The organism is Streptomyces achromogenes subsp. achromogenes (assembly GCF_000720835.1).
GTDB lineage: Bacteria > Actinomycetota > Actinomycetes > Streptomycetales > Streptomycetaceae > Streptomyces > Streptomyces achromogenes.
Window position 1 is genome coordinate 114,199 of record NZ_JODT01000006.1, and the last position, 56,871, is coordinate 171,069.

The following is a 56,871-nucleotide window of genomic DNA, read 5'->3' on the forward strand; positions in this document are numbered from 1 at the left end:
CCGGGTCGATCCCGGAGCGTTCCATCAGCGCCGTCAGCACTCCGGCGCCGAGGTCGGCCGGGTGGACCGCGCCGAGTCCTCCCCCGCGCCGTCCGACGGGCGTGCGGACCGCTTCGACGATGTAGGCCTCGGCCATGGCAACTCCCTGGGGGAATGGGGCTATTCGCGTACGGCGATCCCGTCCAGCACCATCGACAGGTACTGGCGGGCGATCTCCTCGGGGCTGTGCTTGCCGCCGGGCCGGTACCAGGAGGCGGCGACCCACACGGTGTCCCGGACGAAGCGGTAGGTGAGCCGGAGGTCCAGGTCCGCGCGGAAGACCCGCTCGGCGACCCCGCGTTCGAGGGTGCTGAGCCATGCCTTCTCGAACCGGCGCTGGGACTCGGCGAGAAAGGCGAACCGGTCCTGGGTGACGAGCTGCCGGCTCTCCTTCTGGTAGATCGCGACGGCGGCGCGGTGCCGGTCGATCTCCCGGAAGGACTCGGTGACCAGGGCCTCCAGGGTCTCGCGGGGCCCCAGTCGGGAGGCGAGGACGGTGTCGTAGCCGTCCCACAGCTCGTCCAGGAAGGTCCGCAGGATCTCCTCGAGCATCGACTCCTTGGAGTCGAAGTGGTAGTAGAGGCTGCCCGCGAGGATTCCGGCGTGGTCGGCGATCCTGCGGACGGTGGTGGCGTTGTAGCCGTGCTCGGCGAAGACCTCGGCAGCGGTGCCGAGGAGCTCGCCGCGCCGGGCCGCTGCTGCGGTCACCTGGGGTTTTTTCTTGGTCGGCACGCACCCATTGTGATCTGCTCCGCCCGTCAGCCGTGCCGGCTGCCGACGGCGACGACGTCCAGCCGGCCGTGCGCGGCCTCGGCCGTCTCGAACAGCGCCCGGACCTGGGCGTCGTCGGTGAGGACGGCGGTGCGGCCGCGGAGCGGTCCGTGCCCGGGGACGCAGGCCGGGCTTTCGGCGCCTGTCATAGGGCCACGCTAATCTACCAAACACTTGTTAGGGAAGGGTGGTGACGGCGGTGAACCTGTCGCTGTCCACGGCGGCCGAGGAGTTCCGCGCCGAGGCCGCACGGCGGACTGCGACCTGTCCCTGTGGCCGGCCAAGGCCCGGGCGCCGCGCTCGGCGTGGGGCGCACCTGCGGAGTGCCGGGAGCTGGTGATCGCCCGGGGGCTCTAGGAGGTGGTGGTCAGCAGCCGGGCCAGCGAGGCCCGGGAGCCCTCCAGCCGGGCGATGCGCTCCTCCATGCCCTGCAACTGCTCCACCAGCACCGGGGTCAGGCACGGTTCGACCTCGGCCGCGCCGCCGCACACGCAGTCCAGGACCTCGCGGATGACCCGGGTGGGCAGTCCGGCGTCCAGGAGGGTGCGGATGCGGCGTACGGTCCGCGGGGCGCTGTCGTCGTACACGCGCTGCCCGCCGGGGGTGCGGCCGGCGAGGAGCAGGCCCTGCTCCTCGTAGTACCGCAGCAGCCGGACGCTCACGCCGGTCGCGCGGGCCAGCTCCCCGATCCTCACTGTGAACCCCCTCACATCCCCTTGAAGCTCACATCCATGTCAGCTCCTAGCGTCACAGCCATGACGAACCCGACTGTATTCCGTATCGGTGGCGACCTGGAGGTCCGGCGGATCGGCTACGGCGCGATGCGCCTGGCGAACGCCCCGCACGAGCGCTCCGGCACGACCGCGCCCATCTGGACCGCCCCCACCGACCGCGCCGACGCCGTACGGCTGCTGCGCCGGGCCGCCGAGCTGGGCGTGACCCTCTTCGACACCGCCGACGCCTACGCGCTGGGCAGCAACGAGGAGTTGCTGGCCGAGGCGCTGCACCCGTACCGCGACGGCGTCGTGATCGCCACCAAGGCGGGTGTGCTGCGGCCGAGCCCGACGGAGTGGATCACCCATGGGGACCCGGCGTACTTGCGGCAGCAGGCCGAGCTGAGCCTGCGCCGGCTGCGCACCGACCGCATCGACCTGTTCCAGCTGCACCGCATCGACCCGGACTACCCGCTCGAGGACCAGATCGGCGCCCTCAAGCGGCTTCAGGAGGAGGGGAAGGTACGGCACATCGGGCTGTCGGAGGTGTCGGTGGCGGAGCTGACCGCCGCCTCGGCCATCGCGCCGATCACAAGTGTGCAGAACGTGTACAACCTGGCCACCCGCGGCCACGACCCGGTGATCGACCACACCGCCGAGGCCGGCATCGCCTTCCTGCCGTACTTCCCGGTCGCGATGGGCGCGCACGCGGCCGACGGCGGGCCGCTCGCCGCCGTCGCCGCCGAACTCGGCGCCACCCGCGCGCAGACCGCCCTCGCCTGGCTGCTGCACCGCGCGCCGAACATCGTCCCGATCCCCGGCACCTCCTCCCCCGCCCACCTGGCGGAGAACGTCGCCGCGCTCGGGCTCGCCCTCACCGAGGAGCAGTACTGGCGGATCGACGCGGGCGCGTGACGCCCGGGCGGGGACATGCAACGACGCCTGCCCAGTGTCCGGTCGGGGACAGGCGGGCAGGCGCCGTCAGTGTTCCGTACGCCTTTGTACGTAACGTCTGTGCGGACCCGGGGGTCCGGTGGGTCGCGCGTCAGACCGCCAGGGCGCGGTCCGTCGGGCGGATCGGGGCCGGCAGGTCGCTGGCCCCGGTCAGGTAGCGGTCGACTCCGCGGGCGGCCGAGCGGCCCTCCGCGATCGCCCAGACGATGAGGGACTGGCCGCGGCCGGCGTCACCGGCGACGAACACACCCGGCACGTTGGTCTGGAAGTCGGCGTCGCGGGCGATGTTACCCCGTTCGTCGAGGTCTAGACCAAACTGCTCGACCAGGCCGTTCTCCCGGTCGGTGCCGGTGAAGCCCATGGCGAGGGTGACCAGCTGGGCCGGGATCTTCCGCTCGGTGCCGGGCTTCGGGGTCAGCCTGCCGTCGATGAACTCCACCTCGGTCAGGTGCAGCCACTGGACGTTGCCCTCCTCGTCGCCCTCGAAGTGGGTGGTGGAGACGGAGTAGACCCGCTCGCCGCCCTCCTCGTGGGCCGAGGTGACCTTGTAGAGCATCGGGAAGGTCGGCCAGGGCTGGTTCGTCGGGTGCCGCTCGTCGTTCGGGCGGGGCATGATCTCCAGCTGGGTGACGGAGGCCGCGCCCTGCCGGTGGGCGGTGCCCACGCAGTCCGCGCCGGTGTCGCCGCCGCCGATGACGACGACGTGCTTGCCCTCGGCCGAGATGGGAGCCGTGACGTAGTCACCCTCCTGCACCTTGTTGGCCAGCGGCAGGTACTCCATCGCCTGGTAGATGCCCTTGAGCTCGCGGCCCGGCACCGGCAGGTCACGGGCGGTCGTGGCGCCGGCGGCGATCACGATCGCGTCGTAGCGCTTCTTCAGGTCGCGGGCGTTGATGTCACGGCCGATCTCGACACCGGTGCGGAACCGGGTGCCCTCCGCGCGCATCTGCTCGATACGGCGGTTGATGTGGCGCTTCTCCATCTTGAACTCGGGGATGCCGTACCGCAGCAGCCCGCCGACGCGGTCGGCGCGCTCGTAGACGGCGACCGTGTGGCCGGCCCGGGTCAGCTGCTGGGCGGCGGCGAGCCCCGCCGGGCCCGAGCCGATGACCGCGACCGTCTTGCCGGACAGGCGCTCGGGGATCTGCGGGGCGACGTCCCCGGTCTCCCACGCCTTGTCGATGATCGAGACCTCGACGTTCTTGATGGTGACCGGCGGCTGGTTGATGCCCAGCACGCACGCCGACTCGCACGGGGCCGGGCAGAGCCGGCCGGTGAACTCCGGGAAGTTGTTGGTGGCGTGCAGCCGCTCGGAGGCGGCGGCCCAGTCCTCGCGGTAGGCGTAGTCGTTCCACTCGGGGATCAGGTTCCCCAGCGGACAGCCGTTGTGGCAGAACGGGATGCCGCAGTCCATGCAGCGGCCGGCCTGCTTGCTGATGATCGGCAGCAGGGAGCCGGGGACGTAGACCTCGTTCCAGTCCTTGACCCGCTCGGCGACGGGGCGGGTCTTGGCGACCTCACGGCCGTGGTTCAGGAAGCCCTTCGGGTCAGCCATTGCTCGCCGCCTCCATCATCTTCTCGGTGATCTCGGTCTCGGAGAGACCGGCTCGCTCGGCGGCGTCCTTGGCGGCGAGCACTGCCTTGTACGTGCTGGGGATGATCTTGCTGAAGCGCTCCACGGCCGTGTCCCAGTCGGCCAGCAGCTTCTCCGCGACGGTCGAGCCGGTCTCCTCGGCGTGGCGGCGCACCACGTCGTGCAGCCACTGCTTGTCCGTCTCGTCCAGCGCCTCGATCGCGCCGGCGTTGCCGGCGTTGACGTTGTCGCGGTCGAGGTCGACGACGTAGGCGATGCCGCCGGACATGCCCGCCGCGAAGTTGCGGCCGGTCGGGCCGAGGACGACCGCGTGGCCGCCGGTCATGTACTCGCAGCCGTGGTCGCCCACGCCCTCGGAGACGACCAGCGCGCCGGAGTTGCGGACGCAGAACCGCTCACCGGTACGGCCGCGCAGGAACAGCTCGCCGCCGGTGGCGCCGTAGGCGATGGTGTTGCCCGCGATGACCGAGTAGTCGGCGAGGTGGTCGGCGGCCCGGTCCGGGCGGACGACGATCCGGCCGCCGGACAGGCCCTTGCCGACGTAGTCGTTGGCGTCGCCCTCCAGGCGCAGCGTGATGCCGCGCGGCAGGAACGCGCCGAAGGACTGGCCCGCGGAGCCGGTGAAGGTGATGTCGATGGTGTCGTCGGGCAGGCCCGCGCCGCCGAACCTCTTCGTCACCTCGTGGCCGAGCATGGTGCCGACCGTGCGGTTGATGTTGCGGATGGCGACCTGGGCGCGCACCGGCTGGGCCTCGGTCGCGTCGTTCGCGGCCAGGGCGTCGGCGGCGAGCTTGATCAGCTCGTTGTCCAGGGCCTTCTCCAGGCCGTGGTCCTGGGCGGCCACCTGGTGGCGGACGGCGCCGTCGGGCAGGGCGGGCACGTGGAACAGCGGCTCCAGGTCCAGGCCCTGCGCCTTCCAGTGGTCCACCGCGCGCTCGACGTCCAGCACCTCGGCGTGGCCGACGGCCTCCTCGATGGTGCGGAAGCCCAGCTCGGCCAGCAGCTCGCGGACCTCCTCGGCGATGAATTGGAAGAAGTTGACCACGTACTCGGCCTTGCCGGCGAAGCGGTCGCGCAGCACCGGGTTCTGGGTGGCGATGCCGACCGGGCAGGTGTCCAGGTGGCACACGCGCATCATCACGCAGCCGGAGACGACCAGCGGGGCGGTCGCGAAGCCGAACTCCTCGGCGCCGAGCAGCGCGGCGATGATCACGTCCCGGCCGGTCTTCAGCTGGCCGTCGGTCTGTACCACGATCCGGTCGCGCAGGCCGTTGAGCAGCAGGGTCTGCTGGGTCTCGGCGAGGCCCAGCTCCCAGGGACCGCCCGCGTGCTTGAGCGAGGTCAGCGGGGAGGCGCCGGTGCCGCCGTCGTGGCCGGAGATCAGCACCACGTCCGCGTGCGCCTTGGACACACCGGCCGCGACCGTGCCGACGCCGACCTCGGAGACCAGCTTCACGTGGATCCGCGCCCGCGGATTCGCGTTCTTCAGGTCGTGGATCAGCTGGGCCAGGTCCTCGATGGAGTAGATGTCGTGGTGCGGCGGCGGGGAGATCAGGCCGACGCCCGGCGTCGAGTGACGCGTCTTGGCGACCCACGGGTAGACCTTGTGGCCGGGCAGCTGGCCGCCCTCGCCGGGCTTGGCGCCCTGGGCCATCTTGATCTGGATGTCGTCCGCGTTGACCAGGTACTCGCTCGTCACGCCGAAGCGGCCGGAGGCCACCTGCTTGATCGCCGAGCGGCGCGCCGGGTCGTACAGGCGCTCCGGGTCCTCGCCGCCCTCACCGGTGTTGGACTTGCCGCCCAGCTGGTTCATGGCGATGGCGAGGGTCTCGTGCGCCTCCTTGGAGATGGAGCCGTACGACATGGCGCCGGTGGAGAAACGCTTGACGATCTCGCTCGCCGACTCGACCTCGTCCAGCGGGATCGGCTGGCGGTCGGACTTGAAGCCGAACAGGCCGCGCAGCGTCATCAGGCGCTCGGACTGCTCGTTCACCCGGGAGGTGTACTTCTTGAAGATGTCGTAGCGGCCGGTCCGCGTGGAGTGCTGGAGACGGAAGACCGTCTCCGGGTCGAACAGGTGCGGCTCGCCCTCGCGGCGCCACTGGTACTCGCCGCCGATCTCCAGCGCGCGGTGCGCCGGGGCGATGCCGGAGGCCGGGTAGGCCTTGGCGTGGCGGGCGGCGACCTCCTCGGCGATGACGTCGAGGCCGACGCCGCCGATCTTGGTGGCGGTGCCGTTGAAGTACTTCTCCACGAAGCCCTCGTCCAGGCCGACGGCCTCGAAGACCTGGGCGCCGCGGTAGGAGGCGACGGTGGAGATGCCCATCTTGGACATGACCTTCAGCACGCCCTTGCCGAGGGCGTAGATCAGGTTCTTGATGGCCTGCTCGGGCTCGAGGCCGTTCAGGAAGGTGCCCGCGCGCAGCAGGTCCTCCACCGACTCCATCGCCAGGTAGGGGTTGACGGCGGCGGCGCCGTAGCCGATGAGCAGGGCGACGTGGTGGACCTCGCGGACGTCGCCGGCCTCGACCAGCAGGCCCACGTGGGTGCGCTGCTTGGTGCGGATGAGGTGGTGGTGGACGGCCGCGGTGAGCAGCAGCGACGGGATCGGCGCGTGCTCGGCGTCGGAGTGGCGGTCGGACAGGACGATCAGCCGGGCGCCGTTGTCGATGGCGGCGTCGGCCTCGGCGCAGATCTCCTCGATGCGCGCGGCGAGGGCGTCGCCGCCGCCGGAGACCCGGTACAGGCCGGAGAGCGTGGCGGCCTTGAAGCCGGGCATGTCGCCGTCGGCGTTGATGTGGATGAGCTTGGCCAGCTCGTCGTTGTCGATCACCGGGAAGGGCAGCACGACGGACCGGCAGGAGGCGGCGGTCGGCTCCAGCAGGTTGCCCTGCGGGCCGAGCGAGCTGCGCAGGGAGGTGACCAGCTCCTCGCGGATCGCGTCCAGCGGCGGGTTGGTGACCTGCGCGAACAGCTGGGTGAAGTAGTCGAACAGCAGCCGCGGGCGCTCGGACAGGGCCGCGATCGGGGAGTCCGTGCCCATGGAGCCGATCGGCTCGGCGGCGGTGCGGGCCATCGGGGCGAGGATGACGCGCAGCTCTTCCTCGGTGTAGCCGAAGGTCTGCTGGCGGCGGGTGACCGAGGCGTGGGTGTGCACGATGTGCTCGCGCTCGGGCAGGTCGCCCAGCTCGATCTCGCCGGCCTCCAGCCACTCGGCGTAGGGCTTCTCGGCGGCGAGGGACGCCTTGATCTCGTCGTCCTCGATGATGCGGTGCTCGGCGGTGTCGACGAGGAACATCCGGCCGGGCTGGAGGCGGCCCTTGCGGACGACCCTGGCCGGGTCGATGTCGAGGACGCCGACCTCGGAGCCGAGGACGACGAGGCCGTCGTCGGTGACCCAGTAGCGGCCGGGGCGCAGGCCGTTGCGGTCGAGCACGGCGCCGACCTGGGTGCCGTCGGTGAAGGTGACGCAGGCGGGGCCGTCCCAGGGCTCCATCATCGTGGAGTGGAACTGGTAGAAGGCGCGCCGGGCCGGGTCCATGGAGTCGTGGTTCTCCCACGCCTCCGGGATCATCATCAGCACGGAGTGCGGCAGCGAACGGCCGCCCAGGTGCAGCAGCTCCAGGACCTCGTCGAAGGAGGCGGAGTCGGAGGCGTCCGGGGTACAGACCGGGAAGAGGCGGTCCAGCTTCTCCTGCGGGCCGAACAGGTCGGAGGCCAGCTGGGACTCGCGGGCGACCATCCAGTTGCGGTTGCCCTTGACGGTGTTGATCTCACCGTTGTGCGCGACGAACCGGTACGGGTGCGCGAGCGGCCACGACGGGAAGGTGTTGGTGGAGAACCGGGAGTGCACCAGCGCGATCGCGGAGGCGAAGCGGCGGTCGGACAGGTCCGGGAAGAAGGGTTCGAGCTGGCCGGTGGTCAGCATGCCCTTGTAGACGATGGTCCGGGCGGACAGGGAGGGGAAGTAGACCCCGGCCTCCCGCTCGGCGCGCTTGCGCAGCACGAACGCCCTGCGGTCCAGGGCGATGCCCTCGCTGGCGTGGTCGGTGACGAAGATCTGCCGGAACACCGGCATGGTGGAGCGGGCGGTGGCCCCCAGCAGCTCCGGGGCGACCGGGACCACGCGCCAGCCGAGGACCGTCAGGCCCTCCTCGGCGGCGATCGTCTCGATGTGTGAGACGGCGTCCTCGGTCCCCTCCTCCGGCAGGAAGGCGATGCCTACCGCATAGGAACCGGCCGCGGGAAGGTCGAATCCGGCCACCTCGCGGAGGAAGGCGTCGGGCACCTGGGAGAGGATGCCCGCGCCGTCGCCGGAGTCGGGCTCGGAGCCGGTGGCGCCACGGTGCTCCAGGTTGCGCAGGACGGTGAGTGCCTGCTCGACCAGGGTGTGGGACGCCTCGCCGGTAAGGGTGGCGACGAAACCGACGCCGCACGCGTCGTGTTCGTTGCGGGGGTCGTACATACCCTGCGCAGCAGGGCGAGCATCCATGAACGACCAGTTTCGGCCGTTCGTGGAGTGCTGGGACGGCTGGCGCGGCGTACGCATCGGCTCTCCCGTCGTCGTCATGTGGCATGTGGCAGGTGCCGAGGGACGACGTTGGCCCTCTGCGTGAGATCTGCGGTGAGATCAAAATTTCGTGCAGGTTACATGATGGAGCGGTTCCCGGGAACCGGATGCTTCGTTCCAGCATGCGGACGCCGCGGTCGCGGCGGAGGTGCCGCGCGAACGCGGCGCATGCCGTGCGGTGACGGCTCGGTGCCGTACGAGACGGCGGGTGCCGTGCGATGACGGCGACGTGGCGGGGGGCCGTGACGGACAGGATCGGTCGGATCGGCGTCCGGCGGCCCGAGGGGGCCGGAGCGGGCGTCATCACCCGCCCCGCGGGGGCGCGGCAGGCGTCATTGCCCACAGCGCTTACGGCTCATGCCCCGTGGCAAAGCAGTCGAAACCAGCGGGTAACGGGTACTTATGCGGCCCCTCGCATAAGTACCGGTCGAGCTATCCTACGGCCGTTCCGAACAGACTGCCCAGGGCGTACGTCACACCGGCCGCCGCACCGCCGAGCGCGAGCTGCCGCAGCCCGCTGAACCACCAGGTCCGCGCGGTCACCTTGGCCACCACGGCACCGCAGGCGAAGAGCCCGGCGAGGGCGAGCAGCACGGCGGGCCACAGCGCGGTCGCGCCGAGCAGGAACGGCAGGACGGGCAGCAGGGCGCCGAGGGCGAAGGAGCCGAACGACGACACGGCGGCGACCAGCGGGGAGGGCAGGTCGCCGGGGTCGACGCCCAGCTCCTCGCGGGCGTGGATCTCCAGGGCCTGCTCGGGATCGCTGGACAGCTGCCGGGCGACCTGCCGGGCCAGCTCCGGCTCCACCCCGCGGGCCACGTACAGCGCGGCCAGCTCCGCCTCCTCGTCCTGCGGGTGCTTGCGCAGCTCACGGCGTTCGATGTCGAGTTCGGCCTCGACCAGTTCACGCTGGGAGGCGACGGAGGTGTACTCCCCGGCCGCCATGGAGAAGGCACCGGCCGCGAGGCCGGCGAGGCCGGTGATGACAATGGTGTGCTGGCTCACGGAGCCGCCGGCCACGCCCGTCATCAAGGCGAGGTTGGAGACCAGGCCGTCCATGGCGCCGAAGACCGCGGGCCGCAGCCATCCCCCGTTGACATCGCGGTGGGTGTGGTTGTCGCGGTGCGCTTCGTGCAGCGCCGCCTCGGTTTCGATGATGGCCATGCGGGCCCCCCAGGGAAGCTTAGCCAAAGCTAACTTTGGACTAGATCTACTTTTCGACAACCCCAAATCTACGCCGCCGGCTCCCCCTTCGCCAGCAAGGAAAGGCTCGGCTAACCTGCGGCTTTCCCGGAACGCGCCGGACTCCCGGAAGCCGCACAACAGGGCCGCCCAGGAGGATGATTCGGGGCATGACGCCCACAGCACAGCAAAGCAGCGCCGGGGCCCCGAGCGTGCTCGCCGGCCCCCTCACCGGCACCCCGGCCGCGACCGCCTCGACGCACACCGCCCGGACGCTCACCGGGACCGCCCGCCAGATCTCCGCCCGGGATGTGCGCCGCGACCGCGCCCGCGAGCGGGCGTCGACCGCGCCGGGAGGCCGCCCGTGCTCCGGCTGACCTGGGTCCAGCCGGAGGACCTGCTGGTCCACGAGCTGCGCCAGGCCCGCCTGGACGGGCGCGAGCCGAAGGCGGTCGAGGCACGCTGGCGGGCGGCCGGCGGCCCGCAGACGCCGGAGCGGACCGGCGCCGGCGCACACCGCGTCTCCCGCTACCTGCGCCTGCTGGCAAATGACCTGCTGGACGAACTCGCCGACCTGCCCGGCCGCTTCGCCGAGGACGAGCCGACCGACCTCGCCCGCATCGAGGCCCTGTGCCCGCAGTGGCCCGCCGGGCGGTCCGCCACCGCGCCGGACTCCCGTGCCCTCGAAGCCGCCTGGCTCGGCCGGGCCATCGGCTGCCTCCTCGGCAAACCCGTCGCGAAACTCCCCCTCGACGGCGTCCGCGCCCTCGCGTCGGCGGCCGGGAACCGGCCCCTCACCGGCTACTTCACCGCCAGGGGCGTACCCGAGGACCTCCTCGCCGCCCATCCCTGGGACCACGGCTGCGCCGCCACCTGCCTGGCCGAGAACATCGACGGCATGCCCGCGGACGACGACCTCGACCATCCGCTCCTCAATCTGCTGCTCCTGCGGCGCCACGGACGGCACTTCGGCACCGACGACGTGGCCCGGCTCTGGCTCGACGAGCTGCCGCCCGGCCGTACCGCCACCGCCGAGCGCGTCGCCTACCGCAATCTGCTCTGCGGGATCGAGCCCCCGCACACCGCCCGCCACCGCAACCCGTTCCGCGAATGGACGGGCGCGCTGGTCCGCGCCGACCCGCACGGCTGGACCCACCCCGGCGACCCGGCCGCCGCCGCCCAGCAGGCGTATCGCGACGCCGTCCTCACCCACACCGCCAACGGCGTCTACGCGGCGATGTTCACCGCCGCCGTCATCGCCGCCGCCGCTCCGGGCACCCACGACGTCCACGCCTGCCTGCGGGCCGGCCGCGCGGTGCTCCCGCCCCGGTCCCGGCTGGCGGCGGCCGTCGACCACGCCGTCCGACTGGCCCGGACCACCGAGGACTTCGAGGACGTCGTGGACGAACTCCAGGCCCGCTACGCCGCAACCCACCCCCGGGCCCACGCCGTCCCCAACACCGCGCTGATCGCCGCCGCCCTCACCCACGCCGAAGGCGACTTCGCCGGCTCCATCTGCCGTGCCGTGTCCGGCGGCTGGGCCGCCGACTCCGCCGGCGCGACCGCCGGCAGCGTCGCCGGGCTCCTCGCCGGTGCCCCCGACGCGCTGCCCGAACGCTGGCGGGCGCCCCTGAAGAACCGGCTCGCCAGCACCCTCGCCGAGTTCGACGGCTGCGGCTTCGACACCCTCGCCCACCTCACCCACCTGGAGGCGACCCGCCCATGACCCATATCGCGGTCCTCGGCAGCACCAACATGGACCTGGTCACCTACGTCGACAAGGCGCCCGAGCGCGGAGAGACCGTGACGGGGCGGGAGTTCCGTACGGTGCCCGGCGGCAAGGGCGCCAACCAGGCGATCGCCGCGGCGCGGGCCGGCGCGACCGTCTCCATGATCGGCGCGGTCGGCACCGACGCCTATGGCGCGCGGCTGCGCGACACCCTCGAACACTCCGGCGTGGACACCGACTTCCTGCGCACGGTCCAGGGCCCGTCCGGCACCGCGCACATCGTGGTGGACGCCGAGGGCGGCAACGCCATCGTCGTCGTCCCCGGCGCCAACGGCACCGTGGACCACCTCTCCCCCGGCGACGAGGGGGTGATCGCCACCGCCGACGCCCTGCTGCTGCAACTGGAGATCCCGCTCCCGGCGGTCGTCGCGGGCGCCCGGGCGGCCCGCCGGCACGGGGTCCGTACCGTCCTCACCCCGTCCCCGGTCCGGCCGCTGCCACCCGAACTGCTGCACGCCGTCGACCTGCTGGTGCCGAACGAGTACGAGGCGGTCACCCTCACCGGCCGCACCGACCCGCGCGAGGCGGCGGCGACCCTGCTGGAGCTGGTGCCGGAGGTGGTCGTCACCCTGGGCGCGACCGGCTGCCTGTATCTGACCCGGGGCGCCGAGCCGCTGGTGGTGCCCGCGCCCCGGGTGACCGCCGTCGACTCCACCGGCGCGGGCGACACCTTCGTCGGCGCGCTCGCCGTGGCCCTCGCCGAGGAGAAACCGGTACGCGAGGCCCTGACCTGGGCGGCCGCCGCGGCGGCGATCTCCGTCCAGCGGGAAGGGGCCTCGGCGTCGATGCCCTACCGCCCGGAGATCGAGGCCCGGTACGGCACATGAGCGAACCGGCCCCGCACACGCCGAGGGCGCCCGGAGTGTTCCGGGCGCCCTCGGCGTGGTGGAACCGGCGGTCAGACCTTCTTGGCCGGCTTCGCCTCGTCCTCCGGGGCTTCCTCGCCCGGCTCCCCGGCGTCCCCGGACTTCGTCTCCCCGGCGCCGGCGACGGCCTCGGTGCCCTGGGGCTTCGTCTCCTCGCCGCCGGCGACGGCCTCCGTGCCCCCGGCCGGACCGCCGGAGGCGAGCGCGGGTTCGACCACGGCCTCCCGCCCCGGCCGCTTCTTGCCCACCACCACGATGTACGTCACCGCCAGCAGGAAGACGAGCAGCGCGGTCCAGTCGTTGAGGCGCAGACCCGCGATGTGGTGGGCGTCGTCCACCCGCATGTACTCGATCCAGCCGCGGCCCACGCAGTACGCGGCGACGTACAGGGCGAACGCCCGGCCATGACCCAGCTTGAAGCGGCGGTCCGCCCAGATCACCAGCAGGCCCACGCCGACGCACCACAGGGATTCGTAGAGGAACGTCGGGTGGTAGTACCCCGGCACCCGGCCGCCCTCGGCGGAGGTGATGTGCAGCGCCCAGGGGACGTGGGTCTCCCGGCCGTACAGCTCCTGGTTGAACCAGTTGCCCCAGCGGCCGATGGCCTGCGCGAACGCGATGCCGGGCGCGACGGCGTCGGCGTACGCGGGCATCGGGACACCCCGGCGCCGCGCGCCGATCCAGGCACCGAGCGCGCCGAGCGCGATCGCGCCCCAGATACCCAGGCCGCCCTCCCACACCTTGAAGGCGTCCACCCAGTCACGGCCCTCGCTGAAGTACAGCTCGTAGTCCGTGATCACGTGGTAGAGCCGGCCGCCGACCAGGCCGAACGGCACGGCCCAGACGGCGATGTCGGCGACCGTGCCGGACTGCCCGCCGCGGGCGATCCAGCGCTTGTTGCCGAACCAGACGGCAACGAAGACGCCGATGATGATGCAGATGGCGTAGCCGCGCAGCGGGATGGGGCCGAGGTACAGCACCCCGTGCGACGGGCTGGGGATGTAGGCAAGGTTCATGGCAGGTCCGACGCTACCGTGCCGGGCCATGGGGAGGGCAAGCAGCCCGGCTACGGGTCCATAACGGGGCGTGGGGAACGCTCACCCCCGGTCGGCCGCCTCCACCCTCTGCTTCAGCTTGGCCGGGGTCATCGTCCGGTCCTCGTAGATGTTCTTGCCGTCGAGCAGCACGGTCGGGGTGCCGCCGAAGCCGCCGGACTTGAACGCCTGGTGGGACTTGTCCACCCAGCCGTCGTGGGTGCCGTTCTGCACGCACTTGCGGAAGGCGGGGGTGTCCAGGCCCTTCACCTTCCCGGCCAGCTCGATCAGCTTGTCGTTGCCCGCGAAGGCGTCGTCGGTCTCCTTGGGCTGGCTGGCGAACAGCACGTCGTGGTAGTCACGGAACTTGCCGGCGTCCTGGGCGCAGGCCGCCGCGTTGGCGGCGCGCAGCGAGCCGGTGCCGCCGAGGTTGCCGTCGATCAGCCGGACCAGGTGGTACTCGACCCGGAGCTTGCCGGCGTCGGTCAGTTCGTGGAGCGTCGGCCGGTACGCCACCTCGAAGGCCTGGCAGGCCGGGCAGCGGAAGTCCTCCCAGACGGTGAGCGTCGACTTGGCGCCGTCCTTGCCGACCGGGATCGCGAGGCTGTCCTTGCCCTGCGCGCCCGAGGGGGCCACGGCCGGGCCCGCCTTGGTGCTCTTGTCCTTGCCGGCGTTCGCGGCGACGACGCCGATCACCGCCGCCAGGCCCAGGACGCAGACGATGCTCGCGCCCACGATCAGCGTCCGCCGTCGCTTGTCCGCGGCCTTCTGCTTCTCGCGCTCGACCGCCAGCCGCTCCCGGGCGGTGCGCTTTCCGTCACGGTTCTTCTCGCTCACACCCCCAGAACGAAACGGGGAGGCGCAGCGCGCCTCCCCGGTCCGAGGTCCACCCGTTCGAGTGACCGAATCATCCGGTACGGGACATCGGCCCGTCACGGCTCCCTGTTCACGCCTGTCCGCGGACGCCCTTGGCCAGGTCCCCGGCCAGCTCGCGGACCGCCGTGAGGCCGGCCGCCTCGTCCGGCGCGTCCAGCATCCGCTTCACGAACGCCGAGCCGACGATCACTCCGTCCGCGAAGCCGGCGACCTCGGCGGCCTGGGCCCGGTTGGAGACACCGAGGCCGACGCAGACGGGCAGGCCGGTGCCGGTGGCGCGGGTGCGCCGGACCAGGTCCTGGGCCTGCTCTCCGACGGACTCCCGGGTGCCGGTGACGCCCATGAGCGAGGCGGCGTAGACGAAGCCGCTGCCCGCCGCGGTGATCTCGGCGAGCCGTTCGTCCTTGCTGCTCGGCGCCACCACGAAGATCGTCGCGAGGCCGTGCTTCTCGGCGTGCTCGCGCCACAGCGCCGACTCCTGCACCGGCAGGTCGGGCAGGATGCAGCCGGCGCCGCCCGCCTCGGCCAGCTCGGCGGTGAAGCGCTCGACGCCGTAGCGGTCGATGGGGTTCCAGTACGTCATGACCAGGATCGGCTTCCCGGTGGCCCGGTACGCCTCGCGGACCGTGCGCATGACGTCGGCGATCCGCACACCGCCGCGCAGGGCGATGTCGTCCGCGGTCTGGATGACCGGGCCGTCCAGGACCGGGTCGCTGTGCGGCAGACCGACCTCGACCACGTCCGCGCCGCCCTCCAGGACGGCCTTGACCGCCTCGATGCCGCCGTCCACGGTCGGGAACCCGGCCGGGAGGTAGGCGATGAGCGCGGAACGGCCCTCGGCCTTGGCGCCCGCGAGGGTGTCCGACAGCAGCTGGATGTTCCCGCTCACTTGGCGTCCCCCTCGATCTCGGCGGTGTCGGCGGCGTCGGCCGCGACCTCGGCGTCGGTGTCGTACAGGCCGAAGTAGCGCGCGGCGGTGTCCATGTCCTTGTCGCCGCGGCCGGACAGGTTGACGACGATCAGGCCGTCCGGGCCCAGCTCGCGGCCGACCTCCAGGGCGCCGGCCAGGGCGTGGGCGCTCTCGATGGCCGGGATGATGCCCTCGGTGCGCGACAGCAGGCGCAGTGCCCGCATGGCCGCGTCGTCGGTGACCGCGCGGTACTCGCCGCGGCCGGAGTCCTTCAGGTAGGAGTGCTCGGGGCCGATGCCCGGGTAGTCCAGACCGGCCGAGATGGAGTACGGCTCGGTGATCTGGCCCTCGTCGTCCTGGAGGACGTAGGAGCGGGAGCCGTGCAGTATGCCGGGCTCGCCGGCGGTGAGGGTGGCCGCGTGCTCGCCGGTCTCGACGCCGTGGCCGGCCGGCTCGCAGCCGATCAGGCGGACGCCCTCGTCGGGGATGAAGGCGTGGAAGAGGCCGATGGCGTTGGAGCCGCCGCCGACGCAGGCGACGGCCGCGTCGGGCAGCCGGCCGGCGCGCTCCAAGAGCTGGCGGCGGGCCTCGACGCCGATGACCCGGTGGAAGTCGCGGACCATGGCCGGGAAGGGGTGCGGGCCGGCGACCGTGCCGAACAGGTAGTGGGTGTGGTCGACGTTGGCGACCCAGTCCCGGAACGCCTCGTTGATGGCGTCCTTCAGGGTGCGGCTGCCGGACTTCACGGCGACGACCTCGGCGCCGAGCATGCGCATCCGGGCCACGTTCAGGGCCTGGCGCTGCGTGTCGATCTCGCCCATGTAGATGGTGCAGTCCAGGCCGAACAGCGCGCAGGCGGTGGCGGTGGCGACGCCGTGCTGGCCGGCTCCGGTCTCCGCGATGACCCGGGTCTTGCCCATGCGCTTGGTGAGCAGGGCCTGGCCGAGCACGTTGTTGATCTTGTGGGAGCCGGTGTGGTTGAGGTCCTCGCGCTTGAGGAAGACGCGGGCGCCGCCGGCGTGTTCGGCGAAGCGGGGGACCTCGGTGAGCGCCGAGGGGCGGCCGGTGTAGTTCACCAGCAGGTCGTCGAGTTCGCGGGCGAACTCCGGGTCGTTCTTGGCCTTGTCGTACTCGACGGCGACCTCGTCCACGGCGGCGACGAGGGCCTCCGGGATGAACTTGCCGCCGAACGCGCCGAAGTAGCCCGCGGCGTCGGGGACCTGGCCCTCCGGGTCGGGGATGAAGAATGCGCTGGGCATGCGGAAACCTCACGGTGAGTGTGATGGAGAGACACTGATCGCCGTGGGGGCGGGCTCAGTCGTACGGCCTCGGGCCGTGTGTGCTCGCGCCCGCGCGGCGGTGGCCGCGTGTCGGACGGAGTCCCGCGCCCCTAGAGGGCGCGCTGCCATCGACGCCCGTTGACCTGCCCGGGTTCGTCGCCGATGACGTACCGGACGCGACGGCCGTGCACGCGCCGGGCGGGCGCGCGGCAGCCACGCGGACGGCAGCCGCGCGCCAGGCGCGCGTGCCGGTCCATGGTCGTCACGGTGGGAGTCATCGGGAACCAGCCTAGCGGGAGTCAGCCCCTGCCGTGCCGCAGTGCGGGGTGTTCGCCCGCGGCGACCAGGTCGGCGACGGCCGCCTTCGGGTCGCGGCCGGTGACCAGGGACTCGCCGACCAGGACCGCGTCGGCGCCGGCGTTGGCGTAGGCGATCAGGTCGTGCGGGCCGCGCACACCGGACTCGGCGACCTTCACGAGGTGGTCGGGGATCTCCGGGGCGACCCGCTCGAAGGTGCCGCGGTCGACCTCCAGCGTCTTGAGGTTGCGCGCGTTGACGCCGATGATCTTGGCGCCCGCGTCCACCGCCCGCTCGACCTCGTCCTCGTCGTGCACCTCGACCAGCGGGGTCAGGCCGATGGACACCGCGCGCTCGATCAGCGACTCCAGGGCCGGCTGGTCCAGGGCGGCCACGATCAGCAGCGCGAGGTCGGCGCCGTACGCGCGGGCCTCCCACAGCTGGTACGACGTGACGATGAAGTCCTTGCGCAGGACCGGGATGTCCACGCGGGCGCGGACGGCCTCCAGGTCGGCGAGCGAGCCGCCGAAGCGGCGCTGTTCGGTGAGCACGGAGATGACGGCCGCGCCGCCCGCCTCGTAGTCCGCGGCGAGACCGGCCGGGTCGGCGATGGCGGCCAGCGCGCCCTTGGAGGGGCTGGACCGCTTGACCTCGCAGATCACCTTGACGCCGTCGCCCTTGAGCGCGGCCACCCCGTCCTTGGCGGCGGGGGCCTGGGCCGCGCGCTCCTTGAGCTCGTCGAGGCTGACACGGGCCTGCCGCTCGGCGAGGTCGGCACGGACTCCGTCGATGATCTCGTCGAGCACACTCACGCGAGCGGCCCCCTTCCAGACGGTGGGTTCCTTCAGGCTCTGAAAGCCCGTGGTCAATGCGATGGTATCCGCAGCGGTGCGGTGGCTTCGCATCCGGTTGACGGAGGTCCCACTCCGTGGACATCCGTCCACCGGTGCGGTCAGGGGTGCAGCCAGCCGCCGAACGGCAGGTTCCGCAGGACGGTGAACGCCAGCAGCAGGGCGGCGACGGTCCACAGTTGCAGGGGGCCGAGGCTGATCCGCAGCGGGCGGCCGCGCGCCGCGCGGGCCGTCCAGACGATCCACAGTACGGCGAAGCCCAGGTAGGCGGCCACGGCCGGCGCGTTGGCGCGCAGCGCGGTGGGCAGGTCGCCGTGGACGAAGGCGTGCGCGCTGCGCAGTCCGCCGCAGCCCGGGCAGTACAGGCCGGTGAGCAGGTACAGGGGGCAGGCGGGGTAGTGGCCGCTCTCGTTGGGGTCGACCGCGCCGACGTAGGCGAAGGCCGCGGCCACGGCGGCGAACAGCCCGAGGGGGACGGCGAGCCGGCGCCGGACGGGCACGGCGGGCGGTGCCGGCCGCGGGGCATCGCGGGGGGTCTTCGACGGGACCGTGGGACTGTCGGCGTTCACGCGGGCATTGTGCCCCGCGCGGTGCGGTGCCGCCCGCCGGGCGGCACCGAGGAGCCGCAGGACACGAGAGGCGGTCCGCATCCTCACCGGATGCCGGACCGCCTCTCGGGGGAAGCCTGGGGTCAGCGGCCCGCGGCGGCCGGCTCCGGGGTGACGGAGGCGTGCGCCACGGCGGCGGTCTGCTTCGGCTGGCCGAGGCCCATGGCCCGCATGATGCCGCCGACCACGCCGCCGAGGAGCGTGAGCGCCATACCGGCCCAGAAGCCGACGGGCTGGGCCATCACCATGAAGGCGCCCGCGACGCAGAAACCGATGAAGGCGATGATGACACCGGTCCAGGCGGCCGGGGTGTGACCGTGGCCGTGGCTGCTGCCCGCCATGACTTGCTCCTCGTTGTTGCTGATCTACGTGTCGTATGAGGCGTCGTACGCTCGCCGCGTCCATTGTCCCGTAGGCGTGCGCGCGCCGGACGCGGGGGTGGCGTCTGGTTCGCCACACCGCTTGCGGCCGTACCGGTTCAGGCGCCCGTCGGGTCCTCGCCCCGGTCCAGGGCCTTCCAGATCTCCTCGGGCCGCTCCGGGTCGGCCGGGCGGGCGGTGCGCCGGGGGCGGGCGGTGCCGCGTTCGTAGCGGCCGGACATCGCGGGCCACAGGCGGCCGTAGCGCAGGGCGAGCAGCCCGGCGAGCAGGATCAGCAGCCCGCCGACGGCCGCGACGTACGGCCAGCCGGTGTGGGTGAGCGCGTGGACGGTGGCGGAGCTGTCGCCGCTCACCTTCGCGGCCCGCTCGTCGAGCGCGGAGCCGTCGGAGACGGCCGCGAGGGCCGCGACGGCGATGCCGGCGCCGGACAGCGCGAGCAGCCCGGCGACGACGAGGCGGCCGGCGCGGCGGACGGCGAAGACCGCGACGAGCGCGGCGAGGCCCACTATGGCGAGCGCCGCGGGGACGCCCGTGACATCGCTGCCCTTGGCCGTCAGCGGGAACGCGCCGCCGGCCACCGACGCGGTGCCCTCCGCCCAGCGCTGCCGGGTCGCGAGCAGCGCCACGGCCGCGCCGAGGGCGCCGAACAGCAGGGCCACGGCGAGGCTCCGCCGGCCGGACCGGGCGGGTGCGGGGGCTTCGGAACGAAGGTGAGGTACGGCAGTCACGTACTCCACTATCGCCTGAACCCCCCGCGGACCGGCACCCGGGGTTGCTATGAGAAGCGCCCTATTGCCCGAGGCGGTTCGCCGTGTGCACCGCCCGCAGCACCGCCGCCGCCTTGTTGCGGCACTCCTGGTCCTCGGCGACCGGATCGGAGTCGGCGACGACGCCCGCGCCGGCCTGGACGTACGCGGTGCCGTCGCGGAGCAGGGCGGTGCGGATGGCGATCGCGGTGTCGGAGTCGCCGGCGAAGTCCAGATAGCCGACGCAGCCGCCGTACAGGCCGCGCCGGGACGGCTCCAGTTCGTCGATGATCTGCATCGCGCGGGGCTTGGGGGCGCCCGAGAGGGTGCCGGCCGGGAAGCACGCGGTGAGCACGTCGAAGGCGGTGCGGCCGGGGGCCACCTTGCCGGTGACGGTGGAGACGATGTGCATCACGTGCGAGTAGCGCTCGATGGACATGAAGTCGACCACCTCGACCGAGCCGGGCTCGCAGACCCGGCCGAGGTCGTTGCGGCCGAGGTCGACCAGCATCAGGTGCTCGGCGCGCTCCTTGGGGTCGGCGAGCAGCTCCTCGGCGAGCGCCTGGTCCTCCTGCGGGGTGGCGCCGCGGTGCCGGGTGCCGGCGATGGGGTGGACCATCGCGCGCCCGTCCTCGACCTTCACCAGCGCCTCCGGGGAGGAGCCGACGATGTCGAAGCCGTCGAAGCGGAACAGGTACATGTACGGCGAGGGGTTGGTGGCCCGCAGCACCCGGTAGACGTCCAGGGCGCTCGCCGTGCAGGGCGTCTCGAAGCGCTGGGAGGGCACGACCTGGAAGGCCTCGCCCGCGCGGATGCGCTCCTTGATGTCCTCCACGGCCCGCTGGTAGTCGGCGCCGCCCCAGCGGGCGGTGTACGCGGGCAGTTCGGAGGGCGGCAGGTGGGCCGGGGGCTGGGCGACCGGGCGGGAGAGGTCGGCCTCCATGGCGTCCAGGCGGGCCACGGCGTCCGCGTACGCCTCGTCGACGCCGGTGTCCAGGTCGTTGTGGTTGATCGCGTTGGCGATCAGCAGGACCGAGCCCTCCCAGTGGTCCATCACCGCGAGGTCGCTGGTCAGCAGCATGGTCAGCTCGGGCAGGCGCAGCTCGTCGTGCTCGCCGGGGCCGATCTTCTCCAGCCGGCGGACGATGTCGTAGCCCAGGTAGCCGACCATGCCGCCGGTGAAGGGCGGCAGGCCCTCCTGGTGCGGGGTGTGCAGGGTCTGGAGGCTGGCGCGCAGGACCGCGAGGGGGTCGCCGTCCGTGGGGACGCCGACGGGCGGGGTGCCGATCCAGTGGGCCTGCCCGTCCCGGGTGGTGAGCGTGGCGGCGCTGCGGACGCCGACGAAGGAGTACCGGGACCAGGAGCGGCCGTTCTCCGCGGACTCCAGCAGGAAGGTGCCGGGGCGTTCGGCGGCGAGCTTGCGGTAGAGCGCGACCGGTGTGTCACCGTCGGCCAGGAGCTTGCGGGTGACCGGGATGACGCGCCGGTCGCCGGCCAGCTTGCGGAAGGTCTCGAGATCCATGGCGGCTGACCTTACTGAGCCGGCGCCGGAGCGGCGGCATCCGCGTCCTTCAGGAGCACGTCCTCGTCGAAGCAGGTGCGCGCGCCGGTGTGGCAGGCGGCTCCCACCTGGTCGACCCGGACCAGCAGGGTGTCGCCGTCGCAGTCCAGCGCGACCGACTTCACCCGCTGGACGTGGCCGGAGGTGTCGCCCTTGACCCAGTACTCGCGGCGGCTGCGGGACCAGTAGGTGCAGCGGCCGGTGGTCAGCGTGCGGTGCAGTGCCTCGTCGTCCATCCAGCCGAGCATGAGCACCTCGCCGGTGTCGTACTGCTGGGCGATGGCGGGGACGAGCCCGTCGGTGCTGCGCTTGAGCCGCGCGGCGATCTCCGGGTCGAGGCTGCTGGGCCGGGGGCTGCCGGTCGTACTGGTCATGGGTGCCATTGTGCCGCGCGGCACCGACAGCGGGCCCCGCGCGTCCACGGAACGGTCACGGCGGGCCCGGGAGCCCGGCGCGGCAGGCGCCGGGTGGGCGGAGCGATCACCTGACCGTAGGCTGGTTGCATGTCGACCTTCGCCAAGCGTGAACGGCTGCTGCTCGCCGACCTGTTGGAAACCGTCGGTCCGGACGCCGAGACCCTCTGCACGGGCTGGCGGACCCGGGACCTGGCCGCGCATGTCGTCGTGCGCGAGCGCCGCCCGGACGCGGCGGGCGGCACGCTGGTCAAGCAGCTCGCGCCGCGCCTGGAGAAGGTGATGGCCGAGTACACCGCGAAGCCGTACGGGGAGCTGATCCGGCTGATCCGCACCGGCCCGCCGCGGTTCTCCCCGTTCCAGCTCAAGCAGGTCGACGAGGCGGCCAACATCATCGAGTTCTACGTCCACACGGAGGACGTCCGCCGCGCCCAGCCGGAGTGGACCCCGCGCGAGCTGGACCCGGTGTTCCAGGACGCGCTGTGGTCCCGGCTGGAGCGGGCCGCGCGGCTGCTGGGGAAGGGCGCGCCGACGGGGCTGGTGCTGCGCCGCCCGGACGGGCAGACGGTGGTGGCGCACCGGGGCACGCCGGTGGTCACGGTGACCGGTGTGCCGTCGGAGCTGCTGATGTTCGCCTACGGGCGGCAGCGCGTGGCCAGGGTGGAGCTGGACGGGGACGCGGACGCCATCGACAGGCTGCACGAGTCGAAGCAGCTGGGGATCTGACGGGGCCCGTCATCGATCCGGCGGTGGACTCGGTTCAGCCGGCGAGTTCCGCGCGCCGCAGGGCCGGTACGGCGAGGAAGACGAGGCCGCCGAGTCCGCAGACGGCGGCGCTGACGGCGTAGACCGGGCCGAGTCCGAAGGCGCCGGTCGCGGCGGCGGCGAGGGGCAGGCTCAGCGGGGTGAGGCCGAGGCTGACCAGGCCGGCGACGGCGGTGACGCGGCCCAGGTAGGCGGGGTCGGCCTGGGTCTGGAGCAGGGCGCCGCACAGCGCGCCGCTGAGCCCGGTGAGCAGGCCGATCAGCAGGGCGGTGCCGACGGCGGCGGCGAGGCCGGGGACGAAGCCGAGGGTGCCGACGGCCACGGAGCCGGCCGCGCACGCGCACCCGGTGACCAGTCCGGCGCGGGGCAGCCGGCCGCGGGCGGCCAGCAGCAGGGAGGCGGCGCCCGCGCCGGTGCCGAACCCGGCCAGCACCCAGCCCATCCCCGCGGCGCCCCAGCCGCGATGGTCGGCGAGCAGGGTCAGGCCGACGTTCAGCGGGGCGACGAAGCCGAGGTCGCCGAGGGCGATGGCGATCATGAGGGGGCCGAGGACCCGGTGCCGGCGCACATGGCGCAGTCCGGCCTTCAGGTCGGCCCAGGCGGTCGCGGCGCGCTCGGTACCGCCGGGCAGGTCCCGTACCCGGACGGACAACAGCAGGGGCAGCGACAGCGCGATGAGCGCTCCGGCGAGGGCGAAGGCCGCCGGGGCGCCGCCGAGGGCCACGCCGAGGCCGCCGAGCGGGGCGCCGACGACGCTCGCGCCGCGCAGGGCGAGGCCGCGCAGGCCCTGGACGCGGGCCAGCTGGTCCGCGCCGGTGATCCGGGCCGGCAGCGCGCCCACGGCCGGCAGGAACACGGCGTCGACGGTGCCGAAGACACACGCGAGCAGGGCCAGCGGCCACAGGCCGGGGTCGGTGAGGAACAGCAGCGCGGCCACGGCGAGGACGGCGGCGCAGCGCACGGCGTCACTGCCGATCACGACCCTTCTCGGGCCCAGCCGGTCGGCGACCACCCCGCCGCCGAGCATCAGCACGGCCCGGGGCAGCGCGCTCGCCGCCATCACGAGCCCGGCCTGCGCGGGCGTCCCGGCCCGCACGGCGGCCCAGGACAGGGCGAGGTAGAAGACGTTGTCCCCGAGCATCGAGGAGGTGTACGCCCCGAGCCAGCGCAGCACATTGGGGTCACGGTGGGCCCGCGCGGGGGCGGGGGGTATGAGCGTGGTGGTCACGCGGGGGTGTCCTCTCGGGCACGGGGGGCGCGGGCGGCGGGGGCGCGGGCGGCGGTCCGAGGCCGTGTCCGCCCATGCGCGAGGCCCCGGCCTGCCGGCCGGGGCCTCCGCACGGCCTCGCTTTCGCCGTCCCGCTGTCCGACGGCTGGCACGGTCCGGCTACCTGACGGGGTGCCCCGCCTCCCGCAGGGTCTGCTTCACCTGGCCGATGCGCAGGTCGCCGAAGTGGAAGACCGAGGCGGCCAGGACCGCGTCGGCGCCCGCCTCGACGGCCGGCGGGAAGTCGGCGAGCCTGCCGGCGCCGCCGGAGGCGATCACGGGGACCGTGACGTGCTCGCGGACCGCGGCGATCATCTCCAGGTCGTAGCCGTCCTTGGTGCCGTCGGCGTCCATGGAGTTCAGCAGGATCTCGCCCGCGCCCAGCTCCGCCGCCCGGTGCGCCCACTCCACCGCGTCGATGCCGGTGCCGCGCCGGCCCCCGTGGGTGGTGACCTCGAAGGTGCCTTCGGGGGTGCGGCGGGCGTCCACCGACAGGACCAGCACCTGGCGGCCGAACCGCTCGGCGATCTCGCGGATCAGGTCAGGCCGGGCGATCGCGGCGGTGTTCACGCCCACCTTGTCGGCGCCCGCCCGCAGCAGCTTGTCCACGTCCTCGGCGGTGCGCACGCCCCCGCCGACCGTCAGCGGGATGAACACCTGCTCGGCGGTGCGGCGCACCACGTCGTACGTGGTCTCCCGGTCGCCGGAGGACGCGGTGATGTCCAGGAACGTCAGTTCGTCGGCGCCCTCGGCGTCGTACACCTTGGCCATCTCGACGGGATCACCCGCGTCACGCAGGTTCTGGAAGTTCACGCCCTTGACGACCCGGCCGTTGTCCACGTCCAGGCAGGGGATGACTCGGACCGCCAGGGTCATGACTGCTCAGGCTCCTCTGAATGCTTCTAGTTCCACTTCGACCAGGATGCGCGGGTCGACGAAGCCCTCGACGACCAGCAGGGTCGTCACCGGGCGCACGGAGTCGAACAGCTCCTGGTGGGCCCGGCCGACGGCGTCCACGTCCCGCGCATGGGTCAGGTACATCCGGGTGCGGATCACGGACTCGATGCCGAGGCCGAACTCCGCGATCGCCTCCAGGGCGCTGGTGAAGGCCACCTTGGCCTGTTCGTACGGGTCGCCCTCGCCGTACAGCACGGTGCCCTTGAAGGACGTCGTGCCGCCCACCAGCACCCGGTCGCCCGCCGCCACGGCGCGTGCGAAACCGAAGGACTCTTCCCAGGGACTTCCGCTCTGCACACGCCGTACGGCTTCGGACGTCATGACGACACAGCCTCCAGGGCCTCTTCCAGGGTGAACGCCTTCGCGTACAGCGCCTTCCCTACGATGGCGCCTTCGACACCGAGCGGCACCAGACCGGCCAGGGCCCGCAGGTCGTCCAGGGAGGACACGCCGCCGGAGGCGACCACCGGGCGGTCGGTCGCCGCGCACACGGTGCGCAGCAGCTCCAGGTTGGGGCCCTGGAGCGTGCCGTCCTTGGCGATGTCGGTGACGACGTAGCGGGCGCAGCCCTCCTTGTTCAGGCGGTCCAGCGTCTCGTACAGGTCGCCGCCGTCGCGGGTCCAGCCCCGGCCGCGCAGGGTGGTGCCGCGGACGTCCAGGCCGACGGCGATCTTGTCGCCGTGCTCGGCGATCACCCGGGCGACCCACTCGGGGGTCTCCAGGGCGGCGGTGCCGAGGTTCACCCGGGTGCAGCCGGTGGCGAGGGCGGCGGCGAGGGTGTCGTCGTCGCGGATGCCGCCGGACAGCTCCACCTTGATGTCCATGGCCCCGGCGACCTCGGCGATCACGTCGCGGTTGTCACCGGTGCCGAACGCGGCGTCCAGGTCGACCAGGTGCAGCCACTCCGCGCCGGCGCGCTGCCAGGCGAGGGCGGCCTCCAGCGGGGAGCCGTAGGAGGTCTCGGTGCCGGACTCGCCGTGTACGAGGCGGACGGCCTGGCCGTCACGGACGTCGACGGCGGGGAGCAGTTCGAGCTTGGCCATGGTCTACAGGGTTCCGATCCAGTTGGTGAGGAGCTGGGCGCCGGCGTCGCCGGACTTCTCGGGGTGGAACTGGGTGGCCCACAGGGCGCCGTTCTCCACGGCGGCGACGAACGGCTTGCCGTGCGTCGACCAGGTGACCTTGGGGGCCTCGATCACCGGGTTGTGGGCTTCCAGGGACCACTCGTGGACGGCGTAGGAGTGCACGAAGTAGAAGCGGGCGCCGGTGTCCAGGCCCGCGAACAGCCGGGAGCCGGCCGGGGCGTCGACGGTGTTCCAGCCCATGTGGGGCACCACGTCGGCCTGGAGCGGCTCGACCGTGCCGGGCCACTCGTCCAGGCCCTCGGCCTCGACGCCGTGCTCGATGCCGCGCGCGAACAGGATCTGCATGCCGACGCAGATGCCCATGACCGGGCGCCCGCCGGACAGCCGGCGGTCGACGACCCAGTCGCCGCGCGCGTCGCGCAGGCCCTTCATGCAGGCGGCGAACGCGCCGACGCCGGGCACGAGCAGCCCGTCGGCGTTCATCGCCTTGTCGAAGTCACGGGTGATCTCGACGTCGGCGCCCACGCGCGCGAGGGCGCGTTCGGCGGAGCGGACGTTGCCGAAGCCGTAGTCGAAGACGACGACCTTCTTCTTGCCCGACGTGGCGCTCAATTCCACACCTCCAGCCGCATGACGCCCGCCACCAGGCACAGGGCCGCGCCGATCGAGAGCAGCACGATCAGGCTGGTGGGCATCTTCTGCTTGACGAAGGAGATGATCCCGCCGACCAGGAAGAGGCCGACGACGATCAGCAGGGTCGACAGACCGGTCATGGGTTACAGCGCGCCCTTCGTCGACGGGAGGATGCCGGCCGCGCGCGGGTCGCGCTCGGAGGCGTACCTGAGGGCCCGGGCCAGCGCCTTGAACTGGCACTCCACGATGTGGTGGGCGTTGCGGCCGTAGGGCACGTGCACGTGCAGGGCGATCTGCGCCTGGGCGACGAAGGACTCCAGGATGTGCCGGGTCATCGTGGTGTCGTACTCGCCGATCATCGGCGCCATGTTCTCGGGCTCGGTGTGCACGAGGTAGGGGCGGCCGGAGAGGTCGACGGTGACCTGGGCGAGGGACTCGTCCAGCGGGACCGTGCAGTTGCCGAAGCGGTAGATGCCCACCTTGTCGCCGAGGGCCTGCTTGAAGGCGGCGCCCAGCGCGAGGGCGGTGTCCTCGATGGTGTGGTGGGAGTCGATGTGCAGGTCGCCGTCGGTCTTCACGGTCAGGTCGAACAGACCGTGCCGGCCGAGCTGGTCGAGCATGTGGTCGTAGAAGCCGACGCCGGTGGCGATGTCGGTGCGGCCGGTGCCGTCGAGGTCTATCTCGACCAGCACCGAGGTCTCCTTGGTGGTGCGCTCCACGCGTCCTGTGCGGCTCATGCGTTACAGCTCCTTCTTCAACTCACGGACCGCGTCGAGGAACGCGTCGTTCTCCGCCGGGGTGCCGGCGGACACCCGCAGCCACCCGGGTACGCCGTTGTCCCGGACCAGCACGCCCCGGTCGAGGATCTTCCGCCAGGCCGCGTGGGCGTCGGCGAACCGGCCGAACTGCACGAAGTTCGCGTCGGACTCGGTGACCTCGTAGCCGATCGCGCGCAGCTCGGCGACCAGCCGGTCCCGCTCGGCCTTGAGCTGCTCGACGTACCCGAGCAGCGTGTCGGTGTGCTCCAGCGCGGCCAGCGCGGTCGCCTGGGTGACGGCCGACAGGTGGTACGGCAGCCGGACCAGCTGGACGGCGTCCACGACGGCCGGGTGCGCGGCCAGGTAGCCGAGGCGCAGGCCGGCGGCGCCGAACGCCTTGGACATCGTGCGGGAGATCACCAGGTGCGGGCGGCCGTCCAGCAGCGGCAGCAGCGAGGCGCCGTGGCTGAACTCGATGTACGCCTCGTCCACGATCACCATGGACGGCTTGGCCGCCTGCGCCGCCTCGTACAGCGCGAGGACGGTCTCGGCCGGGACCGCGTTGCCGGTGGGGTTGTTGGGGGTGGTGACGAAGACGACGTCCGGCTTGTGCTCGGCGATGGCCCGCTCGGCGGCGGCGAGGTCGATCGTGAAGTCCTCGCGCCGGGGTCCGGAGATCCAGCCGGTGCCGGTGCCGCGCGCGATGAGCGCGTGCATCGAGTACGACGGCTCGAAGCCGATGGCCGTGCGGCCCGGCCCGCCGAAGGTCTGCAGCAGCTGCTGGATGACCTCGTTGGAGCCGTTGGCGGCCCAGACGTTCTCGGTGCCGAGGGGGTGTCCGCCGCTCTTCGTCAGGTAGGCGGCCAGCTCGGTGCGCAGCCGGACCGCGTCCCGGTCGGGGTAGCGGTTCAGGTCGCGGGCGGCCTCGCGCACCCGCTCCGCGATCCGCTCGACCAGCGGCTCGGGCAGCGGGTAGGGGTTCTCGTTGGTGTTCAGCCGTACGGGCACGTCCAGCTGGGGCGCGCCGTAGGGGGACTTGCCGCGCAGCTCGTCCCGTACGGGCAGATCGTCAATGCCGGTCACTTGCTCTCGGGTACCTTCCAGCCGAACCTCGCCTTGATCGCCGCGCCGTGCGCGGGCAGGTCCTCCGCCTCCGCCAGCGTCACCACGTGGTGGGCGACCTCGGCGAGCGCGTCCCTGGTGTAGTCCACGATGTGGATGCCGCGCAGGAAGGACTGGACGGACAGGCCCGAGGAGTGGCAGGCGCAGCCGCCGGTGGGCAGGACGTGGTTGGACCCGGCCGCGTAGTCGCCGAGCGAGACGGGGGCCCAGGGGCCGATGAAGATCGCGCCCGCGTTGCGGACCCGGCCGGCGACCGCGGCGGCGTCGGCGGTCTGGATCTCCAGGTGCTCGGCGCCGTAGGCGTCGACCACCTTCAGGCCCTCCTCGATGCCGTCCACCAGGACGATCGCGGACTGCCTGCCCTTCAGCGCGGGCACGATCCGGTCGTCCACGTGCCGGGTGGCCGCGACCTGCGGTGCCAGTTCCTTCTCCACCGCGTCCGCCAGGGCGGCGGAGTCGGTGACGAGGACGGCCGCCGCGAGCGGGTCGTGCTCGGCCTGGCTGATCAGGTCGGCGGCGACGTGCACCGGGTCGGCGGTGTCGTCGGCGAGGATCGCGATCTCGGTCGGGCCGGCCTCGGCGTCGATGCCGATCCTGCCGGTGAAGTAGCGCTTGGCGGCGGCGACCCAGATGTTGCCGGGGCCGGTGACCATGTTGGCGGGCGGGCAGGACTCGGTGCCGTAGGCGAACATCGCGACGGCGGTGGCGCCGCCCGCGGCGTACACCTCGTCCACGCCGAGCAGGGCGCAGGCGGCCAGGATCGTCGGGTGCGGCAGGCCGCCGAACTCGGCCTGGGCCGGGGAGGCGAGCGCGATGGACTCGACACCGGCCTCCTGCGCGGGCACCACGTTCATCACCACGGAGGAGGGGTAGACGGACCGGCCGCCGGGCGCGTACAGCCCGACGCGCTCGACCGGGACCCACTTCTCGGTGACCGAGCCGCCCGGCACCACCTGGGTGGTGTGGGCCGTGCGGCGCTGTGCGCGGTGGACCAGGCGGGCGCGGCGGATGGACTCCTCCAGGGCGGCGCGCACGGCCGGGTCGAGAGCGGCGAGCGCGTCGGTGAGCGCCTGCGCCGGGACACGGACGTTTTCCAGCCGTACTCCGTCGAACTTCTCGGCGAAGTCGATCAGCGCCGCGTCGCCGCGATGATGCACGGCCTCGCAGATCGGGCGCACCTTCTCCAGGGCGGCCTGAACGTCGAAGTCGGCTCGGGGCAGCAGGTCGCGCAGGGCGGGGCCCTCGGGAAGGGCGTCGCCGCGCAGATCGATTCGGGAGATCACAGTCCCAATTCTCTCAGACCGCCGTCGGGAGCCGTCCGCGCGTATCAGTGGCTGATACAGAGCATGGGCCAATGATCGGCCCGCCGTGGGCCAAAACCCGGTACTTGACGTCGCGCGGGCGGGTGCGACACGGCCCGTCAGCCGGTTCGGCGCGGGTCAATGCCTGGTACAGACGGTGGCCGGAATCCGGAGGATCACCTTCACGTGCGGTGTTCGACAGGTCACGCAACGGGCATGAACGGCTGTACGAAACACCGTACGGAACGCGGGACGCGGAGAGAGGAGAGCGGTGACCGAGGGAGTCGGCGTCCGCATCGCCACCGGGGACCTGCCGGACGATCTGACCGCGGCCGAGGTGGGCATGTGGCAGGCCTTCCGCAACGGCAGTGTGTACGACCTGAGCAGCGGGGATCTCGCGGCCGACGATCCGCACGGCGGGCATCCGTGGGGCCCGGAGCGGACCGTGCGGGCCCGCATCGTCTGCTGGCTGCTGCTGGACGGCCCGCCGGCGCTGGCCGGCCGGGTGTCCTCGCTGAAGCTCGTCGGCGTACGGATCACCGGCGTGCTGGATCTCGCCGGCGGCCAGGTCACGCCGTACGTGGAGCTGACGGGGTGCCGCTTCGACCAGGAGATCCGGCTGCCGGAGGCCCGGTTCACCACCGTGCGCCTGGTGGACTGCGCGGTGCCGCGGCTGGAGGCGGCCCGGGTGCACACGGAGGGCGATCTGCATCTGCCGCGCTGCCGGTTCCGGAGCGGGGTCCGGCTGACCGACGCGCAGATCGGCACCGACCTGCTGCTCAACCAGGCGATCGCGTACCGCGACCGCAGCGGCCGGTCGATCGCGGCGGACGGCATGACCGTCGGCCAGGACCTCCAGGCGGAGATGCTGGAGTCGTACGGCGAGCTGAGCCTGCGCGGCGCCCAGGTCGGCGTCTCGCTCAGCCTGCGCGGCGCGAAACTCGCCAACCCCCATGCCCGGTACGCCCTGAACGCCCCTCAGCTCACGGTCGAGCGCACCCTCTATCTGACCCCGGCCGGCGTGGGCAGTCCGGCGCTCAGCGGCACCACGCCCGCGCACGGGACGCGCATCCAGCGCTTCGAGTGCCGGGGCGGGGTGCGGCTGGACGACGGGCGGTTCGGGGACGCCGTCGACCTGGAGCGGGCCCGGTTCGCCTTCACCGACGACCAGGAGCTGTCGCTGCGCCGGGTGCAGACGCCGGAGCTGCGCTTCCTCGGGGACAAGCCGCAGCGCGGCAAGGTGGTGCTGACGGGCGCGCGGGTGGTGAACCTGGTGGACCGCGCGAGCAGCTGGCCGGAGGCGGGCAGTCTGCACATGGGCGGGTTCACCTACGAGAACCTGGTGCCGCAGGGCCCGTTCCCGCTGACCCGGCGCCTGGACTGGGTGGCGGCGGCCACCGCCGAGTACGCCCCGGAGCCGTACGAGCGGCTGGCGTCGGTGCTGCGCTCCGCCGGGGAGGACGAGGACGCGCGCGAGGTGCTGCTCGCCAAGCAGCGCCGGCGGCGCGAGACGCTGCCGCCGGCCGCCAAGGTCTGGGGGTTCGCACAGGACTGGACCGTGGCCTACGGCTACCGGCCGGGCCGGGCGGCGGTGTGGATGGGGGTGCTGTGGGCGGCGGGCACGCTGGCGTTCGCGCACGCCGACCATCCGCCGGTGAACTCCGGCGGCCATCCGGCCTGGAGCCCCGCGCTGTTCACGCTGGACCTGCTGCTGCCGGTGATCGACCTCGGCCAGACGGGCCAGTGGCAGCTGCGCGGCGGCTGGCAGTGGCTGGCGACGGCGATGATCCTCGCCGGCTGGGTCCTGGCGACGACGGTGGCGGCGGGCGCGACCCGGCTGCTGCGGCGGAGCTGACACCCGCCCCGCCCGGCTGTTGCGGCGGAGCTGACACCCGCCTCACCCGCACAAGCCCACCGCACCCCCACATGACACACATTCACCTTTACAGGACCTTTACCGTCGGTCGTACAACCTTCCGCGACTTGCCTTGCCCCTCTGGCGCCGCCCCGACCTGCGGACTTTCAATGGTCGGCACCATGGCTCTGCTGCCCTCGTTCATCCGCCCCCACCGCCGGATGCCCCGACGTCCCGCGCGCCCGGTCCACCGGCCACCGGCCGGGGACGAGGCCGTGCTCGACGCGCCCGACGACCGCCTCTCCCCCGCGCTCGTCGCGGCCGGCCGGGGCGAGTACGCCACCGCCGCCGGCCTGCTGGCCGACACCCGCGCCACGGCCGACTGGGAGCACCGGGACCGGTACACCCGGCGCCTGGCCGCCTTCGCCCGCTCCCGCCCGGAGTGGTACGAGGAGTGGCGCGCCGCCGACCCCCACGACGCCGGGGTGCTGCTGATCGGCGCCCAGCTGGCGGTGGACCGCGCCTGGCCCTCGCCGGCCCGGGACGAGCTGCTGCGCGAGCTGAGCCCGCTGATCACCGCTGCCGCCCGGGCCGACGACCGCGACCCGGTGCCCTGGCGCATCGCGCTCGACCACGCGCGCGGCACGCGGGCCGGGCACCGCTACTTCGAGGAGCTGTGGGAGGCGGCCGTACGGCGCGCCCCGCACCACTACGGCTGCCATGTGGCCGCCCTGCGCTATCTGGCCGCCTCCTGGCACGGCTCCCACCGCGAGTGCTTCGACTTCGCCGACCGGGCCGCGCAGGACGCCCCGGCCGACTCGCTGGTCCAGGCGCTGCCCGCCCGGGCGGCCTTCGGCTATCTGACCGACGGCTGCGGCGCGGTGGTGCCCCGCGGCCGGCTGGAGGCGGCGGCGGACCGGGCGATGGCCCTGTCCGCGCGGCTGCCGACGGCCGACCCGGCCCCGGCCGAGGTCCGCAACAAACTGCTGTACGTGCTGCTGCGGCTGGAGCGCTGGCGGGACGCCCGGGCCCAGCTGCGGCTGATCGGCCCGTACGCCACGTCGTTCCCCTGGGACCGGTTCTCCGAGGATCCGCTCGGCCACTTTTTGAAGCTGCGCGAACAGCTCCAGACGGCGGTCCCGGGGGCCGCCCTCGCCGGGCTGCTGGCGGCGCCGCCGGAGCCCGGTGACGGACACGGCGGACACGCCCGTCCCGCGGGCCACTAGGCTGGGGCGCCGTGACCACCGTCCGTCTGCCGCTCTTTCCGCTGAACTCGGTGCTGTTCCCGGGTCTCGTGCTGCCGCTGAACGTCTTCGAGGAGCGGTATCGCGCCATGCTGCGCGACCTGCTGAAGACTCCCGAGGACGAGCCGCGCCGGTTCGCCGTCGTCGCCATCCGGGACGGCCACGAGGTCGCGCCGAGCGCCCCCGGCATGCCCGACCCCACCGCGCGGCCGGAGCGGGGCCCGGCCGCCGGCTTCGGCCCGGAGCCGCTGCGCGCCTTCCACGGGGTGGGCTGCGCGGCGGACGCGGCGACCATCCGGGAGAAGTCCGACGGCACCTTCGAGGTGCTGGCGACCGGGACGACCCGGGTGCGGTTGCTCTCCGTGGACGCGTCGGGCCCGTATCTGACCGCGGAGCTGGAGGAGCTGGCGGAGGAGCCCGGGGACGAGGCCGGCCCGCTGGCCGAGGACGTCCTGCGGTCCTTCCGGCGCTACCAGAAGCGGCTGGCGGGCGCCCGGGAGCGCTCGCTGTCGTCCGGCGCGGAACTGCCGGACGACCCGGGCGTGGTGTCGTACCTGGTGGCCGCGGCGATGGTGCACGACACGCCGACCAAGCAGCGGCTCCTCCAGGCGCCGGACACCGCCTCGCGGCTGCGGGACGAGCTGAGGCTGCTGCGCGCGGAGACGTCGATCATCCGCAACCTGCCGTCGCTGCCCGCGTTCGAGCTGACGCGGACGCCGACGAGCCTGAACTGAGGGACCACGAGGGAAGCCGAGGATGGCGAAGAAGCAGAAGAAGGCGCAGTCCGGAGGTACGCCCGCGACGGTGGCCCTGACGGCGGCGGGCGTGGACTTCACCGTCCACTCCTACGACCACGACCCGTCCCACCCCTCCTACGGCGAGGAGGCGGCCGAGGCGATGGGCGTCTCCCCCGACCGGGTCTTCAAGACGCTGGTGGCCGAGGTGGACGGCGCCCTGGTGGTCGGCGTGGTCCCGGTGGCCGGCTCGCTGGACCTGAAGGCCCTGGCGGCGGCGGTGGGCGGCAAGCGGGCGGCGATGGCCGACCCGGCGTTCGCCGAGCGCACCACGGGCTATGTCCGCGGCGGCATCTCCCCGCTGGGCCAGCGCAAGAAGCTCCCCACGGTCCTCGACGACTCGGCCGGGGCCCACCCCACGATCTGCGTCTCGGCGGGCCGCCGCGGCCTGGAGGTCGAACTGTCCCCGAAGGACCTGGCCGAGCTGACGGACGCGGTCCTGGCCCCGATCGGCAAGGGCTGACCACTTACGTCGCTACGCGTCCCGGGGACCGTCGCCACGGCGTCCACGGGGGCCCGGGGGCCGGGCCCCGTAGGTTCACGGCGTGCCGGATTCCGCAGGCGCCGGCTCGGGGTCGCGGGGGCCGAACAGGGCGGTCAGGCCGAGGTGGGCCAGCAGGGCGGCGAGCGGCCAGGCCAGGAGCGCGCCCTTGGCCGACAGCTTCAGCGGCGCGGAGAAGGTCACGCCCTTGCCCACGGCCTGGGCGTGCGCGAGCACGTCCTGGTCGGGACCCAGCCAGATCCCGAGGCGCCAGGCCAGCAGGGACCCGAGCAGGCCCCCGAGCCCGAGCGCCACCACCAGGGGCGCCCCGCCGTGCCGGCGCAGCAGGAAGGCGACGAGCGCGCTGACGGCTCCGAAGCCGAGTCCCAGCAGAGTGAACGTTCCGTCGACCCCGACGGCCTGCTCCCCCTCGCTGTCCTTCAGGTAGACGACCCAGCTCTTGTCCAGCACGTCGCCGACCAGCGGCACATGCGGCGCCAGCCACCACCACAGCAGTCCCAGCAGCACCCCGCCGAGCGTCAGCGCCACCGTGAGCACGGCGGCCTCCCGCAGCTCCGTCCGCAGCCCGGGACCGTCCTGTTCCGGTCCGTGCCCGGCGAGCGGCGGCGCCTGCCGGACCTGGTGCGCGGAGTCGTCGTGCGGTGGTGGAGTCAACGGTGCGGTCACCCTGCCATCGTGCCAGGTCGCGCTGTGCGCCGCGTCACCGGACGGCGGCCTTGCGGTAGGCCCGGGTCGCCACGGCCAGCGAGACGACGCCGACGCCCGCGCACACGCCCAGGTCAAGGAGGACCAGGGCCCAGTCCGGGTGCGGTCCGAAGGTCCGGGCGTACGCCTCCACGCCGTAGGTGGAGGGCAGCAGATCGCGGGCCAGCCGGATCGCCTCCGGCATCCGGCCGGCCGGCAGCACGCCCAGCAGCAGCGCCGCCGACATGCCCAGCTGGCCGAGCAGCGTGGCCAGCTCCGGCCGGGGCGCGAGCAGCCCGCAGGCGGCGCCGAGCCCGGCGAGCGCGGCCCCGGCGAGCGGGATGACGGCCAGCAGGACCCACAGGTTGGTCAGCGGCAGCCCGAAGAGCACACAGCCGAAGACGGCGGTGACCAGGGTGCCCGGCACGGTGAAGGAGGCGTAGGCCGCCGCCGCGCCCAGCACCACGGCGGCCGGCGGTACCGGCAGGGTGGCGTAGTGGTCGAGCCCGCCGCTGGCCCGCAGGTGCCCGAAGTACTGCGAGAGCAGGTTCAGCGCCACGTAGGCGACGACCAGCACCGACGAGCCGGCCACCACCGACTGGGCCTCGGCGCCGCCCTCGACCACACCGCGCATCATCACGGCGATGCCGACGGACTGGAAGGTCGCCACGAACAGCAGCGGGATCCGTGCCACCCGGGCCCGGGACAGCTGCGCCCGGTAGACGGCCGCCAGCGACGGCCACAGCCGCGCGCGCGGCCCGAGCTCGGCCGGGCCGGACGCCGTCTCCGGCACGGCCCGGGAGCCGCCGGGCAGAACCTCGGCGGGTACGACACTCACGACGAGCTGCTCCTCTTCGCTTCGGCGGCGGCACAGACCCTTACGTGCTGCGGGGCCCGTTCGCTCATGCCCTCACCAGTCCCTGCCGGGCCTCGCCGCCCAGCGCCAGATAGACGTCCTCCAGGCTGGGCGTGGCGAGCGTGAAGTCGTCCAGGGCGGCGAAGGCGGCCCCGCCGGTCACCGTGGCGACGACGGCGCGGGCCTCCTCGGGCGCGAGCCGCAGCGTCCAGCGCCGGCCGGAGGCCGCCGCCCGCTCGCGCAGCACGGCCACCTCGGGCACCTCCAGCGGCGCCCGCTCCCGCCACACCAGCTCCACCCGCACCTCGCCGGCCACCCGCGCCTTGAGCCCGGCGGGGGTGTCGCAGGCGATGACCCGGCCCTGGTCGAGCACGGCGACCCGGTCCAGTACCGTCTCGGCCTCGATCACGTTGTGGGTGACCAGCAGCACGGTCGTGCCGTCCTCGGCCCGCCGCCGGTCCACGGCCGCCCACACCGCGCGCCGGGCCACCGGGTCCATGCCGGTGGTCGGCTCGTCCAGCACGAGCAGCGGGCGCCGGCCCACCAGCGCGGCGGCGAAGCAGGCGAGCCGCCGCTGCCCGCCGGACAGCTTCCTCAGCGCCCGGCCGGCGATCGACGTCAGCCCCAGCTCCTCCAGCACGGCGTCCCGTTCGGCCCGGGCCCGCCGGGCGTCCAGGCCGCGCAGGCGCCCGGTGGTCTCGGCGGCGAGGGAGACGGTCAGCTCGTCCAGGGCGCTGGACTCCTGGCCGAGGTAGGCGAGGATCCGGGCCGCCCGCTCGGGGTGCCGGACGATGTCGTGGCCGAGGATCTCGACGCTGCCCGCGTCGGGCCGCAGCAACCCGGTGAGCTGGCGTACCAGGGTGGACTTGCCGGCGCCGTTCGGGCCGAGCAGCCCGAACACCTCGCCGCGCCGCACCTGGAGCTCCACCCCGTCGGTGGCCCGCACCTCGGGGGTGCCCGGCGTGCCCCGCCGGCCCCGGACGGCCGGATAGGTCTTGCTGAGCCCGCGCACGCGTACGACCTCGTCGTACCCGAGTGCCTGTCCCGCGCGCGTCATCACAAGGGACGAGACTACGGGGTCGGGGCGCTTTACTCGCCTTTGGGGGCGGCTACGGGGATTCAGTCGGCGGCGGGTGCGTGCTGGTCGGCCGCCGCCGGGATGTCGAACTCACGCCAGAACCCCGCCCGGATGGCGTAACGGTCGTGTTCGTCGATCTGGTCGTCCTTGTGCGCGAGCAGCCCGAAGCGGGCCGCGTAGCGCAGCAGCTCGCCGTCGATGCGGTGCGGGATGCGCGGGTACATCTGCGCCAGCCGCTGCAAGTGGCCCTGGTCGCCGAGGCGGGAGATCCAGCGGCGGGCGAAGACCTGCCCCACCTCGTACGGGTCGCCGCCGACGGTGGTGATGTCCTCCTCCCGGTCGGCCCAGCGCTGTTCGGCGGTGGTCAGCTGGGCCAGCGTCGGCAGGGAGGCGGCCTCGGGGGGCTCGGCGACCACGCCCGGCCGGTCGACCCAGCCCTTGTCGGAGGACCAGCGCAGGGTCGCGGTCGTCGGGTGCTGCACGGTCTGGGTGCCGGGTGCGCGCAGCGCGGCCAGGTCCTTGGGGGTGGGGACGCCCTTGGCGGCGGGGACCCGCCCGGGGGTGCCGTTCTCCGCCGCCGGGGCGGCCGGGGGGTGCGCGGGCTGCTGCGCGGGCCGTTCGGCCGTGGTGAGCGCGGACTCGGGCAGGGGGGCGGAGAGGATCGCGGCGATCTCGGGGCGGGGCGCGGGCGGCGGGGGGCAGACGCCGGTCAGCTCCTTGGCGCGGACGGCCTGGGTGATCCAGGCGCGGTCCAGCACCCGCCGCTCGTCGGCCTCGGCGACCAGGTCCTCGGACTGGTTGTAGTCGCCGTCGGCGGCCTGCACGGCCCACAGGTGGACGGCGACGCCGTGCTCCTTGGCCGCCATCATGCCGGGCAGCAGATCGCCGTCGCCGGTGACCAGGACGACGTCGGAGCAGGCGCGGTTGCGGGCCAGTTCGGTCAGTTCGGCGTGCATGGCGGCGTCCACGCCCTTCTGGGCCCAGCGTCCGTCGCTGCGGGTCAGGGCGCCCAGCCGGACGGTGACCCGGGGCATCACGCGCAGCCGGCGGTGCTCGGGCTGGGGAACCCGGTCGGGGGCGCCGTCGAACCAGTAGATGCGCAGCAGCGGGCGCTCGGTGTCGGACTCCGCGCGTTCGCGCAGGGCCTGGATCAGCGCGGCGTGGTCGACGGTGATCCGGGACCGCGAGGGCTCACCCGCGAGGAGGCTGGCGGCGGCGCCCAGCAGATACCCGGCGTCCACCAGGACGATGCAGCGGTCCACGCGACTCACCCTCTTCCCGGGAGGCTTTGCTTCGGACTTGCTTCGAGTCTGCCCGACCGGGCGGAGCTTAACGGCCCGAACTCGATCTTCGGCGTGGCGTTTCCGGTTCCCGGCCGCCCAGCTCCCCTGTCACACACGGTAATTATCCGACATGCGCCTGATGTCGGCGTATGTGAATCTGGTCCCGGCCCTGGCCCCTAGATCCCCCGCAGGAGGCATCACCATGGCCAAGAACAAGAACCGCAAGCAGGCAGGCCCGAAGAACCGCGCGCAGCAGAGCGAGCACGCGCAACGGCCCCCGGCCCAGGAGCCCGAGTCGCCGGTGTCGCACATCCAGGGCGGCCCGGCGGAGGGCGCGCGCAAGAAGCAGAAGAGCTTCGGCCACAACTAAAGGGCAGTTGAAGCCCGGGCACCTATGAGGGGCGCACCCGTGCCGGGCGCGCCCCTTTTCCTGCCCCTTCTCCTGCCGCTCTTCCGGCGCTGGCCTCAGCCGGTCTCAGCCGGCCAGGCAGGACGGGCCGAGCAGCACCTTCAGGTCGCCGAACAGGGCCGGGTCGGGCTTGACCCGGTGCCGGTCCAGGCGCAGCACGGTGGTCTTGCGCGGGCCCTGGAGCTTGATGCGCACCTCGCTGTCGCCCTTGTGGTGGCTGAGGATCTCGCCGAGGCGGCTGACCATCGGCGGGGTGACCCGGGTGGCCGGGATGGTGAGGATCACGGGGGCGTTGGTGCCCGCGTTGGACAGGTCCGGGACCTGGAGCTCCATCGCGACCAGCCGCGGCACGTCCTCCCGCTTGTCGAGCCGGCCCTTGACGAACACCACGGCGTCCTCGACGAGTTGGGTCGACACCAGCTGGTAGGTGGCCGGGAAGAACATGCACTCGATGGAGCCGGCGAGGTCCTCCACGGTGGCGATGGCCCAGGCGTTGCCCTGCTTGGTCATCTTGCGCTGGAGGCCGGAGATGATGCCGCCGATGGTGACCACCGCGCCGTCGGCGTGCTCGCCGCCGGTGAGCTGGGAGATGCCCGCGTCGGCCTTGTCGGCGAGGACGTGCTCCAGGCCGAAGAGGGGGTGGTCGGAGACGTACAGACCAAGCATCTCCCGCTCCTGGGCGAGCAGATAGGTCTTGTCCCACTCGTCGGTGGAGAACTCCACGTCGAGTCCGAAGCCGGGCTCGCTGCTGGTCTCCTCGCCCATCCCGCCGAAGAGGTCGAACTGGCCCTCGGCCTCCTTGCGCTTGACCGCGACCACGTTGTCGATCATCGGCTCGTACTGGGCCATGAGCCCCTTGCGGGTGTGGCCCATGGAGTCGAAGGCGCCGGCCTTGATCAGCGATTCGGTGGTCCGCTTGTTGCAGACCACCGCCTCGACCTTGTCGAGGTAGTCGGGGAAGGAGGTGTACTTCCCCTTCGCCTTGCGGCACTTGATGATCGACTCCACGACGTTGGTGCCGACGTTGCGGACGGCGGACAGGCCGAAGAGGATCACGTCGTCGCCCTGGGCCGCGAAGTTCGCCTCCGACTCGTTGACGTTCGGCGGGAGCACCCGGATGCCCATGCGGCGGCACTCGTTCAGATAGACCGCCGACTTGTCCTTGTCGTCCTTCACGGAGGTGAGCAGGGCGGCCATGTACTCGGCGGGGTGGTTCGCCTTCAGGTACGCCGTCCAGTACGACACCAGGCCGTACGCGGCCGAGTGGGCCTTGTTGAACGCGTAGCCGGCGAACGGGACCAGCACGTCCCACAGCGCCTGGATGGCCTCGTCGCTGTAGCCGTTCTTGCGGGCGCCGGCCTGGAAGATGACGAAGTTCTTCTCCAGCTCCTCCGGCTTCTTCTTGCCCATCACCCGGCGGAGGATGTCGGCCTCGCCGAGCGAGTAGCCGGCGATGATCTGGGCGGCCTTCTGCACCTGCTCCTGGTAGACGATCAGGCCGTAGGTGACGTCCAGGACCTCCTTGAGCGGCTCCTCCAGCTCCGGGTGGATCGGCGTGATCTCCTGCTGCCCGTTCTTGCGCAGCGCGTAGTTCGTGTGCGAGTTCATGCCCATCGGGCCCGGCCGGTACAGGGCCGACACGGCGGAGATGTCCTCGAAGTTGTCCGGCTTCATCAGCCGCAGCAGGGACCGCATGGGGCCGCCGTCGAACTGGAAGACGCCGAGGGTGTCGCCGCGCTGGAGCAGTTCGAAGGTCGTGGGGTCGTCCAGCGGCAGCGACAGCAGGTCGATGTCGAGGCCCTTGTTGGCCTTCACCATCTTGACCGCGTCGTCCATGATCGTGAGGTTGCGCAGGCCCAGGAAGTCCATCTTCAGCAGGCCGAGCGACTCACAGCTCGGGTAGTCCCACTGGGTGATGGTCACACCGTCGGTGTGCCGCACCCAGACCGGGACGTGCTCGGTGATGGTCTCGCTGGACATGATCACGCCGGCCGCGTGCACGCCCATCTGCCGCACCAGGCCCTCCACACCGCGCGCGGTGTCGATGACCTTCTTCACGTCCGGCTCGTTCTCGTACATCGAGCGGACCTCGCCGGCCTCGCTGTAGCGCGGGTGGCTGGGGTCGGTGATGCCGGACAGCGGGATGCCCTTGCCGAGGACGTCGGCGGGCATGGCCTTGGTGATGCGGTCGCCCATCGCGTACGGGTAGCCCAGCACGCGCGCGGAGTCCTTGATCGCGTTCTTGGCCTTGATGGTGCCGTAGGTGCCGATCATGGCGACCTTGTCGGCGCCGTACTTCTCGGTCACGTACCGGATCACCTCGACGCGCCGGCGCTCGTCGAAGTCGATGTCGACATCGGGCATCGAGATGCGCTCGGGGTTGAGGAACCGCTCGAAGATCAGGCCGTGCGGGATCGGGTCGAGGTCGGTGATGCCGAGGGCGTAGGCGACGATCGAGCCGGCCGCGGAGCCACGGCCGGGGCCGACCGCGATGCCCTGCTTCTTGGCCCACATGATGAAGTCGGCGACCACGAGGAAGTAACCCGGGAAGCCCATCGAGATGATCGTGTCCATCTCGTACTCGGCCTGCTTCTGGCGGTCCTCGGGGACGCCGCCGGGGTAGCGGCGCTCCATGCCGCGGCGGACCTCCTCCTTGAACCAGGTGACCTCGGTGTAGCCCTCGGGGATGTCGAACCTGGGCATGAGGTCGCGCTTCTCGAACATGCCGGCGGTGTCCACCATCTCGGCGACGAGGAGCGTGTTGGCGCAGCCCTCCTGCCAGGCGTCCGAGGAGTCGATGGCGTACATCTCGTCCGTGGACTTCAGGTAGTAGCCGGTGCCGTCGAACTTGAAGCGGTCGGGGTCGGAGAGGTTCTTGCCGGTCTGGATGCACAGCAGGGCGTCGTGGGCCCCGGCCTCGTGCGCGTAGGTGTAGTGCGAGTCGTTGGTGACCAGCGGGGGGATGCCGAGCTTCCTGCCGATCTCCAGCAGGCCGTCGCGGACCCGGCGCTCGATCTCGATGCCGTGGTCCATCAGCTCCAGGAAGTACTTGTCCTTGCCGAAGATGTCCTGGTAGTCGGCGGCGGCCTTCAGGGCCTCGTCGAAGTGGCCGAGGCGCAGCCGGGTCTGCACCTCGCCGGAGGGGCAGCCGGTGGAGGCGACGATGCCCTCGGACCACTTGGCGATGGTCTCCTTGTCCATCCGGGGCCACTTCTGCAGCCAGCCCTCGGCGTAGGCGTCGGAGGAGAGCCGGAAGAGGTTGTGCAGGCCGGTCTTGTTCACCGCCCACATCGTCTTGTGGGTGTAACCGCCGGAGCCGGAGATGTCGTCCCGCTTCTGGTGCGGCTGGCCCCAGAGGATCTTGCGCTTGTTGCGCCGGGACTCCGGGGCGACATAGGCCTCGATCCCGATGATCGGGGTGATTCCGGCCTTTTTCGCGGAGTGGAAGAAGTCGTACGCGCCGTGCAGGTTGCCGTGGTCGGACATGGCGATGTGTGTCATGCCCATCTCATTGCAGGCGTTGAACATGTCCTTCAGCCGCGCGGCACCGTCCAGCAGCGAGTACTGGGTGTGGACGTGCAGGTGCGTGAAGGGCGGCTTCGACACGGTTGAGCCTCCGGGGAAACACTCGGCGACGGGCAGGCGGACGGTTCTGGGGTCAGCGTCGAAGTCTATGCCTCGCCGCCGACAGTCGTCGGGCACCTGCGCGTACCGTCGTGCGTTGGAGACGACGGAAACGCTGTCGTACACATGCACCAGGAGGCACCCCGCGATGTCGGTCCCCCAGCTCGACGAGGAGCAGCGCGGCGAGGAGATCCTCGCCGTCTTCGACACCGCCTTCGGCCGGCTCCTGGCCGCCGACCCGGCCGCGTTCCGGGTGAAGTTCCGCAAGATGGCGGCCTCGGCGTTCGCGTTCTACCGGGGCACGGCGTGCCTCTTCTACCACGACCTGGAGACCGACAAGCGCGGCGGTCCGTACCTGGACGAGCGCACCTCGCGCGTGTGGATCCACGGCGACCTGCACGCCGAGAACTTCGGCACGTACATGGATTCGAACGGCCGGCTGATCTTCAACGTCAACGACTTCGACGAGGCCTACGTCGGCCCCTTCACCTGGGACCTCAAGCGCTTCGCGGCCTCCGTGGCGCTGCTCGGGTACGCGAAGGCGCTCAGCGACGCGCAGATCACCGAGCTGGTGACGGTCTACGCGCACGCGTACCGGGAGCGGATCCACTCGCTGGCCACGGGCGCCAAGCGGGACGAGGTGCCGCCGTTCACGCTGGAGACCGCGCAGGGTCCGCTGCTGGACGCGCTGCGTGACGCCCGCTCGATGACCCGGTTCGGGCTGCTGGAGTCGATGACGGAGATCCGCGACTTCGAGCGCCGCTTCGCCCCGGGCGGCGGCTCGATCGAGCTGGACGCGGCCACCCGCTACAAGGTCCTGGCGGCCTTCGACGGCTATCTGGAGACCCTGCCGGACTCCTCCCTGGCCCGCCCGGACTCCTACCGGGTGAAGGACGTCGTGGGGCGCCGGGGCATCGGCATCGGCTCGGCGGGCCTGCCGTCGTACAACATCCTCCTGGAGGGCCACAGCGACGCCCTGGAGAACGATGTGGTGATCTACATCAAGCAGGCGCAGACCCCGGCCGTCTCCCGGCACATCACGGATCCGGCCATCGCGGAGTACTTCCTGCACGAGGGCCACCGCACGGTGATCTCCCAGCGCGCCCTCCAGGCGCACGCCGACCCGTGGCTGGGCTGGACCGAGCTGGACGGCGCGGGCCAGCTGGTCGCCGAGGTCTCGCCGTACGCGGTGGACCTGGACTGGGGCGACATCGACGACCCGGAGGAGATCGCGGCCGTCGTCGCCGACCTGGGCCGGGCCACCGCCACCATGCACGCGGCGGCGGACGACACCTCCGGCGAGTCCCTGGTGCCGTTCTCCACCGAGCGGGCCATCGACGCGGCGATCGCGGCCGACGAGGAGGGCTTCGCGCCCCTGCTGGCGGACTTTGCGCACGGCTACGGCGCACGCGCGCGCGCCGATCACCAGATCTTCGTGGACCTGTTCCGCAACGGCCGGATTCCGGGGCTGTGACCTTCGCGGATTCACAGGCACCCTTTAGGGGTCTCTTACCCGCGGACGTGACACACTCTCCCATCGCTATGGACATATCCGGGACCCAGCTCAGAACCGTGCGCGCGGCGCTGTTCACGGCCTTCGTCGTGACGCTCGGCACCGCGTCGCACGTGCTGCTGTCCCGTGCCCCGCTGCCGGCGGCGACCGTGGCCGCGGTGGCCGCCGGGGTGTTCGTCACCGCGTACGCGCTGGCGGGCCGCGAGCGCGGCTTCGGCCGGATCGCGGCGCTGCTGATCCCCTTGGAGCTGGCCGCCGACACGGTGTTCACCACCGGCCAGCACGCCTGCTACGGCCCGGCGGGCGGCCCGGTCGCGGGCCCGCTGCGCGCGGTCGGCCTGGACGTGCTGTGCGAGGGCCGGGTGGGCTCGCCGCTGGCCCGGATGGCCGGCGGCTCCGACCGGGCGGGCGAGCTGTTCGCGCACACCGGCCCGGCCGCCGCCTGGCTGCTGCTGGCCGCGCACGTCGGGGTGGGGCTGCTCGCCGCGGCCTGGCTGCGCCGGGGCGAGCGGGCGCTGGTCCGGCTGGTGCGCGCGGTCGCCGCCACCACCTTCCGGCCGCTGCTGCTGGCGGTGGCCGCGGTCGTCGTGCGGCCGCTGCCGGTCCGCCGGCCGCACCGCCCGGCCCCGCGCCGCGCCACCGCCCGGGACCGGCTCCTCGCGCACTCCCTGGGACGGCGTGGACCGCCGTGCTCCCGCGCCGGCCGGACCGCCCTCGCCTGAGCCCCGGCTCCCGCGCGGCGGACGGCGCCCGAGCACGTCAGTCCCCCCATACGAACCGCGCACGACATGTGCGCGTCCCCCAGGGAGATCACCACTATGAGCAAGCGGAACAGCCAGGCCGCGAAGATGGCGGCCCGGGAGCGGCTGCGCCAGGAGCGCGAGCGGCAGGCCAAGCGCGACAAGGTCAGGCGCCAGCTGATCGTGGCCGGCTCGGTCGTCGCCGTGCTGGCCGCGGCCGGCGGCATCGGCTACGCCGTCGTCCAGGCCAACAAGCCCGCCCACTGGGAGTCCGTGAAGGACGACAAGCTGGTCAAGCCGGCCCACGCCTCCGGCAAGGACGGCACGACGATCCTGGTCGGCAAGAGCAGCGCCAAGAAGACGCTGGTGATGTACGAGGACCCGCGCTGCCCGGTCTGCGCCTCCTTCGAGCAGGTGGTCGGCCCGACCGTCAAGAAGGGCCTGGACGCCGGGAAGTTCAAGATCCAGTTCGTCGGTGCCACCTTCCTCGACAAGGGCTTCGGCGGCGAGGGCTCGAAGAACGCGCTGAGCGCGCTGGGCGCCGCGCTGAACGTCAGCCCGGAGGCGTTCCTGGAGTACAAGACCGCCCTGTACGCCAAGAAGTGGCACCCGGACGAGCGGGACGACAAGTTCAAGGACGACTCCTACCTGATCGAGATCGCCGACACGGTTCCCGCCCTGAAGGGCAACGCCAAGTTCCAGAAGGACGTCAAGGACGGCACCTTCGACCGGTGGGCGCTGGAGGAGGCCAAGGTCTTCGACAAGGACGGCGTCGACGCCACCCCGACCCTGAAGATGGACGGCAAGGCCCTGACGGGGGCGGACGGCAGGACCGCGCCGATGTCCGTCGAGGAGTTCGACACCGCGCTGGAGGCGGCCCTCAAGGGCTGAGCCGACGACACGCCCAACTGCGGGCGAACTTTCGCGAGTTCGCCCGCCTTCGCGCATACCGATCAGTAACCTGATCGGTCGTGACCAGTCGATACAGATCAGCCGGGGCCGCACAGGACCCCGGCTCGCTTTCGCCCCGCCGCCGTACGGTCGTCAAGGCCGCGGCGGCGTCCGCCGTGCTGGCCGGCCCGCTGGCCGCCGCCCTGCCAGCCCGCGCCGCCACCGGCGCCCCCGCCTTCCTGCACGGCGTCGCCTCCGGCGACCCGCTGCCCGACGGCGTGCTGCTGTGGACCCGGGTGACCCCCGCCCCGGAGGCCATACCCGGCTCCGGGCTCGGCCCGGACACCGAGGTCGGCTGGGTCGTCGCCCGCGACAAGGCCCTGACGGACGTCGTCGCCCGGGGCTCCGTCACCGCCACGGCCGCCTCCGACCACACCGTCAAGGCCGATGTACGGGGCCTCGCCCCGGCCACGGACTACTGGTTCCGCTTCTCCGCAGGCGGCACCGACTCCCCGGTGGCGCGCACCCGCACCGCGCCGGCGGCGGACGCCGACGTGCCCTCCCTGCGCTTCGGCGTGGTCTCCTGCGCCAACTGGGAGGCCGGGTACTTCGCCGCCTACCGCCATCTCGCGGCCCGGGGCGACCTGGACGCCTGGCTGCACCTCGGCGACTACATCTACGAGTACAAGTCCGGCGAGTACGCCGCCCGGGGCAAGGTCGTCCGCCCGCACGCGCCGGCCAACGAGATCCTCACCCTCGCCGACTACCGGATACGGCACGCCAAGTACAAGACCGACCCCGATCTCCAGGCCCTGCACCTGACGGCGCCGGTCATCGCGATCTGGGACGACCACGAGTTCGCCGACAACGCCTGGCCGGGCGGCGCGGTCAACCACACCGAGGGCGCCGAGGGCAGCTGGGCCGCCCGGCAGGCCGCCGCCAAGCAGGCCTACTTCGAGTGGATGCCGGTCCGCCCGGCCCTCGCCGGCACCACCTACCGGCGGCTGCGCTTCGGCAGGCTCGCCGATCTGTCCCTGCTGGACCTGCGCTCCTTCCGCTCGCAGCAGGCGTCCACGGCGAGCGGCTCGGTGGACGACCCGGACCGCACGCTCACCGGCCGCGCCCAGCTCGACTGGCTCAAGGCCGGCCTGAAGGCCTCCGACACGAAGTGGCGGCTGGTCGGCAACTCGGTGATGATCTCGCCGTTCGCCATCGGCTCGCTCTCCGCCGACCTGCTCAAGCCGCTCGCCAAGCTGCTCGGCCTGCCGCAGGAGGGCATCGCCTTCAACACCGACCAGTGGGACGGCTACACCGACGACCGCCGCGAACTCCTGGCCCACCTGCGGTCCAACGCCATCAGGAACACCGTCTTCCTGACCGGTGACATCCACATGGCCTGGGCCAACGACGTGCCGGTGGACGCGGGCACCTACCCGCTGTCGCCGTCGGCGGCCACCGAGTTCGTGGTGACCTCGGTGACCTCCGACAACCTGGACGACATCGTCAAGGTGCCCGAGGGCTCGCTCTCCGCGGTCGCGGCCCCGGTCATCAAGGCCGCCAACCGGCACGTCCACTGGGTGGACACGGACCGGCACGGCTACGGCGTGCTGGACATCACCGCTGAGCGGGCGCAGATGGACTACTACGTCCTGTCCGACCGCACCGCGCGGGACGCCCGCTCCAGCTGGGCGCGCTCCTACCGCACCCTGACCGGCACCCAGAAGGTCGAGCGGACCTACGACCCGGTGTGATCCCTCACCCGAGCGATTCGAGGAAGCCGAGCGCCACCCGCCAGGTGGCCTCGGCGGCCTCCGCGTCGTAGTCCGGCAGCCCGGGGTCGGTGTAGAGGTGGCCGGCCCCGGCGTACCGGTAGACCTCCACGTCGGCGCCGGTGCGGCCCATCTGCAGATACCAGGCGCTCAGCCAGTCGTCCGACTCGAACGGGTCGGGCTCGGCCACGTGCAGCTGCACCGGCAGCCCGTCCACCTGCGCGTTCGGCGCGATGTCCGACGTGCCGTGCAGGAGCAGCAGCCCGCGCGCCTTCTCGTCGCCGAGGGCGAGGGTCTGGGCGACGGAGGCCCCGAGCGAGAACCCGGCGTACACCAGCCCGCGCTCCGAGTACGGCGCCGCGGCCAGCACGGCCCGCTTCAGCAGCTCCTCCTTGCCGATTCCCTCGTTGAACTCCATGCCCGCCTCGACGGTGTCGAACGTGCGGCCCTCGAAGAGGTCCGGCGTCCACACCTCGTGGCCCGCCGCGCGCAGCCGGTCCGCGGCCTCGCGCACCGCGGGCCTGAGCCCGTAGGTCGAGTGAAAGAGCATGATGTTCATGAGGCCATGGTGCCAGCCGGGCGCGCCGGGGGCGTATCGCGGCCCTACCCACGCACGTGCCGAAGACACATGTTCATGACCGGCCGAAGCCGGTTACGTTCGGAGGCATGGAGACCGTACTCCGCCCCGCGATCGTGGCCGGTGGCGCCGTGGCGCTGACCCTGCTGGTCGGCTGGGCCACGGACCTGCTGCTGCGCAAGGCCGACGAAAGCCGTGGCGACTCCCCGCTGTGGGACCTGCTGCGGCGCGGCCGTGTCCCCTATCAACTCGTGCTGTGCGCGGCCCTGCTCAGAGGCTCCTACGACCAGGCCCGGCTGTTCCCCGAGCACCGCACCGGCGTCGGCCGGACGCTGACGCTGGTGCTGATCGGTGCGGCGGCCTGGCTGGTGATCAGGATCGCGGCGGCCATAGTCGAGACGACGTACACCCGTTACGCGCGCGCCCACCACGACCCGGCCCGGGTCCGCCGGGTGCGCACCCAGGTGACGCTGATCATGCGGGTGGTGTCGGCGATCGTCGGGGTGGTCGCCGTGGCGGCGATGCTGCTGACGTTCCCGGCGATGCGCGCGGCCGGCGCCTCGCTGCTGGCCTCGGCCGGTGTCCTCGGCATCGTGGCCGGTGTCGCCGCGCAGTCCACGCTGTCCAACATGTTCGCCGGGCTGCAGATCGCCTTCGGTGACATGGTCCGGATCGGCGACACGGTCGTGGTGGACGGCGAGTGGGGCACGGTCGAGGAGATCACCCTGACCTTCCTGACGGTCCGGACCTGGGACGAGCGCCGGATCACCATGCCCGTGTCGTACTTCACCTCCAGGCCGTTCGAGAACTGGTCGCGGGGCACCCCGCAGATGACCGGGATCGTCTACTGGCACCTCGACCACAGCGCGCCGGTGGAGGCGATGCGCGAGAAGCTGCGGGACATCCTGCGCGGGTGCCCGGCCTGGGACGGCCGCGCCTACGGCCTCCAGGTGACGGACACCACACCCAGCACCATCCAGGTGCGGGCCCTGGTCACCGCGAAGGACGCGGACGACATATGGACGGTGCGGGTCGCGGTCCGCGAGCAGATGATCACCTGGCTGGCCGCGGAGCACCCCTACGCGCTGCCCCGGGTGAACACCGCCGACGCGGCCCGCCCCCCGCACCAGGCCGCCTCCCCCGAGGGCACCTCCTTCCGCCGGGCCTACGAGTTCCCGCGCACCGGGCGCGGCTGAGCGGACGTCACCGCAGGCTGCGTACGTCGAGATGGCGCAGCACCCGGTCCACGATCTCCGGGTCCGCGCCGGGCTCGCTCCGCGCGGCCAGCACCTCGTGCCGCGCGGCGCTGAGCATCTCGTTCTGGATGCGCCGCACCCGTTTGATCCGCTTGACCCGCTGGACCTGGGCCTCGCGCCGCTCCTCCTCCCCCATGTCCGGGCTGATGCGGATCCCGATCTCGAAGGCGCGTCGCAGCATCTGCTCGGACAGCTCCTCGGGCAGCTCCTCGACCTGCTCGATCTCCCGCAGCCGGCGCTTGGCCGCCTTCGCGGCCCGCACCGCCAGGTCCTTCTCGAACTCCTTCTCCCGCGCAGAGTCGGCCCGCACCCCGAGCCGCCGCACCAGCCAGGGCAGGGTCAGCCCCTGCACCACCAGCGTGGCGATGATCACGCCGAAGGCGATGAAGACGATCTCGTCCCGGTCGGGGAAGGGGGAGCCGTCGTCGGTCCGCAGCGGCACGGCCAGCGCCAGCGCCACCGAGGCCACCCCGCGCATCCCGGCCCACCACATCACGACGGTCTCCCGCCAGCTCACCGGGATCTCCTCGTCGTAGTCCCGGCGGGCGTGCAGCCGTTTGGTCAGCCAGGTCGCCGGCAGCAGCCACAGCAGCCGTACGACGACCACCACGCCCACCACGGCCGCCGCCCAGCCGAGCATCTCGCCCCACCGGCCCTGGGCCGTGTGGATGGCGTTGTGCAGCTCCAGCCCGATCAGCCCGAAGGCGACCCCGGTGACGAGGGTGTCGATGATGTCCCAGAAGGTGTGCCCGGCGAGCCGGGTCAGCACGTCGTCGGCGCCGGTGGCGTACTCGGCGAGGAAGAGGGCCGTGGTGAGCACCGCGAGCACCCCGGAGCCGTGCAGCCGCTCCGCGAGCACGTAGGACGCGTAGGGCACCAGCAGGGTCATGCCGATCTGGAGCGTCGGGTCGCCCAGCAGGTCCATCAGCTTGTTCGCGCCCCAGCCCAGCGCCAGCCCCACGGCGACCGCGACGACGGCGGACAGCACCAGGTCCAGCCCGGCCTGCCAGGCCGAGAAGGTGCCGCTGACGGCGGCCGCGATCGCCACGTGGTACAGGACGATGGCCGTGACGTCGTTGAACAGCCCCTCGCCCTCCAGGATCGACACCAGCCGGCGCGGCAGCCCGAGCTGCCCGGCGACGCTGGTGGCGGCGACCGGGTCGGGCGGGGCGATCAGGGCGCCGAGGGCGACGGCGGCGGCGAACGGCAGTCCGGGCACGATCTGGTGGGCGACGACCGCCACGCTGAACATCGTCACGAACACCAGGGCGACGGCCAGCAGGAAGATCGGCCGGACGTTGGCCGCGAACTGCCGCCAAGAGGTGCGGCGGACGGCGGCGTAGAGCAGGGGCGGCAGCAGTCCCGGCAGGATCAGCTCGGGCGGGATGTCCACGTTGGGTACGAATTCCACCACTGCCAGGACCCCGCCGAACAGGGTCATCAGCACCGGCGCGGGCACCCCCAGCCGGTCCCCGACCGGGACGCTCACCAGGGCCCCGAGCAGCAGTACGAACAACAGAGCCAGCTGGTCCACGGACGGCGCTCCGGGGGTCGACGATCACACGGCCGCGTTCCAGTCTGCCATCGCGACCTGCGGATTCCGCACGACGTCCCGGCCGGGTGGGGTCCCGTCACGGCGTTCCGGCCGGGTGAGGTCCCGTCAGCGTCCGGCCGGTCCGGGGCCGCCGTGGGCTACAGGGTCCGGCGCATCGCCCGGTGCGGTATGCCCGCGTCCGGGAACTCCGGGCCGTACGCCGTGTAGCCCAGGCGTTCGTAGAAGCCCAGCGCCTGGGTCTGCGCGTGCAGGTCCACCGCCGTGAGGCCACGCGCGCGTGCCGCCTCCTCGATGGCGCGCACCAGGGCCGCGCCGACGCCGAGCCCGCGCGCCGCGCGCAGGACGGCGAGCCGGCCCAGCGAGCCGACGGAGACGTCCCCGCCGGTCCGGTCCGCCGCCGCCTCGCCGTACAGCAGCCGCCCGGTGCCCAGCGGCCGGCCGTCCTCGCCGACCGCCAGCACGTGCACGGCCACGGCGTCGTAGGCGTCGTACTCGATGTCCTCCGCGACGCCCTGCTCGGCCACGAAGACCTCCTTGCGGACCGCGAAGCAGGCCTCGCGGTCGGCGGGGTCCTCGGCGATCCGGACGGTGCTGCGCGGGCTCACGCCCATGTCTCCTCGCGAACCTGGTCGAGGGCCTTGCGGAGGTCTTCCGGGTAGTCGCTCTCGAACTCGACCCAGCGGCCGTCGCCGGGGTGCTCGAAGCCGAGGCGGACGGCGTGCAGCCACTGGCGGGTCAGGCCGAGCCGCTTGGCGAGGGTCGGGTCGGCGCCGTAGGTGAGGTCGCCGACGCACGGGTGGCGGTGGGCGGCCATGTGGACGCGGATCTGGTGGGTGCGGCCCGTCTCCAGCTTCACGTCCAGCAGGGAGGCGGCGCGGAAGGCCTCGATGAGGTCGTAGTGGGTCACCGACGGCTTGCCCTCGGCGGTGACCGCCCACTTGTAGTCGTGGTTCGGGTGGCGGCCGATGGGGGCGTCGATGGTGCCGCTCGTCGGGTCCGGATGGCCCTGCACCAGCGTGTGGTAGCGCTTGTCGACCGTGCGCTCCTTGAACTGGCGCTTGAGCGAGGTGTACGCGTACTCGGACTTGGCGACCACCATCAGGCCCGAGGTGCCCACGTCCAGGCGGTGCACGATGCCCTGGCGCTCGGCGGCGCCGGAGGTGGAGATGCGGTACCCGGCGGCGGCGAGACCGCCGATGACGGTCGGGCCGGACCAGCCCGGCGACGGGTGCGCGGCCACGCCGACCGGCTTGACGATCACCACCACGTCGTCGTCGTCGTGCACGATCTCCATGCCCTCGACCGGCTCCGCGACCACCTGGACCGGCGCGGGCGCCTGCGGCATCTCGACCTCCAGCCAGGCGCCGCCGCGCACCCGCTCGGACTTGCCGACCACCGCGCCGTCGACCTGGACCTTGCCGGCCGCGGCCAGCTCCGCCGCCTTCGTGCGGGAGAAGCCGAACATGCGGGAGATGGCGGCGTCGACGCGCTCGCCCTCCAGGCCGTCGGGCACGGGCAGGGTACGGATCTCGGGAATCGTGCTCACCCGTCGAGTATGCCGGACGGGCCGCGGGCCACCGAACGAGCCTGTGGACAACGCCCCGGATCCGGCCCCCGCCTCAGTCCTTGTGGACCGTGCCGTCCGGGTCCAGCCCGTAGAAGGACAGCACCACGATCAGGATGCCGCCGCACACGATCGCCGAGTCGGCGAGGTTGAACACCGCGAACCCCTTGGGCGCGATGAAGTCCACCACCGCGCCCTCGAAGACGCCGGGCGCCCGGAAGATCCGGTCGGTGAGGTTGCCGAGCGCGCCGCCGAGCAGCAGGCCGAGCGCGATCGCCCAGGGGAAGCTGTACAGCTTGCGGGCCAGCCGGATGATCACCACGATCACGATCGCGGCGATCAGCGAGAAGATCACCGTGAAGGCCGCGCCGAAGCTGAAGGCGGCGCCGGGGTTGCGGATGACGTGCAGTTCCAGCAGGTCCCCGACGACCCGGATCGGCGCGCGGCCCTCCAGCCGGGCGACGACGAGCATCTTGCTGATCAGGTCGAGGGCGTACGCGAAGGCGGCCACCGAGAACAGCACGGCGATCCGGCGTCCGCGGCCGGGCTTGTGCGCCGCCGAAGCCTGCCGCCCGGCCGCGCCGTCCGTGGCCGCCTCCCCGGACGCACCGGCGATCCCGGCGCCGGCGGCCGCGCCGGCCGCCGCCGTCTGCTGGTGATCGTCGTCCGGGGTGTCCGGCGTACCGATGATGCGCTCCGCCTCTGCCACGTGAGTCCCTCAGCCTAGGTACCTGACTGGGCACGAGACTACGGCACGGCAAGGCGCCCTCAGGAGCGGCGTTCCTGCTTCTGCTTGCACTCCACGCACAGCGTCGCCCTCGGGAACGCCTGCATCCGGGCCTTGCCGATGGGATTGCCGCAGTTCTCGCACAGACCGTAGGTGCCCGCGTCCAGCCGTTCCAGGGCGCGCTCGGTCTGGGTGAGCATCTCGCGCGCGTTGGCGGCCAGCGCCAGTTCGTGCTCGCGCGTGATGTTCTTGGTACCGGTGTCGGCCTGGTCGTCGCCGGCGCCGTCCCCGGAGTCCCGCATCAGGCCGGCCAGGGACGCCTCCGAGGAGCTGATCTCCGCCCGCAGCCGCTCCAGCTCGGACTGGAGCTCCGCGCGCGCCTCACCGGCCTCCTGCGGGGTCCAGGGGTCCTCGCCGGGGCGCACCGCCAGTTCGCCGGGCTCCGCCGCGCCCGCCCGCGCCTTGGGAACGGCGGTCTGTTCCGCCGTGGCCGTGCCAGGAGTCTTCTTCGCAACCACCGTCGTGGCTCCCGTCTGCTTGGCGGCCCGCGCCGCGCCCGCTTTCTTGGCCGTGCTCTCGTGCGCCGCCGCCTCCACCGCGGCCTTCCCCGCGGCGGCCTCCTCGGAAACGGCGGTCTTCCGGGCGGCTGTCTTCCCGGCGACGCTCTTCCCGGCCGCCGCCGCGACGACCGCCTTCTTCGTGGCCCCCTTCTTGGTCGCCGCGGACTTCTTCGCGGCCGCGTCCGCACCCGCTGTCTTCTTCCCCACCGCCTTCTTCCCAGCCGCCGCCTTCCTGCCGTTCGGCTTCTCCTTGCCGACCGGCACCTTCTTGCCGACCGGAGTCTTGGCGTCCGCCGCCTTCCTGCCGACGGCCGTCTTCCCGGTGACCGCCGTCCCCGTCCCGCCGGCCGGCTCCGTCGCGTCCTTCACGGCCGTGTTCGCAGCCGTCTTCGTGGCCGTCTTCGCAGCCGTCTTCGTGACGGCCGTCCGGTCCGGGGCGGTCCTGCCGGGGGCCGCCTTCCCGGCGGCAGACCGCGCGCCGGTCTTCCCGGTCGCCGGCTGCTGTACGGCGGTCTTCTTCGCCACCATGGCCGCGGCCCCTTCACATATTGTGATCTTGCTCGCGAATCGTGCTGGGACGATAAATCGACTTGAGTCCCGCGGCAACGGGGCACACCGCCCGATTCGCCCGCCCGCACCCCCCGAGCCACGGGCCTGCATCGGTTGTGCCCAGCTCCCCGCCGGGTAATCCGCCCGCCCCGGCCGGCCCGGACCGGCGCCGGCACCCCTCGCCATTCGGGTCACCCGGCCCGGAAACCGGCCGGCCGCCCCGGTCCTGGGGAAAACCGGTCCGCCGCTGTCCGCGCGGCGCCGTACACTGGGCGCAGCGAGAAGCGTGGATGGGGACGAGTAGCGGCGTACGCAGCCCAGAGCGACCCGGGGACGGTGTGAGCCCGGGGGTGAGCGCGACGTGAAGATCACCCCGGAGCCGCCGGAAGAAAGCCGCAGCCGCAGGGCCACGGCGAGTAGAACCGGCTTCGCGAGCCCAATGAGGGGGCTCACCGGCGCGTACGGCGTGCCGGGGGCCAAGGAGGGTGGTACCGCGGGAGCGCGCCGCACACGGCGTCCACAGGATCGAAGGCTCTCGTCCCTCCGACGGAAGGCAGCAAGTCCGTTGGAGGATGCTCGCAGATGACAGCGCCGACGTACCGCCAGGTGCCCGCACAGGTCGACCTGCCCGCTCTTGAGCACGCAGTGCTCGACTTCTGGCGCGAGCAGAAGATCTTCGCCAAGAGCCTGGAGCAGTCCGAGGGCCGCCCGGAGTGGGTGTTCTTCGAGGGCCCGCCCACCGCCAACGGCATGCCCGGTGCCCACCACATCGAGGCGCGCGTCTTCAAGGACGTCTTCCCCCGCTTCCGCACCATGCGCGGCTACCACGTGGCCCGCAAGGCCGGCTGGGACTGCCACGGCCTGCCCGTCGAGCTGGCCGTCGAGAAGGAGCTGGGCTTCTCCGGCAAGCAGGACATCGAGGCGTACGGCATCGCCGAGTTCAACGCCAAGTGCCGCGAGTCCGTGACCCGGCACACCGACGCGTTCGGCGAGCTGACCACCCGCATGGGCTACTGGGTCGACCTGGACGACGCCTACCGCACGATGGACCCCGAGTACGTGGAGTCCGTGTGGTGGTCGCTGAAGCGGATCTTCGGCAAGGGCCTGCTGGTCCAGGACCACCGCGTCGCCCCCTGGTGCCCTCGCTGCGGCACCGGCCTGTCCGACCACGAGCTGGCGCAGGGCTACGAGACGATCGTCGACCCGTCCGTGTACGTACGGTTCCCGCTCACCTCCGGTCCGCTCGCCGGCCAGGCCTCGCTCCTGGTGTGGACGACGACCCCCTGGACGCTGGTGTCCAACACCGCGGTCGCCGCGCACCCGGAGGTCACCTACGTCGTCGCGACCGACGGCGAGGAGAAGCTCGTCGTCGCCGAGCCGCTGCTCGCCAAGGCGCTCGGCGAGGGCTGGGAGAGCACGGGCCAGACCTTCACCGGCGCCGAGATGGAGCGCTGGACGTACCAGCGCCCCTTCGAGCTGGTGGAGTTCCCGGAGCCGGCGCACTTCGTGGTGAACGCCGACTACGTCACCACCGAGGACGGCACGGGTCTGGTCCACCAGTCCCCGGCCTTCGGTGAGGACGACCTCCGCACCTGCCGCGCCTACGGCCTGCCGCTGGTGAACCCCATCCGGCAGGACGGCACCTTCGCCGAGGACGTCCCGCTGGTCGGCGGCGTCTTCTTCAAGAAGGCGGACGAAAAGCTCACCGAGGACCTCTCGCAGCGCGGCCTCCTCTTCAAGCACCTGCCGTACGAACACAGCTACCCGCACTGCTGGCGCTGCCACACCGCGCTGCTCTACTACGCGCAGCCCTCCTGGTACATCCGCACGACGGCGATCAAGGACCGGCTCGTCCAGGAGAACGAGAAGACCAACTGGTTCCCGGAGACGGTCAAGCACGGCCGCTACGGCGACTGGCTGAACAACAACATCGACTGGGCGCTGTCCCGCAACCGCTACTGGGGCACCCCGCTGCCGATCTGGCGCTGCGCGGACGACCACCTCACCTGCGTCGGCTCCCGCGCCGAGCTGACCGAGCTGACCGGCACCGACCAGTCCGGCCTCGACCCGCACCGCCCGTACATCGACGAGGTCACCTTCACCTGCCCGCACGAGGGCTGCTCCCTCGAAGCGGTGCGCGTGCCCGAGGTGATCGACGCCTGGTACGACTCCGGTTCGATGCCGTTCGCGCAGTGGGGCTACCCGTACAAGAACAAGGAGCTGTTCGAGAGCCGGTACCCGGCCCAGTTCATCTCCGAGGCCATCGACCAGACCCGCGGCTGGTTCTACACCATGATGGCCGTCGGCACGCTCGTCTTCGACCAGTCCTCGTACGAGAACGTGGTCTGCCTCGGCCACATCCTGGCCGAGGACGGCCGCAAGATGTCCAAGCACCTGGGCAACATCCTCCAGCCGATCCCGCTGATGGACCAGCACGGCGCCGACGCGGTGCGCTGGTTCATGGCGGCCGGCGGCTCCCCGTGGGCCGCCCGCCGGGTCGGCCACAACACCATCCAGGAGGTCGTCCGCAAGACGCTGCTGACCTACTGGAACACGGTCGCCTTCCAGGCGCTGTACGCCCGCACGTCGGGTTGGGCGCCGTCCGCGGCGGACCCGGCGCCGGCCGAGCGCCCGGTGCTGGACCGCTGGCTGCTGTCCGAACTGCACGCGCTGACCGACCAGGTGACCCAGGCGCTGGAGTCCTACGACACCCAGCGCGCCGGCAAGCTGCTGTCCGCGTTCGTCGACGACCTGTCCAACTGGTACGTCCGCCGTTCCCGCCGCCGCTTCTGGCAGGGCGACAAGGCCGCGCTGCGCACGCTGCACGAGGTGCTGGAGACGGTCACCAGGCTGATGGCACCGATGACCCCGTTCATCACCGAGCGGGTGTGGCAGGACCTGGTCGTCCCGGTCACCCCGGGCGCGCCGGAGTCCGTGCACCTGGCCACCTGGCCGGAGGCCGACCTGTCGGCGATCGACCCGCAGCTGTCCCAGCAGATGGTGCTCGTCCGCCGACTGGTGGAGCTGGGCCGCGCCACCCGCGCGGAGTCGGGCGTCAAGACCCGTCAGCCGCTGTCCCGGGCGCTGATCGCGGCCACCGGGTTCGAGTCCCTGGACCCGGAGCTGCACACGCAGATCACCGAGGAGCTGAACGTCTCCTCCCTGGCGTCGCTGTCCGAGGTCGGCGGCAGCCTGGTCGACACGACCGCCAAGGCCAACTTCCGGGCGCTGGGCAAGCGGTTCGGCAAGCGGGTGCAGGACGTGGCGAAGGCCGTCGCGGGCGCCGACGCCGCCGCGCTGTCCCTCGCGCTGCGGCAGGGCACGGCGTCCGTGGAGGTCGACGGTGAGACCATTACCCTCGCCCCGGACGAGGTGATCATCACGGAGACCCCGCGCGAGGGCTGGTCGGTGGCCTCCGACTCCGGTGCCACGGTGGCGCTGGACCTGGAGATCACCGAGGAGCTGCGGCAGGCGGGCCTGGCCCGGGACGCGATCCGGCTGATCCAGGAGGCCCGCAAG

General features: G+C 72.5%; 54 protein-coding genes (2 of these 54 cut by a window edge). 16 read left to right on the forward strand and 38 right to left on the reverse strand.

The annotated features are described in order from the left end of the window. The 4 genes from IH25_RS0108085 to IH25_RS0108100 all read right to left on the reverse strand — a co-directional run. Nucleotides 1-136, reverse strand: partial view of an acetyl-CoA C-acetyltransferase gene (locus IH25_RS0108085; protein WP_030605347.1) — the start only. 1,022 nt of this gene lie to the left of the window's left edge; only the first 136 of its 1,158 coding nucleotides appear in the window; its start codon is at nt 134-136; its stop codon lies off the left edge, out of view. Between the two features lie 23 nt (nt 137-159). After that, nucleotides 160-771 (reverse strand): TetR/AcrR family transcriptional regulator, encoded by a 612-nt coding sequence (locus tag IH25_RS0108090; RefSeq protein ID WP_030605349.1) that lies wholly within the window; start codon nt 769-771, stop codon nt 160-162. Nucleotides 772-797: 26 nt separating this feature from the next. Then, nucleotides 798-959, reverse strand: a complete 162-nt coding sequence (locus tag IH25_RS40575; RefSeq protein ID WP_245172729.1) for a hypothetical protein — start codon at nt 957-959, stop codon at nt 798-800. Between the two features lie 204 nt (nt 960-1,163). After that, a complete protein-coding gene (locus tag IH25_RS0108100) occupies nt 1,164-1,505 on the reverse strand; it encodes a MerR family transcriptional regulator (protein WP_030605351.1) in 342 nt (113 codons plus the stop codon). Between the two features lie 60 nt (nt 1,506-1,565). Between IH25_RS0108100 and IH25_RS0108105 the strand changes: the two genes are divergently transcribed. Then, the gene (locus IH25_RS0108105) at nt 1,566-2,438 is read left to right on the forward strand and encodes an aldo/keto reductase (protein ID WP_030605352.1); all 873 of its coding nucleotides are present in this window, start codon (nt 1,566-1,568) and stop codon (nt 2,436-2,438) included. Nucleotides 2,439-2,568: 130 nt separating this feature from the next. On the opposite strand, the gene IH25_RS0108110 is transcribed toward IH25_RS0108105, so the two are convergent. The 3 genes from IH25_RS0108110 to IH25_RS0108120 all read right to left on the reverse strand — a co-directional run bounded on the left by IH25_RS0108110 (nt 2,569) and on the right by IH25_RS0108120 (nt 9,805). Further along, a complete protein-coding gene (locus tag IH25_RS0108110; protein ID WP_030605354.1) occupies nt 2,569-4,032 on the reverse strand; it encodes a glutamate synthase subunit beta in 1,464 nt (487 codons plus the stop codon). Further along, on the reverse strand, nt 4,025-8,536 hold the full coding sequence (gene gltB, locus IH25_RS0108115) for a glutamate synthase large subunit (protein WP_030605355.1): 4,512 nt from the start codon (nt 8,534-8,536) through the stop codon (nt 4,025-4,027). Before gltB ends, IH25_RS0108110 begins: the two co-directional genes overlap by 8 nt. A gap of 537 nt (nt 8,537-9,073) precedes the next feature. After that, entirely contained in the window at nt 9,074-9,805 is a 732-nt protein-coding gene (locus IH25_RS0108120; protein WP_030605356.1) for a VIT1/CCC1 transporter family protein, read from the reverse strand. 188 nt (nt 9,806-9,993) lie between these two features. Between IH25_RS0108120 and IH25_RS0108125 the strand changes: the two genes are divergently transcribed. Genes IH25_RS0108125 through rbsK form a run of 3 tightly spaced genes read left to right on the forward strand, consistent with a single transcriptional unit; the run spans nt 9,994 to nt 12,439 of the window. Further along, complete coding sequence (locus tag IH25_RS0108125; protein WP_030605359.1) at nt 9,994-10,200, forward strand: hypothetical protein; 207 nt, start codon at nt 9,994-9,996, stop codon at nt 10,198-10,200. Continuing rightward, nucleotides 10,188-11,549, forward strand: a complete 1,362-nt coding sequence (locus tag IH25_RS0108130) for an ADP-ribosylglycohydrolase family protein (protein ID WP_030605362.1) — start codon at nt 10,188-10,190, stop codon at nt 11,547-11,549. The genes IH25_RS0108125 and IH25_RS0108130 overlap by 13 nt, the downstream gene beginning before the upstream one ends. After that, nucleotides 11,546-12,439: a ribokinase gene (gene rbsK, locus IH25_RS0108135; RefSeq protein ID WP_030605364.1), complete on the forward strand. Its 894-nt coding sequence runs from the start codon at nt 11,546-11,548 to the stop codon at nt 12,437-12,439. Before IH25_RS0108130 ends, rbsK begins: the two co-directional genes overlap by 4 nt. Before the next feature lie 71 nt (nt 12,440-12,510). Here the strand turns inward: rbsK and lgt are convergent, their stop codons facing one another. The 11 genes from lgt to hisI all read right to left on the reverse strand — a co-directional run bounded on the left by lgt (nt 12,511) and on the right by hisI (nt 21,395). Beyond that, entirely contained in the window at nt 12,511-13,494 is a 984-nt protein-coding gene (gene lgt, locus IH25_RS0108140; protein ID WP_209445290.1) for a prolipoprotein diacylglyceryl transferase, read from the reverse strand. 81 nt (nt 13,495-13,575) lie between these two features. Next, nucleotides 13,576-14,349: a DsbA family protein gene (locus IH25_RS0108145; protein ID WP_030605369.1), complete on the reverse strand. Its 774-nt coding sequence runs from the start codon at nt 14,347-14,349 to the stop codon at nt 13,576-13,578. Between the two features lie 109 nt (nt 14,350-14,458). After that, nucleotides 14,459-15,277, reverse strand: a complete 819-nt coding sequence (gene trpA / locus IH25_RS0108150; RefSeq protein WP_030605372.1) for a tryptophan synthase subunit alpha — start codon at nt 15,275-15,277, stop codon at nt 14,459-14,461. Next, the gene (trpB, locus tag IH25_RS0108155) at nt 15,274-16,557 is read right to left on the reverse strand and encodes a tryptophan synthase subunit beta (RefSeq protein WP_030605374.1); all 1,284 of its coding nucleotides are present in this window, start codon (nt 16,555-16,557) and stop codon (nt 15,274-15,276) included. The genes trpA and trpB overlap by 4 nt, the downstream gene beginning before the upstream one ends. A 131-nt stretch (nt 16,558-16,688) precedes the next feature. Beyond that, nucleotides 16,689-16,856 carry a tryptophan biosynthesis modulator TrpM gene (gene trpM / locus IH25_RS41550; RefSeq protein ID WP_167346015.1) on the reverse strand — a complete coding sequence of 56 codons (168 nt, stop codon included), beginning with the start codon at nt 16,854-16,856 and terminating at the stop codon, nt 16,689-16,691. A gap of 21 nt (nt 16,857-16,877) precedes the next feature. Beyond that, the gene (gene trpC / locus IH25_RS0108160; RefSeq protein ID WP_030605375.1) at nt 16,878-17,687 is read right to left on the reverse strand and encodes an indole-3-glycerol phosphate synthase TrpC; all 810 of its coding nucleotides are present in this window, start codon (nt 17,685-17,687) and stop codon (nt 16,878-16,880) included. 140 nt (nt 17,688-17,827) lie between these two features. After that, nucleotides 17,828-18,295, reverse strand: a complete 468-nt coding sequence (locus tag IH25_RS0108165; RefSeq protein WP_030605378.1) for a DUF2752 domain-containing protein — start codon at nt 18,293-18,295, stop codon at nt 17,828-17,830. Nucleotides 18,296-18,417: 122 nt separating this feature from the next. Next, nucleotides 18,418-18,675, reverse strand: coding sequence for an HGxxPAAW family protein (locus tag IH25_RS0108170; RefSeq protein WP_030605381.1), 258 nt, complete (start codon nt 18,673-18,675; stop codon nt 18,418-18,420). A gap of 137 nt (nt 18,676-18,812) precedes the next feature. Further along, a complete protein-coding gene (locus tag IH25_RS0108175; RefSeq protein WP_030605384.1) occupies nt 18,813-19,451 on the reverse strand; it encodes a TIGR02234 family membrane protein in 639 nt (212 codons plus the stop codon). A 52-nt stretch (nt 19,452-19,503) separates the two neighbouring features. Next, on the reverse strand, nt 19,504-20,982 hold the full coding sequence (locus IH25_RS0108180) for an anthranilate synthase component I (protein ID WP_030605386.1): 1,479 nt from the start codon (nt 20,980-20,982) through the stop codon (nt 19,504-19,506). 11 nt (nt 20,983-20,993) lie between these two features. After that, nucleotides 20,994-21,395: a phosphoribosyl-AMP cyclohydrolase gene (hisI, locus tag IH25_RS0108185; RefSeq protein WP_030605388.1), complete on the reverse strand. Its 402-nt coding sequence runs from the start codon at nt 21,393-21,395 to the stop codon at nt 20,994-20,996. Nucleotides 21,396-21,524: 129 nt separating this feature from the next. Here hisI and IH25_RS0108190 point away from each other — a divergent pair, with 129 nt between their 5' ends. After that, the gene (locus tag IH25_RS0108190) at nt 21,525-22,160 is read left to right on the forward strand and encodes a TIGR03085 family metal-binding protein (RefSeq protein ID WP_030605391.1); all 636 of its coding nucleotides are present in this window, start codon (nt 21,525-21,527) and stop codon (nt 22,158-22,160) included. Nucleotides 22,161-22,194: 34 nt separating this feature from the next. Here IH25_RS0108190 and IH25_RS0108195 read toward each other — a convergent pair whose 3' ends face one another. The 9 genes from IH25_RS0108195 to hisD form a co-directional block, all read right to left on the reverse strand. Then, on the reverse strand, nt 22,195-23,427 hold the full coding sequence (locus IH25_RS0108195) for an MFS transporter (RefSeq protein ID WP_030605394.1): 1,233 nt from the start codon (nt 23,425-23,427) through the stop codon (nt 22,195-22,197). 159 nt (nt 23,428-23,586) lie between these two features. After that, nucleotides 23,587-24,342, reverse strand: coding sequence for an imidazole glycerol phosphate synthase subunit HisF (hisF, locus tag IH25_RS0108200; protein WP_030605397.1), 756 nt, complete (start codon nt 24,340-24,342; stop codon nt 23,587-23,589). A 6-nt stretch (nt 24,343-24,348) separates the two neighbouring features. Then, complete coding sequence (locus IH25_RS0108205) at nt 24,349-24,744, reverse strand: RidA family protein (RefSeq protein ID WP_030605399.1); 396 nt, start codon at nt 24,742-24,744, stop codon at nt 24,349-24,351. Beyond that, nucleotides 24,741-25,466 (reverse strand): bifunctional 1-(5-phosphoribosyl)-5-((5-phosphoribosylamino)methylideneamino)imidazole-4-carboxamide isomerase/phosphoribosylanthranilate isomerase PriA, encoded by a 726-nt coding sequence (gene priA / locus IH25_RS0108210; protein WP_030605403.1) that lies wholly within the window; start codon nt 25,464-25,466, stop codon nt 24,741-24,743. The genes IH25_RS0108205 and priA overlap by 4 nt, the downstream gene beginning before the upstream one ends. Before the next feature lie 3 nt (nt 25,467-25,469). Beyond that, entirely contained in the window at nt 25,470-26,126 is a 657-nt protein-coding gene (gene hisH / locus IH25_RS0108215) for an imidazole glycerol phosphate synthase subunit HisH (protein WP_387872424.1), read from the reverse strand. Then, on the reverse strand, nt 26,117-26,281 hold the full coding sequence (locus tag IH25_RS41555; RefSeq protein ID WP_030605407.1) for a hypothetical protein: 165 nt from the start codon (nt 26,279-26,281) through the stop codon (nt 26,117-26,119). The genes hisH and IH25_RS41555 overlap by 10 nt, the downstream gene beginning before the upstream one ends. Before the next feature lie 3 nt (nt 26,282-26,284). Continuing rightward, the gene (hisB, locus tag IH25_RS0108225) at nt 26,285-26,878 is read right to left on the reverse strand and encodes an imidazoleglycerol-phosphate dehydratase HisB (protein ID WP_030605410.1); all 594 of its coding nucleotides are present in this window, start codon (nt 26,876-26,878) and stop codon (nt 26,285-26,287) included. 3 nt (nt 26,879-26,881) lie between these two features. Then, nucleotides 26,882-27,982: a histidinol-phosphate transaminase gene (locus tag IH25_RS0108230; RefSeq protein ID WP_030605412.1), complete on the reverse strand. Its 1,101-nt coding sequence runs from the start codon at nt 27,980-27,982 to the stop codon at nt 26,882-26,884. Beyond that, on the reverse strand, nt 27,979-29,304 hold the full coding sequence (hisD, locus tag IH25_RS0108235) for a histidinol dehydrogenase (protein WP_030605416.1): 1,326 nt from the start codon (nt 29,302-29,304) through the stop codon (nt 27,979-27,981). The genes IH25_RS0108230 and hisD overlap by 4 nt, the downstream gene beginning before the upstream one ends. A gap of 289 nt (nt 29,305-29,593) precedes the next feature. Here hisD and IH25_RS0108240 point away from each other — a divergent pair, with 289 nt between their 5' ends. The 4 genes from IH25_RS0108240 to ybaK all read left to right on the forward strand — a co-directional run bounded on the left by IH25_RS0108240 (nt 29,594) and on the right by ybaK (nt 33,678). After that, nucleotides 29,594-31,177 (forward strand): oxidoreductase, encoded by a 1,584-nt coding sequence (locus IH25_RS0108240; protein ID WP_030605419.1) that lies wholly within the window; start codon nt 29,594-29,596, stop codon nt 31,175-31,177. 170 nt (nt 31,178-31,347) lie between these two features. Further along, nucleotides 31,348-32,403 carry a hypothetical protein gene (locus IH25_RS0108245; RefSeq protein WP_209445291.1) on the forward strand — a complete coding sequence of 352 codons (1,056 nt, stop codon included), beginning with the start codon at nt 31,348-31,350 and terminating at the stop codon, nt 32,401-32,403. Between the two features lie 11 nt (nt 32,404-32,414). Then, the gene (locus tag IH25_RS0108250; RefSeq protein WP_030605423.1) at nt 32,415-33,155 is read left to right on the forward strand and encodes an LON peptidase substrate-binding domain-containing protein; all 741 of its coding nucleotides are present in this window, start codon (nt 32,415-32,417) and stop codon (nt 33,153-33,155) included. A gap of 22 nt (nt 33,156-33,177) precedes the next feature. After that, nucleotides 33,178-33,678 carry a Cys-tRNA(Pro) deacylase gene (gene ybaK, locus IH25_RS0108255; protein ID WP_030605425.1) on the forward strand — a complete coding sequence of 167 codons (501 nt, stop codon included), beginning with the start codon at nt 33,178-33,180 and terminating at the stop codon, nt 33,676-33,678. A 75-nt stretch (nt 33,679-33,753) separates the two neighbouring features. On the opposite strand, the gene IH25_RS0108260 is transcribed toward ybaK, so the two are convergent. The 4 genes from IH25_RS0108260 to IH25_RS0108275 form a co-directional block, all read right to left on the reverse strand. Continuing rightward, nucleotides 33,754-34,383, reverse strand: coding sequence for a hypothetical protein (locus IH25_RS0108260; protein ID WP_030605429.1), 630 nt, complete (start codon nt 34,381-34,383; stop codon nt 33,754-33,756). Between the two features lie 34 nt (nt 34,384-34,417). Continuing rightward, entirely contained in the window at nt 34,418-35,239 is an 822-nt protein-coding gene (locus IH25_RS0108265) for an ABC transporter permease (RefSeq protein WP_030605432.1), read from the reverse strand. A 64-nt stretch (nt 35,240-35,303) separates the two neighbouring features. Then, nucleotides 35,304-36,317, reverse strand: a complete 1,014-nt coding sequence (locus IH25_RS0108270; RefSeq protein ID WP_030605433.1) for an ABC transporter ATP-binding protein — start codon at nt 36,315-36,317, stop codon at nt 35,304-35,306. Nucleotides 36,318-36,376: 59 nt separating this feature from the next. After that, on the reverse strand, nt 36,377-37,597 hold the full coding sequence (locus IH25_RS0108275; protein ID WP_030605436.1) for an NYN domain-containing protein: 1,221 nt from the start codon (nt 37,595-37,597) through the stop codon (nt 36,377-36,379). 223 nt (nt 37,598-37,820) lie between these two features. Here IH25_RS0108275 and IH25_RS41560 point away from each other — a divergent pair, with 223 nt between their 5' ends. Beyond that, nucleotides 37,821-37,988 (forward strand): hypothetical protein, encoded by a 168-nt coding sequence (locus IH25_RS41560; protein WP_167346016.1) that lies wholly within the window; start codon nt 37,821-37,823, stop codon nt 37,986-37,988. 105 nt (nt 37,989-38,093) lie between these two features. On the opposite strand, the gene dnaE is transcribed toward IH25_RS41560, so the two are convergent. Beyond that, nucleotides 38,094-41,633, reverse strand: coding sequence for a DNA polymerase III subunit alpha (gene dnaE, locus IH25_RS0108285; RefSeq protein ID WP_030605439.1), 3,540 nt, complete (start codon nt 41,631-41,633; stop codon nt 38,094-38,096). A gap of 166 nt (nt 41,634-41,799) precedes the next feature. Here dnaE and IH25_RS0108290 point away from each other — a divergent pair, with 166 nt between their 5' ends. From IH25_RS0108290 to IH25_RS0108305, 4 genes are all read left to right on the forward strand, one after another. Then, on the forward strand, nt 41,800-43,125 hold the full coding sequence (locus IH25_RS0108290) for a DUF2252 domain-containing protein (protein ID WP_030605442.1): 1,326 nt from the start codon (nt 41,800-41,802) through the stop codon (nt 43,123-43,125). A gap of 68 nt (nt 43,126-43,193) precedes the next feature. After that, nucleotides 43,194-43,886 (forward strand): hypothetical protein, encoded by a 693-nt coding sequence (locus IH25_RS0108295; RefSeq protein WP_030605446.1) that lies wholly within the window; start codon nt 43,194-43,196, stop codon nt 43,884-43,886. A 96-nt stretch (nt 43,887-43,982) separates the two neighbouring features. Next, nucleotides 43,983-44,795, forward strand: coding sequence for a thioredoxin domain-containing protein (locus IH25_RS0108300; protein WP_030605448.1), 813 nt, complete (start codon nt 43,983-43,985; stop codon nt 44,793-44,795). An 80-nt stretch (nt 44,796-44,875) separates the two neighbouring features. Beyond that, nucleotides 44,876-46,546, forward strand: a complete 1,671-nt coding sequence (locus IH25_RS0108305; RefSeq protein WP_030605451.1) for an alkaline phosphatase D family protein — start codon at nt 44,876-44,878, stop codon at nt 46,544-46,546. Nucleotides 46,547-46,550: 4 nt separating this feature from the next. Here the strand turns inward: IH25_RS0108305 and IH25_RS0108310 are convergent, their stop codons facing one another. Further along, nucleotides 46,551-47,123 (reverse strand): dienelactone hydrolase family protein, encoded by a 573-nt coding sequence (locus IH25_RS0108310; protein ID WP_030605453.1) that lies wholly within the window; start codon nt 47,121-47,123, stop codon nt 46,551-46,553. A gap of 107 nt (nt 47,124-47,230) precedes the next feature. Here IH25_RS0108310 and IH25_RS0108315 point away from each other — a divergent pair, with 107 nt between their 5' ends. Then, a complete protein-coding gene (locus IH25_RS0108315; protein WP_030605456.1) occupies nt 47,231-48,337 on the forward strand; it encodes a mechanosensitive ion channel family protein in 1,107 nt (368 codons plus the stop codon). A 7-nt stretch (nt 48,338-48,344) separates the two neighbouring features. On the opposite strand, the gene IH25_RS0108320 is transcribed toward IH25_RS0108315, so the two are convergent. The 5 genes from IH25_RS0108320 to IH25_RS0108340 form a co-directional block, all read right to left on the reverse strand. After that, on the reverse strand, nt 48,345-49,931 hold the full coding sequence (locus IH25_RS0108320; RefSeq protein WP_030605458.1) for a Na+/H+ antiporter: 1,587 nt from the start codon (nt 49,929-49,931) through the stop codon (nt 48,345-48,347). Nucleotides 49,932-50,089: 158 nt separating this feature from the next. After that, nucleotides 50,090-50,557, reverse strand: a complete 468-nt coding sequence (locus IH25_RS0108325; RefSeq protein ID WP_245172730.1) for a GNAT family N-acetyltransferase — start codon at nt 50,555-50,557, stop codon at nt 50,090-50,092. Then, nucleotides 50,554-51,498, reverse strand: a complete 945-nt coding sequence (locus IH25_RS0108330) for an RluA family pseudouridine synthase (RefSeq protein WP_030605463.1) — start codon at nt 51,496-51,498, stop codon at nt 50,554-50,556. Before IH25_RS0108330 ends, IH25_RS0108325 begins: the two co-directional genes overlap by 4 nt. Before the next feature lie 73 nt (nt 51,499-51,571). Next, nucleotides 51,572-52,225: a signal peptidase II gene (lspA, locus tag IH25_RS0108335; RefSeq protein WP_030605465.1), complete on the reverse strand. Its 654-nt coding sequence runs from the start codon at nt 52,223-52,225 to the stop codon at nt 51,572-51,574. 59 nt (nt 52,226-52,284) lie between these two features. Then, nucleotides 52,285-53,331 carry a TraR/DksA family transcriptional regulator gene (locus IH25_RS0108340; RefSeq protein WP_030605468.1) on the reverse strand — a complete coding sequence of 349 codons (1,047 nt, stop codon included), beginning with the start codon at nt 53,329-53,331 and terminating at the stop codon, nt 52,285-52,287. Nucleotides 53,332-53,934: 603 nt separating this feature from the next. Between IH25_RS0108340 and ileS the strand changes: the two genes are divergently transcribed. Beyond that, nucleotides 53,935-56,871 carry the 5' portion of an isoleucine--tRNA ligase gene (ileS, locus tag IH25_RS0108345; RefSeq protein ID WP_030605470.1) on the forward strand. The gene runs 207 nt beyond the window's last position, so only the first 2,937 of its 3,144 coding nucleotides appear in the window; it begins with the start codon at nt 53,935-53,937; its stop codon lies beyond the right edge, outside the window.

Excerpts from the sequence above, each read along its gene's own strand:
- IH25_RS40575 (WP_245172729.1), bottom strand. The coding sequence starts at position 959 with ATGACAGGCGCCGAAAGCCCGGCCTGCGTCCCCGGGCACGGACCGCTC.
- IH25_RS0108105 (WP_030605352.1), top strand. The coding sequence starts at position 1,566 with ATGACGAACCCGACTGTATTCCGTATCGGTGGCGACCTGGAGGTCCGG.
- IH25_RS0108110 (WP_030605354.1), bottom strand. The coding sequence starts at position 4,032 with ATGGCTGACCCGAAGGGCTTCCTGAACCACGGCCGTGAGGTCGCCAAG.
- gltB (WP_030605355.1), bottom strand. The coding sequence starts at position 8,536 with ATGTACGACCCCCGCAACGAACACGACGCGTGCGGCGTCGGTTTCGTC.
- IH25_RS0108120 (WP_030605356.1), bottom strand. The coding sequence starts at position 9,805 with ATGGCCATCATCGAAACCGAGGCGGCGCTGCACGAAGCGCACCGCGAC.
- IH25_RS0108125 (WP_030605359.1), top strand. The coding sequence starts at position 9,994 with ATGACGCCCACAGCACAGCAAAGCAGCGCCGGGGCCCCGAGCGTGCTC.
- rbsK (WP_030605364.1), top strand. The coding sequence starts at position 11,546 with ATGACCCATATCGCGGTCCTCGGCAGCACCAACATGGACCTGGTCACC.
- lgt (WP_209445290.1), bottom strand. The coding sequence starts at position 13,494 with ATGAACCTTGCCTACATCCCCAGCCCGTCGCACGGGGTGCTGTACCTC.
- trpB (WP_030605374.1), bottom strand. The coding sequence starts at position 16,557 with ATGCCCAGCGCATTCTTCATCCCCGACCCGGAGGGCCAGGTCCCCGAC.
- trpM (WP_167346015.1), bottom strand. The coding sequence starts at position 16,856 with ATGACTCCCACCGTGACGACCATGGACCGGCACGCGCGCCTGGCGCGC.
- IH25_RS0108170 (WP_030605381.1), bottom strand. The coding sequence starts at position 18,675 with ATGGCGGGCAGCAGCCACGGCCACGGTCACACCCCGGCCGCCTGGACC.
- IH25_RS0108180 (WP_030605386.1), bottom strand. The coding sequence starts at position 20,982 with ATGGATCTCGAGACCTTCCGCAAGCTGGCCGGCGACCGGCGCGTCATC.
- hisI (WP_030605388.1), bottom strand. The coding sequence starts at position 21,395 with ATGACCAGTACGACCGGCAGCCCCCGGCCCAGCAGCCTCGACCCGGAG.
- IH25_RS0108190 (WP_030605391.1), top strand. The coding sequence starts at position 21,525 with ATGTCGACCTTCGCCAAGCGTGAACGGCTGCTGCTCGCCGACCTGTTG.
- hisF (WP_030605397.1), bottom strand. The coding sequence starts at position 24,342 with ATGACCCTGGCGGTCCGAGTCATCCCCTGCCTGGACGTGGACAACGGC.
- IH25_RS0108205 (WP_030605399.1), bottom strand. The coding sequence starts at position 24,744 with ATGACGTCCGAAGCCGTACGGCGTGTGCAGAGCGGAAGTCCCTGGGAA.
- priA (WP_030605403.1), bottom strand. The coding sequence starts at position 25,466 with ATGGCCAAGCTCGAACTGCTCCCCGCCGTCGACGTCCGTGACGGCCAG.
- IH25_RS41555 (WP_030605407.1), bottom strand. The coding sequence starts at position 26,281 with ATGACCGGTCTGTCGACCCTGCTGATCGTCGTCGGCCTCTTCCTGGTC.
- hisB (WP_030605410.1), bottom strand. The coding sequence starts at position 26,878 with ATGAGCCGCACAGGACGCGTGGAGCGCACCACCAAGGAGACCTCGGTG.
- IH25_RS0108245 (WP_209445291.1), top strand. The coding sequence starts at position 31,348 with ATGGTCGGCACCATGGCTCTGCTGCCCTCGTTCATCCGCCCCCACCGC.
- ybaK (WP_030605425.1), top strand. The coding sequence starts at position 33,178 with ATGGCGAAGAAGCAGAAGAAGGCGCAGTCCGGAGGTACGCCCGCGACG.
- IH25_RS41560 (WP_167346016.1), top strand. The coding sequence starts at position 37,821 with ATGGCCAAGAACAAGAACCGCAAGCAGGCAGGCCCGAAGAACCGCGCG.
- IH25_RS0108290 (WP_030605442.1), top strand. The coding sequence starts at position 41,800 with ATGTCGGTCCCCCAGCTCGACGAGGAGCAGCGCGGCGAGGAGATCCTC.
- IH25_RS0108295 (WP_030605446.1), top strand. The coding sequence starts at position 43,194 with ATGGACATATCCGGGACCCAGCTCAGAACCGTGCGCGCGGCGCTGTTC.
- IH25_RS0108300 (WP_030605448.1), top strand. The coding sequence starts at position 43,983 with ATGAGCAAGCGGAACAGCCAGGCCGCGAAGATGGCGGCCCGGGAGCGG.
- IH25_RS0108310 (WP_030605453.1), bottom strand. The coding sequence starts at position 47,123 with ATGAACATCATGCTCTTTCACTCGACCTACGGGCTCAGGCCCGCGGTG.
- IH25_RS0108315 (WP_030605456.1), top strand. The coding sequence starts at position 47,231 with ATGGAGACCGTACTCCGCCCCGCGATCGTGGCCGGTGGCGCCGTGGCG.
- IH25_RS0108340 (WP_030605468.1), bottom strand. The coding sequence starts at position 53,331 with ATGGTGGCGAAGAAGACCGCCGTACAGCAGCCGGCGACCGGGAAGACC.